54 protein-coding genes, 1 tRNA gene and 4 pseudogenes are annotated in these 55,529 nt (G+C 61.0%); 26 read left to right on the top strand and 33 right to left on the bottom strand.

Going from position 1 to position 55,529, the window contains the following annotated elements; translation table 11 throughout:
• Positions 1 to 40: 40 nt before the first annotated feature.
• On the bottom strand, positions 41 to 913 hold the full coding sequence (locus INT12_RS15410; RefSeq protein ID WP_193040152.1) for a LysR substrate-binding domain-containing protein: 873 nt from the start codon (positions 911 to 913) through the stop codon (positions 41 to 43).
• 111 nt (positions 914 to 1,024) lie between these two features.
• Here INT12_RS15410 and INT12_RS15405 point away from each other — a divergent pair.
• The 4 genes and pseudogenes from INT12_RS15405 (at position 1,025) to INT12_RS15390 (ending at position 6,277) form a co-directional block, all read left to right on the top strand.
• A pseudogene (locus INT12_RS15405) lies at positions 1,025 to 2,436 on the top strand (5-guanidino-2-oxopentanoate decarboxylase).
• Complete coding sequence (locus INT12_RS15400; protein WP_193040150.1) at positions 2,433 to 3,875, top strand: aldehyde dehydrogenase family protein; 1,443 nt, start codon at positions 2,433 to 2,435, stop codon at positions 3,873 to 3,875. Before INT12_RS15405 ends, INT12_RS15400 begins: the two are co-directional and overlap by 4 nt.
• Positions 3,876 to 4,016: 141 nt before the next feature.
• Positions 4,017 to 5,204 (top strand): cyanate transporter, encoded by a 1,188-nt coding sequence (locus tag INT12_RS15395; protein ID WP_046384346.1) that lies wholly within the window; start codon positions 4,017 to 4,019, stop codon positions 5,202 to 5,204.
• 137 nt (positions 5,205 to 5,341) lie between these two features.
• A complete protein-coding gene (locus INT12_RS15390) occupies positions 5,342 to 6,277 on the top strand; it encodes a LysR family transcriptional regulator (RefSeq protein ID WP_032804835.1) in 936 nt (311 codons plus the stop codon).
• A gap of 35 nt (positions 6,278 to 6,312) precedes the next feature.
• On the opposite strand, the gene INT12_RS15385 is transcribed toward INT12_RS15390, so the two are convergent.
• On the bottom strand, positions 6,313 to 6,675 hold the full coding sequence (locus INT12_RS15385) for a 5-carboxymethyl-2-hydroxymuconate Delta-isomerase (protein ID WP_017848726.1): 363 nt from the start codon (positions 6,673 to 6,675) through the stop codon (positions 6,313 to 6,315).
• Positions 6,676 to 6,730: 55 nt separating this feature from the next.
• Entirely contained in the window at positions 6,731 to 7,654 is a 924-nt protein-coding gene (locus tag INT12_RS15380; protein ID WP_017848725.1) for a LysR substrate-binding domain-containing protein, read from the bottom strand.
• Positions 7,655 to 7,783: 129 nt separating this feature from the next.
• Between INT12_RS15380 and INT12_RS15375 the strand changes: the two genes are divergently transcribed.
• Positions 7,784 to 7,963, top strand: a complete 180-nt coding sequence (locus INT12_RS15375; RefSeq protein WP_017848724.1) for a hypothetical protein — start codon at positions 7,784 to 7,786, stop codon at positions 7,961 to 7,963.
• On the opposite strand, the gene INT12_RS15370 is transcribed toward INT12_RS15375, so the two are convergent.
• The 7 genes from INT12_RS15370 to INT12_RS15340 all read right to left on the bottom strand — a co-directional run bounded on the left by INT12_RS15370 (position 7,941) and on the right by INT12_RS15340 (position 14,459).
• Complete coding sequence (locus INT12_RS15370) at positions 7,941 to 9,260, bottom strand: MFS transporter (RefSeq protein WP_193058907.1); 1,320 nt, start codon at positions 9,258 to 9,260, stop codon at positions 7,941 to 7,943. The two genes, INT12_RS15375 and INT12_RS15370, sit on opposite strands and share 23 nt — an antisense overlap.
• 56 nt (positions 9,261 to 9,316) lie before the next feature.
• Positions 9,317 to 10,639 carry an MFS transporter gene (locus INT12_RS15365; protein WP_017848722.1) on the bottom strand — a complete coding sequence of 441 codons (1,323 nt, stop codon included), beginning with the start codon at positions 10,637 to 10,639 and terminating at the stop codon, positions 9,317 to 9,319.
• Between the two features lie 73 nt (positions 10,640 to 10,712).
• Entirely contained in the window at positions 10,713 to 11,591 is an 879-nt protein-coding gene (locus INT12_RS15360; RefSeq protein WP_193041110.1) for an SMP-30/gluconolactonase/LRE family protein, read from the bottom strand.
• Between the two features lie 65 nt (positions 11,592 to 11,656).
• On the bottom strand, positions 11,657 to 12,589 hold the full coding sequence (locus INT12_RS15355; protein ID WP_017848720.1) for a 3-keto-5-aminohexanoate cleavage protein: 933 nt from the start codon (positions 12,587 to 12,589) through the stop codon (positions 11,657 to 11,659).
• Positions 12,590 to 12,669: 80 nt separating this feature from the next.
• Positions 12,670 to 13,458 (bottom strand): SDR family oxidoreductase, encoded by a 789-nt coding sequence (locus INT12_RS15350; protein WP_193041111.1) that lies wholly within the window; start codon positions 13,456 to 13,458, stop codon positions 12,670 to 12,672.
• Positions 13,455 to 14,177 carry a GntR family transcriptional regulator gene (locus tag INT12_RS15345; protein WP_126586423.1) on the bottom strand — a complete coding sequence of 241 codons (723 nt, stop codon included), beginning with the start codon at positions 14,175 to 14,177 and terminating at the stop codon, positions 13,455 to 13,457. The genes INT12_RS15350 and INT12_RS15345 overlap by 4 nt, the downstream gene beginning before the upstream one ends.
• A 135-nt stretch (positions 14,178 to 14,312) precedes the next feature.
• A complete protein-coding gene (locus INT12_RS15340) occupies positions 14,313 to 14,459 on the bottom strand; it encodes a hypothetical protein (protein WP_017848717.1) in 147 nt (48 codons plus the stop codon).
• 198 nt (positions 14,460 to 14,657) lie between these two features.
• Between INT12_RS15340 and INT12_RS15335 the strand changes: the two genes are divergently transcribed.
• Both INT12_RS15335 and INT12_RS15330 read left to right on the top strand, forming a co-directional pair.
• On the top strand, positions 14,658 to 15,965 hold the full coding sequence (locus INT12_RS15335) for an MFS transporter (protein ID WP_046490376.1): 1,308 nt from the start codon (positions 14,658 to 14,660) through the stop codon (positions 15,963 to 15,965).
• Positions 15,962 to 16,720: a substrate-binding domain-containing protein gene (locus tag INT12_RS15330; RefSeq protein ID WP_193041003.1), complete on the top strand. Its 759-nt coding sequence runs from the start codon at positions 15,962 to 15,964 to the stop codon at positions 16,718 to 16,720. The genes INT12_RS15335 and INT12_RS15330 overlap by 4 nt, the downstream gene beginning before the upstream one ends.
• On the opposite strand, the gene INT12_RS15325 is transcribed toward INT12_RS15330, so the two are convergent.
• Entirely contained in the window at positions 16,712 to 17,614 is a 903-nt protein-coding gene (locus INT12_RS15325; protein ID WP_017848714.1) for a LysR family transcriptional regulator, read from the bottom strand. The genes INT12_RS15330 and INT12_RS15325 overlap by 9 nt on opposite strands.
• 269 nt (positions 17,615 to 17,883) lie before the next feature.
• Here INT12_RS15325 and INT12_RS15320 point away from each other — a divergent pair, with 269 nt between their 5' ends.
• Complete coding sequence (locus INT12_RS15320) at positions 17,884 to 18,096, top strand: cold-shock protein (RefSeq protein ID WP_017848713.1); 213 nt, start codon at positions 17,884 to 17,886, stop codon at positions 18,094 to 18,096.
• 70 nt (positions 18,097 to 18,166) lie between these two features.
• On the top strand, positions 18,167 to 18,376 hold the full coding sequence (locus INT12_RS15315) for a cold-shock protein (RefSeq protein ID WP_017848712.1): 210 nt from the start codon (positions 18,167 to 18,169) through the stop codon (positions 18,374 to 18,376).
• Positions 18,377 to 18,412: 36 nt separating this feature from the next.
• Here INT12_RS15315 and INT12_RS32015 read toward each other — a convergent pair whose 3' ends face one another.
• From INT12_RS32015 to INT12_RS15295, 5 genes and pseudogenes are all read right to left on the bottom strand, one after another.
• Positions 18,413 to 19,276, bottom strand: a complete 864-nt coding sequence (locus INT12_RS32015) for a methyl-accepting chemotaxis protein (protein ID WP_370737569.1) — start codon at positions 19,274 to 19,276, stop codon at positions 18,413 to 18,415.
• Positions 19,271 to 20,038 (bottom strand): annotated as a pseudogene (locus INT12_RS32010) (MCP four helix bundle domain-containing protein); the annotation flags it as partial. The pseudogene INT12_RS32010 and the gene INT12_RS32015, both read right to left, overlap by 6 nt.
• A 514-nt stretch (positions 20,039 to 20,552) precedes the next feature.
• Positions 20,553 to 21,578 (bottom strand): histone deacetylase family protein, encoded by a 1,026-nt coding sequence (locus tag INT12_RS15305; protein WP_193041005.1) that lies wholly within the window; start codon positions 21,576 to 21,578, stop codon positions 20,553 to 20,555.
• Positions 21,579 to 21,665: 87 nt separating this feature from the next.
• Positions 21,666 to 22,895, bottom strand: a complete 1,230-nt coding sequence (locus tag INT12_RS15300; protein WP_193041006.1) for a Zn-dependent hydrolase — start codon at positions 22,893 to 22,895, stop codon at positions 21,666 to 21,668.
• 13 nt (positions 22,896 to 22,908) lie between these two features.
• Positions 22,909 to 24,228 (bottom strand): MFS transporter, encoded by a 1,320-nt coding sequence (locus INT12_RS15295; RefSeq protein WP_046384359.1) that lies wholly within the window; start codon positions 24,226 to 24,228, stop codon positions 22,909 to 22,911.
• A gap of 158 nt (positions 24,229 to 24,386) precedes the next feature.
• Here INT12_RS15295 and INT12_RS15290 point away from each other — a divergent pair, with 158 nt between their 5' ends.
• The gene (locus INT12_RS15290) at positions 24,387 to 25,325 is read left to right on the top strand and encodes a LysR family transcriptional regulator (protein WP_193041166.1); all 939 of its coding nucleotides are present in this window, start codon (positions 24,387 to 24,389) and stop codon (positions 25,323 to 25,325) included.
• Positions 25,326 to 25,694: 369 nt separating this feature from the next.
• Here INT12_RS15290 and INT12_RS32005 read toward each other — a convergent pair whose 3' ends face one another.
• Positions 25,695 to 26,036, bottom strand: coding sequence for a helix-turn-helix domain-containing protein (locus INT12_RS32005; protein WP_017848706.1), 342 nt, complete (start codon positions 26,034 to 26,036; stop codon positions 25,695 to 25,697).
• A 297-nt stretch (positions 26,037 to 26,333) separates the two neighbouring features.
• Here INT12_RS32005 and INT12_RS15280 point away from each other — a divergent pair.
• A pseudogene (locus INT12_RS15280) lies at positions 26,334 to 27,128 on the top strand (EAL domain-containing protein); the annotation flags it as partial.
• On the opposite strand, the gene INT12_RS15275 reads toward INT12_RS15280, so the two are convergent.
• Positions 27,078 to 27,437 carry a hypothetical protein gene (locus tag INT12_RS15275; protein ID WP_193041165.1) on the bottom strand — a complete coding sequence of 120 codons (360 nt, stop codon included), beginning with the start codon at positions 27,435 to 27,437 and terminating at the stop codon, positions 27,078 to 27,080. The pseudogene INT12_RS15280 and the gene INT12_RS15275 overlap by 51 nt on opposite strands.
• Before the next feature lie 136 nt (positions 27,438 to 27,573).
• On the opposite strand from INT12_RS15275, the gene INT12_RS31665 reads away from it, so the two are divergent.
• The 3 genes from INT12_RS31665 (at position 27,574) to INT12_RS15265 (ending at position 29,924) form a co-directional block, all read left to right on the top strand.
• Complete coding sequence (locus INT12_RS31665) at positions 27,574 to 28,125, top strand: DUF6216 family protein (RefSeq protein WP_193058905.1); 552 nt, start codon at positions 27,574 to 27,576, stop codon at positions 28,123 to 28,125.
• Positions 28,064 to 28,435 carry a DUF6216 family protein gene (locus INT12_RS31660; RefSeq protein ID WP_413469016.1) on the top strand — a complete coding sequence of 124 codons (372 nt, stop codon included), beginning with the start codon at positions 28,064 to 28,066 and terminating at the stop codon, positions 28,433 to 28,435. Before INT12_RS31665 ends, INT12_RS31660 begins: the two co-directional genes overlap by 62 nt.
• A 670-nt stretch (positions 28,436 to 29,105) precedes the next feature.
• Entirely contained in the window at positions 29,106 to 29,924 is an 819-nt protein-coding gene (locus INT12_RS15265; RefSeq protein WP_193058904.1) for a DUF6236 family protein, read from the top strand.
• An 875-nt stretch (positions 29,925 to 30,799) separates the two neighbouring features.
• Here INT12_RS15265 and INT12_RS15260 read toward each other — a convergent pair.
• The 5 genes from INT12_RS15260 to dapA form a co-directional block, all read right to left on the bottom strand.
• A tRNA-Ser gene (locus tag INT12_RS15260) sits at positions 30,800 to 30,889 on the bottom strand.
• Between the two features lie 83 nt (positions 30,890 to 30,972).
• Positions 30,973 to 31,686 carry a phosphoribosylaminoimidazolesuccinocarboxamide synthase gene (purC, locus tag INT12_RS15255; RefSeq protein ID WP_017844921.1) on the bottom strand — a complete coding sequence of 238 codons (714 nt, stop codon included), beginning with the start codon at positions 31,684 to 31,686 and terminating at the stop codon, positions 30,973 to 30,975.
• Between the two features lie 27 nt (positions 31,687 to 31,713).
• Positions 31,714 to 32,472, bottom strand: a complete 759-nt coding sequence (locus INT12_RS15250; RefSeq protein WP_017844920.1) for an MBL fold metallo-hydrolase — start codon at positions 32,470 to 32,472, stop codon at positions 31,714 to 31,716.
• 4 nt (positions 32,473 to 32,476) lie between these two features.
• Complete coding sequence (bamC, locus tag INT12_RS15245) at positions 32,477 to 33,592, bottom strand: outer membrane protein assembly factor BamC (RefSeq protein WP_017844919.1); 1,116 nt, start codon at positions 33,590 to 33,592, stop codon at positions 32,477 to 32,479.
• 17 nt (positions 33,593 to 33,609) lie between these two features.
• Complete coding sequence (dapA, locus tag INT12_RS15240) at positions 33,610 to 34,488, bottom strand: 4-hydroxy-tetrahydrodipicolinate synthase (protein WP_017844918.1); 879 nt, start codon at positions 34,486 to 34,488, stop codon at positions 33,610 to 33,612.
• A gap of 273 nt (positions 34,489 to 34,761) precedes the next feature.
• Here dapA and INT12_RS15235 point away from each other — a divergent pair, with 273 nt between their 5' ends.
• Both INT12_RS15235 and INT12_RS15230 read left to right on the top strand, forming a co-directional pair.
• Positions 34,762 to 35,322 (top strand): glycine cleavage system protein R, encoded by a 561-nt coding sequence (locus INT12_RS15235; RefSeq protein WP_017529585.1) that lies wholly within the window; start codon positions 34,762 to 34,764, stop codon positions 35,320 to 35,322.
• 10 nt (positions 35,323 to 35,332) lie between these two features.
• On the top strand, positions 35,333 to 35,806 hold the full coding sequence (locus tag INT12_RS15230; RefSeq protein ID WP_046384366.1) for a peroxiredoxin: 474 nt from the start codon (positions 35,333 to 35,335) through the stop codon (positions 35,804 to 35,806).
• A gap of 38 nt (positions 35,807 to 35,844) precedes the next feature.
• On the opposite strand, the gene INT12_RS15225 is transcribed toward INT12_RS15230, so the two are convergent.
• Both INT12_RS15225 and INT12_RS15220 read right to left on the bottom strand, forming a co-directional pair.
• Positions 35,845 to 36,915, bottom strand: a complete 1,071-nt coding sequence (locus INT12_RS15225) for an AI-2E family transporter (protein ID WP_017844916.1) — start codon at positions 36,913 to 36,915, stop codon at positions 35,845 to 35,847.
• Positions 36,916 to 36,947: 32 nt separating this feature from the next.
• A complete protein-coding gene (locus tag INT12_RS15220; protein WP_017844915.1) occupies positions 36,948 to 37,187 on the bottom strand; it encodes a sulfurtransferase TusA family protein in 240 nt (79 codons plus the stop codon).
• 95 nt (positions 37,188 to 37,282) lie between these two features.
• Here INT12_RS15220 and INT12_RS15215 point away from each other — a divergent pair, with 95 nt between their 5' ends.
• Positions 37,283 to 38,716: a M48 family metalloprotease gene (locus INT12_RS15215; RefSeq protein ID WP_017844914.1), complete on the top strand. Its 1,434-nt coding sequence runs from the start codon at positions 37,283 to 37,285 to the stop codon at positions 38,714 to 38,716.
• Between the two features lie 65 nt (positions 38,717 to 38,781).
• On the opposite strand, the gene INT12_RS15210 is transcribed toward INT12_RS15215, so the two are convergent.
• From INT12_RS15210 to rpoE, 4 genes are all read right to left on the bottom strand, one after another.
• Positions 38,782 to 40,221, bottom strand: a complete 1,440-nt coding sequence (locus INT12_RS15210; RefSeq protein WP_026139783.1) for a DegQ family serine endoprotease — start codon at positions 40,219 to 40,221, stop codon at positions 38,782 to 38,784.
• A gap of 235 nt (positions 40,222 to 40,456) precedes the next feature.
• The gene (locus INT12_RS15205; RefSeq protein WP_193058903.1) at positions 40,457 to 41,419 is read right to left on the bottom strand and encodes a MucB/RseB C-terminal domain-containing protein; all 963 of its coding nucleotides are present in this window, start codon (positions 41,417 to 41,419) and stop codon (positions 40,457 to 40,459) included.
• 16 nt (positions 41,420 to 41,435) lie between these two features.
• On the bottom strand, positions 41,436 to 42,023 hold the full coding sequence (locus INT12_RS15200) for a sigma-E factor negative regulatory protein (RefSeq protein ID WP_017844911.1): 588 nt from the start codon (positions 42,021 to 42,023) through the stop codon (positions 41,436 to 41,438).
• 32 nt (positions 42,024 to 42,055) lie between these two features.
• Positions 42,056 to 42,637, bottom strand: a complete 582-nt coding sequence (rpoE, locus tag INT12_RS15195) for an RNA polymerase sigma factor RpoE (RefSeq protein ID WP_003172477.1) — start codon at positions 42,635 to 42,637, stop codon at positions 42,056 to 42,058.
• Between the two features lie 462 nt (positions 42,638 to 43,099).
• Between rpoE and nadB the strand changes: the two genes are divergently transcribed.
• Complete coding sequence (gene nadB / locus INT12_RS15190) at positions 43,100 to 44,716, top strand: L-aspartate oxidase (protein ID WP_017844910.1); 1,617 nt, start codon at positions 43,100 to 43,102, stop codon at positions 44,714 to 44,716.
• Here nadB and INT12_RS15185 read toward each other — a convergent pair.
• Together INT12_RS15185 and INT12_RS15180 are read right to left on the bottom strand one after the other, a co-directional pair.
• Positions 44,685 to 45,134 (bottom strand): protein YgfX, encoded by a 450-nt coding sequence (locus INT12_RS15185; protein WP_193039709.1) that lies wholly within the window; start codon positions 45,132 to 45,134, stop codon positions 44,685 to 44,687. The genes nadB and INT12_RS15185 overlap by 32 nt on opposite strands.
• Positions 45,118 to 45,372 carry a succinate dehydrogenase assembly factor 2 gene (locus INT12_RS15180; RefSeq protein ID WP_046384372.1) on the bottom strand — a complete coding sequence of 85 codons (255 nt, stop codon included), beginning with the start codon at positions 45,370 to 45,372 and terminating at the stop codon, positions 45,118 to 45,120. Before INT12_RS15180 ends, INT12_RS15185 begins: the two co-directional genes overlap by 17 nt.
• 139 nt (positions 45,373 to 45,511) lie before the next feature.
• Here INT12_RS15180 and INT12_RS15175 point away from each other — a divergent pair, with 139 nt between their 5' ends.
• Complete coding sequence (locus tag INT12_RS15175) at positions 45,512 to 46,453, top strand: YgfZ/GcvT domain-containing protein (RefSeq protein ID WP_193039710.1); 942 nt, start codon at positions 45,512 to 45,514, stop codon at positions 46,451 to 46,453.
• 36 nt (positions 46,454 to 46,489) lie between these two features.
• Positions 46,490 to 47,311 (top strand): HDOD domain-containing protein, encoded by an 822-nt coding sequence (locus INT12_RS15170; protein ID WP_017844907.1) that lies wholly within the window; start codon positions 46,490 to 46,492, stop codon positions 47,309 to 47,311.
• On the opposite strand, the gene INT12_RS15165 is transcribed toward INT12_RS15170, so the two are convergent.
• Positions 47,312 to 48,697 carry a sensor histidine kinase gene (locus tag INT12_RS15165; RefSeq protein WP_017844906.1) on the bottom strand — a complete coding sequence of 462 codons (1,386 nt, stop codon included), beginning with the start codon at positions 48,695 to 48,697 and terminating at the stop codon, positions 47,312 to 47,314. It lies immediately after the preceding gene.
• Positions 48,690 to 49,361 carry a response regulator gene (locus INT12_RS15160; RefSeq protein WP_017844905.1) on the bottom strand — a complete coding sequence of 224 codons (672 nt, stop codon included), beginning with the start codon at positions 49,359 to 49,361 and terminating at the stop codon, positions 48,690 to 48,692. The genes INT12_RS15165 and INT12_RS15160 overlap by 8 nt, the downstream gene beginning before the upstream one ends.
• A gap of 234 nt (positions 49,362 to 49,595) precedes the next feature.
• On the opposite strand from INT12_RS15160, the gene INT12_RS15155 reads away from it, so the two are divergent.
• From INT12_RS15155 to INT12_RS15130, 6 genes and pseudogenes are all read left to right on the top strand, one after another.
• On the top strand, positions 49,596 to 50,888 hold the full coding sequence (locus INT12_RS15155; protein ID WP_017844903.1) for an OprD family porin: 1,293 nt from the start codon (positions 49,596 to 49,598) through the stop codon (positions 50,886 to 50,888).
• 41 nt (positions 50,889 to 50,929) lie between these two features.
• Entirely contained in the window at positions 50,930 to 51,919 is a 990-nt protein-coding gene (locus tag INT12_RS15150) for a Bug family tripartite tricarboxylate transporter substrate binding protein (RefSeq protein WP_162231534.1), read from the top strand.
• A gap of 60 nt (positions 51,920 to 51,979) precedes the next feature.
• Positions 51,980 to 52,438, top strand: a complete 459-nt coding sequence (locus INT12_RS15145) for a tripartite tricarboxylate transporter TctB family protein (protein WP_017844901.1) — start codon at positions 51,980 to 51,982, stop codon at positions 52,436 to 52,438.
• Position 52,439: 1 nt separating this feature from the next.
• Positions 52,440 to 53,954 (top strand): tripartite tricarboxylate transporter permease, encoded by a 1,515-nt coding sequence (locus INT12_RS15140; protein ID WP_017844900.1) that lies wholly within the window; start codon positions 52,440 to 52,442, stop codon positions 53,952 to 53,954.
• On the top strand, positions 53,947 to 54,975 hold the full coding sequence (locus INT12_RS15135; RefSeq protein WP_046490337.1) for an AbrB family transcriptional regulator: 1,029 nt from the start codon (positions 53,947 to 53,949) through the stop codon (positions 54,973 to 54,975). Before INT12_RS15140 ends, INT12_RS15135 begins: the two co-directional genes overlap by 8 nt.
• 146 nt (positions 54,976 to 55,121) lie before the next feature.
• Positions 55,122 to 55,529: pseudogene (locus tag INT12_RS15130) on the top strand (hypothetical protein); the annotation flags it as partial.

Below are 55,529 nucleotides of genomic sequence, written 5' to 3'. Positions count from 1 at the left end.
GGGAGCTGGCTTGCCGGTTCCCACAGGTGGATCTTCAGCGTTACGCCTGTTGCGCCTGGTTGACCAACCACTCCATCAACGCTTCAAGCCCGGCGGACGGCTTTGTCCCCGGCGGATACACCAGGTAATAGCCCATCCCCGTCGGCACCCGCAATTCAAACGGCGTCACCAAGCGCCCCGCGCTCACATCCTCGCCAATCAACGCGCTGTCGCCGATCGCCACGCCTGAACCCTGGGACGCCACTGTCATGGCCAGATCCAGCGTCTCGAAATGATGGCCCTGGCTCACATTGCTCAAGCGCGTCTTCGCCGCTTTCAGCCATAACGCCCAGTCCCGCTCGTCCCGCGTGGGGTGCAGCAGCACCTGTTGCTGCAGGTCTGCTGGCGTATTCAACGCGCCCAGCAAGGCCGGCGCGCACACCGGGGTGAGTTGTTCGTCGAACAGATGCCGAGCCTCGGCCGACTGTTCGGCGCTGGGTGCATAGATCACCGCGGCATCGAATTGCTCGCGACGAAAGTCCACGGTGTAGGCCACGGTCGTGGTCAGCTCCACCGGCACATCCGGGCGCTCCCGCTGCCATTGCATCAAGCGCGGCAGCAGCCAGCGCATCACGCAGGTGGAAGCCTTGAGCTGCAGGGTGTCGCGGCGGCGGCCGATCTGCTCCAGCGCGTCACCGATCAGGCCGAAGACCTGCTGCACCCGCAGCGACCACTCGCGACCTTCTTCGGTCAGGCTCAGGCCCCGCGCCTGGCGCTGGAACAAGGCATAGCCCAAGTGGCTTTCCAGCCCGGCGATCTGCCGGCTCACCGCGCCTTGGGTGATGTGCAACTGCGCGGCAGCGTGGGTGAAGTTGCAGCACTGGGCGGTGACCCAGAAGGTGTGCAGCGCGGGCAGCGGCGGGAGGCGTTTCATAGGGCAAGCAGCCATGACGTGAGGACATGGCTAGTATGACTTTTTATCGATTGTTGCCGCTACGGGCCAGCCGGTCCAATACCGCCTCACCTCAACCTGAGAGCGACATGTATGGCGACCTGCGGCGAAGTATTGGTCAAGCTCCTGGAAAGCTACGGCGTGGACCAGGTGTTTGGTATTCCTGGCGTCCACACCGTGGAGTTGTATCGCGGCCTGGCGCGCTCGAACATCCGCCACGTCACCCCGCGCCACGAACAGGGCGCGGGCTTTATGGCCGATGGCTATGCGCGCACCAGCGGCAAGCCCGGTGTGTGTTTGATCATCACCGGCCCCGGCATGACCAACATCACCACGGCCATGGGCCAGGCCTATGCCGACTCGATCCCGATGCTGGTGATCTCCAGCGTGCAGGCGCGCAGCCAGCTGGGCGGCGGGCGCGGCAAGTTGCATGAACTGCCGAACCAAAGTGCGCTGGTCGCCGGCGTGGCAGCGTTCTCCCACACCGTGATGTCGGCAGCAGAATTGCCCGGCGTGCTGGCGCGGGCGTTTGCGCTGTTCCAGGCAGGGCGCCCGCGCCCGGTACACATCGAAATCCCGCTGGATGTGCTGGTGGAAAACGCCGACGCGTTGCTCGCCACGTCCCCCATCAGCGTGGCGCGTGCCGGTGCGGCGCCAGTGGCGCCGAAGCCGATGTGGTGCTGGCGATCGGCACGGAGCTGGCGGAGACCGACTACGACGTGACCTTCGCTGGCGGTTTCGAGATTCCCGGCGCACTGCTGCGCATCGATATCGACCCCGACCAGACCGTGCGCAATTACCCGCCCGAGCTGGCCTTGGTGGCTGACGCGCAAATCGCCGCCGACGCCTTGCTCGCCGAGCTCCAGCGCCAACCGCTGGCGCCTCGCCACAGTGCCTGGGGCGCCCAGCGCGTCGCCCGCCTGTGGGCCGAATTGACGCCGACCTGGGACGCCGCCACCCGCGCGCAAACCCGCATGCTCCACACCGTGCTGGAGGAACTGCCCGGCGCGGTGCTGGTGGGCGACTCCACACAGCCGGTGTACAGCGGCAACCTGACCCTAAACCTTGACCACCCGCGCCGCTGGTTCAACGCGTCCACCGGCTACGGCACCCTCGGTTATGCCCTGCCCGCGGCCATCGGTGCCTGGTTGGGGCGTGGCGATGGCCAGCCAGTGGTGTGCCTGATCGGCGACGGCGGGCTGCAATTCACCCTGCCGGAACTGGCCAGCGCCGTGGAGGCGCGCACGCCGATCATCGTGCTGCTATGGAATAACCAGGGCTACGAGGAGATCAAAAAGTACATGGTCAACCGGGCCATCGAACCGGTCGGCGTCGACATTTACACGCCGGACTTCATCGGCGTGGCCACGGCCCTCGGTTGTGCCGCCAAACGCATCCAGGGCCTGGACGCACTGCGCGTGGCCTTGCGTGCCGCTGCGGATCGCCAGGGGCCGACGCTGATTGAAATCGACCAGGAACGTTGGATGCAGGAGGTAGCGGTATGAGTGCGGTCGTAAACGGTGTGTATATCAATGGTGCGTGGCGTGCGGGCCATGACGTGTTGGACGTGATCAACCCGGCCACCGAGGAAATACTCGCCCAGGTCAGCGTCGGCGACGCCCGCGCCGTGACCCAGGCGGTCGACGCCGCCAGTGCGGCGTGTGTCGGCTGGTCGCAAAGCACCGGCCGCGAGCGCGGCGCCCTGCTGCGCAAAGTGGCTCAAGGCGTGAGCGAGCAGCGCGAGCCGTTGATGCGCGTACAGTCGCGCAACAGCGGCAAACCGTTGTTCGAAGCGGGAATCGATGTGGACGATGTCATCGCCACCTTCGAGTACTACGCCGGTCTCGCCGAGGCGCTGGACGCCGAGCAAGACCACGCGGTGGCGCTGCCCACTGATGCCTTCAGCGCCCGCCTGCGCCGCGAACCCTGCGGCGTGGTGGGGCTGATCGTGCCGTGGAATTTCCCCATGGTCACCACCGCCTGGAAACTCGCCCCGGCGTTGGCCGCCGGCTGTTGCGTGGTGCTCAAACCGTCGGAAGTGACGCCGCTGGCGGAGTTGCAACTGGCGCAGATCATCGCCGCGGCCGGCTTCCCGGCGGGGGTGTTCAACCTGGTCTGCGGCACCGGCTTGGCCGTGGGCGCCCCGCTGGCGGCGGACCCTCGCGTGGCGAAGATTTCCTTCACCGGCAGCAATGCGGTGGGCGTGCAGGTGATGCAACGCGCCGCCGAAACCGTCAAGGGCGTGAGCCTGGAACTGGGGGGCAAATCCTCGCTGCTGGTGCTGGAAGATGCCGACCTCGACCTGGCACTTGAGCTGGCCTGTGGAGGTGGCTTTTTCAACGCCGGGCAGATGTGTTCAGCGACCAGTCGTGTGCTGGTGGCGGACAGTCTCGCGGATGAATTCCTACAGCGTTTAACTGCGCGGGCTAAAGGGATTCGCGTCGCCGACCCATTTGCCGACGACGTGGAAATGGGCGCGCTGATCAACCGCGCCCAGTACCAACGGGTGTTGGCGCATATCCAGCGCGGCGTGCAGGACGGTGCCCGCTTGCTGTGCGGCGGCGAGCGCCCGGCGCACTTGGCGAAGGGCTATTTCATTCGCCCCACGCTGTTCACCGACGTGCCGCTGGACAGCGCGTTGTGGCGGCAAGAAATCTTCGGCCCGGTGCTGTGTGTACGACGCTTTACCACGGAGGCCGAGGCCATCGCCCTGGCCAACGACAGCGATTTCGGCCTGGTGGCCAGCGTGGTCAGCCGCAACGACGAAACCGCCGCACGCGTGGCCAATGCCTTGCAGGCCGGCATGGTGTGGATCAACGCGCCGCAGGTGATCTTCCCGCAAACGGCGTGGGGCGGTTACAAGCAGAGCAGCATCGGCCGCGAACTGGGCCCTTGGGGGCTGGCGGCGTTTCAGGAGATCAAGCATGTAATCCGGTCTAACTGACGACGCAGCCTCCCGATGGAATGTGGAGCAATGTGCGGTATTTCAGTTAACTGCATTTTTTAGATAGCCCCTGCGACTTTCTCATTTGCCCCACTCCCCCGCCCGTGGCCTGATTCGCCCTTGTTCACTCAAGGCAGGCCCATGGAAAACGTTCACGCAAAACCCACCACCGCCGTGTGGCTGATGATCAGCGTCGTGCTGGTCGCGCTTAACCTGCGCCCGTCGATGGCGGCCGTAGGGCCGTTGTTAGCGTCGATTCGCGGCGAGGTGCCGTTGAGTTTCAGCAGCGCGGCGCTGCTGACCATGTTGCCGGTCATGGCCATGGGCCTGGCGATGTTTTTCGGCATGGGCCTGGCCAAGCGCTTCGGCGAACATCGCAGCATTGCGGTGTCGCTGCTGGTGATCGGCGTGGCGACGCTGTCGCGGTTGTTCCTCGATTCGGCGCTGGAGTTGATCGTCAGCGCCATCGCTGCGGGGGTCGGCATCGCGATGATCCAGGCGGTGATGCCGGCGCTGATCAAGTCGCGCTTCAGCGCTGACGTTTCATTGTTCATGGGCTTGTACGTCACGGCGATCATGGGCGGCGCGGCGCTGGCGGCGTCGTTCTCCCCGTTCGTGCTGGTGCAGACTGGTAGCTGGCGCATCGGCCTGGCGATCTGGGCGGGGCTGGCCGTGCTCGCCCTGGTGTGCTGGTCCGCCCAGCGTGCGGCGCTGCCGGTTCTGCCCCAGGCAGGTTCTGACAAGCAGGAAGGATTTTTCGGCAACGGCCGCGCCTGGTTGCTGGCGATCTTTTTTGGCCTCGGTACAGCGTCCTACACCTGCGTACTGGCGTGGCTGGCGCCGTACTACGTAGAACAAGGATGGAGCGAACAGCATGCCGGTTTGCTCCTGGGTTTCCTCACCGCGATGGAAGTCATCTCGGGCCTGGTCACCCCCGCCCTCGCCAACCGCCGCCGGGATAAACGCGGAGTGTTGGCCGTGTTGCTGGTGCTGATCATCCTCGGGTTCTGCGGCCTGATCCTCGCGCCCCAACACCTGAGCCTGCTGTGGCCCTGCCTGCTCGGCCTGGGCATCGGCGGCCTGTTCCCGATGAGTTTGATCCTGTCCCTCGACCACCTCGACCACCCGCGCCGCGCCGGTAGCCTGACGGCGTTCGTGCAAGGCATCGGTTACCTGATTGCCGGCCTGTCGCCGCTGATCGCCGGGATGATCCGCGATCAGTTGGGCAGTTTCGAATGGGCATGGTGGTCGCTGGCGGCGGTGATCGGGGTGATGCTGCTGATCGTCACGCGCTTCAATCCGAAGCATTACGCAGACCACATCCGCTGACGTCGTGTTGCAAACACTTTTTGTCCCACGCACAACACTGAAACACCCTACAGAGCTTTCTATTGGCACTCCCGTTCCGTTAAGCTTTTGCCCTTGTCGCGCGCTGCCACAGTGCCAAGGCTTACCGGATGGAATGGATGCTAAACAGTAACTTGCTCAGAAAGCTCGATATGCAGGATTTGATGGTGTTTATCGCCGTCTACGACCAGAGCAGCGTTACCGAGGTGTCAGAAACGCTGTTCGTCAGCCAGTCGACCGTGAGCTACAGCTTGAAGAAGCTGCGCACCAGCTTCGAGGATGAGCTGTTCATCAACACGCGGGCGGGTATGCGTCCAACGTACAAGGCCAGCACCATGTACGGCCATGTGCAGAAAATCCTCGAAAGCATCAACCTGTGCCACGCCGGTGGCCAAGCCTTTGACCCCACCCAGAAAGCCGTGACCTTCAACGTGTGCGCCCCGGAGTATTTCGAGCAACTGATCCTGCCGCGCCTGTTGAAGCACTTCGATCGCGCGAACCTGCCGGTGATCGTCAATGTGCGCAAGCTGGAAACCGAGATCCCTGCCGACGACCTGCGCGAAGGCCGCCTCGACCTGGTGATTTGCTTTGGCCCGCACTTTCACCGCGCGCATAAAGACTTCAAGACCCAGATGTTGCTGGAAGATGATCTGGTGTGTGTCTTCGACAAGCGCGCGGCACCCCGCGAGGCGGCGTTCAGCCTGCAGTCGTTCGTCGAGCGGCGCCACGTGTTTCCCACGCCGTGGACCTCCGACACCAACATGGTCGACGGCTGGCTGGCGCGTCAGGCCCACAAGCGCCAAGTGGTCGCACGGGCCAACAGCTATGGCGCGGCGTTGAAGATGATCACCGGCACCGACTTCATCGTGACCCTGCCCCGCCGCGTCCACAAACTGCTGGCCCCGGCGTCGGTGTTCGGTCACTGCGAGGCGCCCCATGGGTTGCCGGGGTTCACCCTGGATATGCAGTGGAACGAAACCAGTGAACAGGACAGCGCCAATACCTGGTTCAGGGAGCAGGTGGTCAAAGTCTGCGCTGAACAGGGATTACTCTGACCTTACGCATCGACGGTTGTGGTGGATGGAAGCGCTCAGCCGATCGCGACCTTACTGTAGGAATCGCGATCGATATCCAGCAATTCGACACTCAGTTGCACCTGCACACCTTCCGGCCATGGCCCAAGTTCCTGCACCACGGCCAGCAGGCTTTCTGACAGCTGCTTCTTGACCTGCGCCGAGCGTCCACTGAGCAACGCCAGGCGCACGGCGACAAAACCCCGCGGGTTCATGCCGGTGCCCACGCGAAAACTCTCGACCTTGAGTGAACGGCTCTTGATATCCAGCTCGGCGCCAAACTGACCGGAGGCCACCAATGCATGGTTCAGACGCAACAGGGCCTTGTCGGTGTCCAGTTGCGTCAGGTTGGCGGTGTATTCCAGGTGCAGGTGTGGCATGGGAGTCTCCGAAGTATCGATAGGAAGATTCCTAGATATACCACGGATAAAAGCATCAGACCTTTTTCGCCAGCCCGCGGTCGCTCATGAACGCCTCCAGCCGCGAACGCACCCAGCGCTCGGCCGGATCGGTGTCCACATGGCTGAGCCAGACCATGGACAGATCCAGGGTCGGCGTCTCGAATGGGTAGGGCTCACAAAACAGATTGCCCGACAGCGTCATGGCTTCAGCGGTGTAGTCCGGCAGGCTGGCGATCAGGTCGGTGCCGGCCAGCAGCGCCGGCAGCGCGCTGTATTGCGGCACCGACAGCACCACATGGCGCTTGCGCCCGATTTCCGCCAGCCACTCATCGGCAAACCCGGATACGTTGGCGGTGTGGGACACCAGCACATGGGGCCGCGCACAATATTCATCGAGGGTCAGCGGCCGGTCGGACGCGTCGGCGCGCAGCAAGCGCGGGTGGATATGGCGCAGCAACTTGCGCTTGGCATTCGCCGGCAGGCCACGGGTCTGGGTGATGCCGACGGTGATATCACCGGATGCCAGCAGATCGGGAATCCGCCAGTAATCCACATGCTGCACCACGAACACCACCTTCGGCGCTTCCTGGCGCAAGGCGCGCAGCAACGGCGGCAACAGGCCGAACTCGACGTCATCGGACAGGCCGATCCGGAAGGTCATGGTGCTGACGGACGGGTCGAAATCGTGGGTCAGGCTCAGGGCCGATGAAAGAGAGTCCAGGGCCGGCGACAGGTGCCGGATGATTTCCTCGGCCCGCGCGGTAGGTTCCATGCGGTGGCCGACGCGAATAAACAGCGGATCATTGAACAAGGTGCGTAACCGGTTGAGCGCCGAACTGATGGTCGGCTGGCCGAGAAACAACTTCTCCGCCACCCGCGTCACATTGCGTTCGAGCATCAGTGCCTCGAAGACCACCATCAGGTTGATGTCGGCCTTGCGTAATTCATTGCGATTCATCGGCACCTGCCCTTTCCCCACGACAAGCCGCAGTTTAGAAAGCCCGAGGGGCTGCGTCTATGCGCGCACTGTTCATTGGGCGGCTTTACGACTATATATTCAGCTCTTCACGGTCGCAGGAACACTATCGTGCTGGTTATTCTCGCCGCGGCCTTCCTCCTGGCCGGGTTCTGCATCTGGGTCATCCAGTTTATCGCGCACCCCACCGCCCGCACGTTGTTGCGGGTATTCGTCGGCTTGTGCCTGGCGGCGGTGGTGGCGTACCTGGTATTGGCGTCGGGTTATCCTATTTCGTTGCTGGTCTCATAGCGACCCGAGGGGCCGGCGCCTGTTCCTGGCCCTGGCGCAAACGCAGCGCGGCCAACGCCGCGACCACCAGCACCACGGCAATCACCTTCAGGCCATTCATCGCGTTGCCGGTACTCATCTCGATCATGCCCATCACCGACGGCCCGACAAACCCGCCCAACAGCCCGCAGGCATTGACGAAACCCAGCCCGCCCGCCAAGGCGACGCCCTTGAGACGCGAGGCCGGGTAGAGGAACACAATCGACTGCACCACAAAAAACATCACTGCCGACAGACAAAAGCCCAGCAGGCTGAACACCGGCCCCGACACCGACGCGATGCCCAACCCCAGCGCCATGGTCAGCAACCCGCTGATCAACAGGCGCCGCGCGCGGGTGGGTGTGGTCGCAAAACGCGGCAGCCACACTGCGCCCAAGGCGGCGGCGATCCAGGGCAGCGAGGTCAGTAACCCCACGCTCATGGTGCTCAATTCACCGTATTTGCTGATGATGCTCGGCAGGAAAAAGATCACCGTGTAGACCGTGATCTGATGGCAAAAATACACAAAGATCGCCAGCAGGATCTGCGGGGTCAGCCAGTTTTTCAACGCGTGGCCGCCCTCCCCGGCGCCTTCCTCGGTTTCCTGGGCAATGCGCTGTTCGATACCCTGCGCTTCCGCCGCCGTCAGCCACGGCGCCTGGCTCGGGCGGTCCGGCAACTTGCGCCACACCACCCAGGCGAACGCCACCGCCGGCAAGCCTTCGAGCAGGAACATCCACTGCCAGCCATGCCAGCCGAGCAGCCCGTCCAGGCGCATCAACGCCGCGCCCACCGGGCCACCGATGATGTTGGCAAAGCACACGCCGAGCAGGAAATAGCCGGTGGCCCGTGCGCGTTGTTCGCGGTTGAACCAGTAGGTCAGATAGAGCATGACCCCGGGAAACAGGCCCGCTTCGGCGATGCCCAGCAGCAGGCGCAATACGTAGAACGAGGTCTCGCCCTGCACAAACGCCATGGCCGCCGAGATCAGGCCCCAGGTCACCATGATCCGCGCGATCCAGAAGCGCGCGCCGACTTTGTGCATGATCAGGTTGCTGGGGATTTCCGACAGTGCATACGTGAGGAAGAACAAGCCCGCGCCCAGCCCGTAGGCCGCGGCGGAGATGCCCAGGTCGACGTCCAGGTGGTGCTTGGCCAGGGCGATGTTGGTGCGGTCCAGAAAGCTCAGGATGTAGGCGATGATCAACAAGGGCATCAACTTGGCGAACATCAATTTGTTCAGTACCTGCGGTTCACGGGCCTGGGTGGCAGTAGTCATCGGGCAGTTCCTCTTGGCGCCCCGCCAGCGCGGCTGGGGGGCGCATCAATGTTGTTCTAGGGTTCGAGTTGCACAACCAACGCCTGCGGGCGATGGGAAAACAGTTGCAGCAGCGCGCCGCCCAGGGCGCAGCCGGCCATCACGAAAAAGCACACGGTGTAGCCATGCAGCGTGGTCCAGCCGCCGCCCATCGCGATCAGGCTGCCCATCAACACCGGCGCCAGGCCGCCGCCGATGAACATCGCGGTGGTGATGATGCCGTTGGCCGTGGAGGTGGCCGACGGCTCGGCCGAGTCGCAGGCCACCGCGTAGTAGATCGGCCAGACCGCATTGGCGACCAGGCCGAACAGCAACTGCACGACGATGATCAGGGTCAGGGTGCTGGCGAAGTAGAACGCGCCGACACTGGCGGCCATCCACAGCCCGCAGATGATCAGGGTGGTACGGCGGCCGATGATGTCCGACAACGACGGCCACACCAGTTGCCCGAGAATCCCGGTCAGGGTGAACACCACGCTCATCCCCGCCGACTGCGCCAGCGACAGCCCGACGATGTTGTAGAGGTAGGCCGGCAACACGATATTCACGCCCATGTACACCACCTGCGTGAGCAGGGTGTTCCCCGCCGTCAACGCGATATTGCGGTTGCGCAGGGTGGCGACAAAGGTGCGCCAGGCGTCGCCCTTGATCTGGCTGGCCGGGGCATTGTCCGGTGGCGTCATGCCTTTGGCGGCGATGTCGACGTACAGCGCGGTGATGCGTTCGGCCGTGGAATACCGCGCCCAGAAGATCATCAGCGGCAAGGCCACCACGAAGGCGAAGAAGAACACGTAGCGCCAGTTGTCCTCGCCGAAGGTGCTGATCACAAAGCTGGCGACGATGCCGCTGAGCATCGCGCCGATCGGGTAACCGGTGTGGTGCGCGCCAAGGGCAAAACCGCGGCGTTCCACCGGCCACCATTCGGCGGTGTTGCTCACGCCCACCGGTTCGCCCCAGCCCGCGCCGAGGTTGACCCCGACACGCAGGGCGATAAACGTCGCGAGGTTGCCGCTCAACGCCTTGAACCCGGACAAAAACGAGATCGCCGTGTAGCCCAGCACCAACGGCACCTGGAACCGCGCGCGCTTCCAACCGCCGCCGTAGCGGTCGCTCCACATCGAACCCGGGATATCCAACAGGGCCAGGGCGAGCATGATCACCGTGGCCACGGTGCCCCACTGATCGGCGGACAAATCGAAATGCTTGGAGATGGTCGGCCCCAGGCGCAACACGATCTCACGGTCGTAGGCGTTGAGAATCCAGATCATCCAGCAAACCAGCAGCGACACCCAGGAATGCCGGTGAATGCTGCGCAGCGACGCTTTTTTTAAAGTTGCCATGAGCCTCTCCAGGCGCGCGAGGGCGCGCACTGACACAAGGTTGCGAAGGAATGTTGCTGATCGAACACACGCGCTAGCTGGCGAACCGTCGCTCGGCTATTCCTTGCACGCCCAACCCGGTAATGGCGAACAGCGCGCCGCGCTGCTGGCCGTCGTGCGGAAAACGTGGCAGCGGCGGCTTGGCCATGGAGGTCACAAACAGGGTGTCGAGGTTCGGCCCGCCGAAGGTCAGGCTGGTGACCTTCTTCACCGGCATTTGGATGATCCGCTCGACGTGGCCATCGGGGGTGTAGCGCACCAGCTTCCCGGCATAGACCAGGGCCTGCCACAGGCAACCTTCGGCGTCCACGGTGCAACCGTCCGCGGCGCCGCCACCCGAGGTGTCGACCTTGGCGAAGGTGCGCCGGTTGCTGACATTGCCGCTGGCGAGGTCGTAGTCATAGGCCCAGATCTCGCCCGACCAGGTGTCGCAAAAGTACAAGGTGTCCCCGGATGGGCTCCAGCACGGGCCATTGGAGACGATGATGCCTTCGTCCAGGGTGTGCAGGCGCAGGTCCGGGTCCAGGCGGTAGCGTCTGGCGCTGGCGCGGTCTTCCTGGGTGTCCATGGAACCGAAGACAAAGCGGCCCTGGCGGTCGACCTTGCCGTCGTTGAGACGGTTGTTCGGCAGGTGCGGTTCAGGGTCTTCGATCAGCGCCAGTTCGCCACTGGCCAGGTCCAGAGTGTGTACGCCATTCTGCAGGGCGACGATGGCCGCCGCGCCGTTGTGGCGCAGGGCCATGGAGCCGATTTTCTGGCCCACGTCCCAGGCACGCAGTTCGCGGCCGTCGTCGGTGCAACGCAGGATGCGGCCGTCGGCGCTGTCGATCCAATACAGCCGCTGTTGTTCGACGTCCCACACCGGGCCTTCGCCCAGGGTGGTCTTGACGTCCACAAGCACTTCGATACGCATGGTGTGATCCCCTTATTGTTGTTGTGCGGGATTCGGGCCGCGCCAGCACGCGGCCGTGTCGTCGGTTAGAAATTGACCTGGTCGCGCCCCTTGAGCCCGAGGATGTCCCGCGCTTCATCCGGCGTGGCGACGCGATGGCCGAGGGCTTCGATCACGCTGCGAATGCGCCGTACCTGATCGGCGTTCGAAGCGGCCAATTTGCCCGGCCCGTCCCACAACGAATCTTCCAGGCCGACCCGGGCATGGCTGCCCATCGACAAGCCCATGGTCGCCAGCGGAATTTGCCCACGCCCGGCACCAAGGATCGACCACACATAATCGTCGCCAAACAGGCGATCGGCGGTACGACGCATGTGCGCCAGGTCTTCCGGGTGCCCGCCGATGCCGCCGCGCAGGCCGAACACCGATTGGATGAACAGCGGCGGCTTGAGCAGGCCACGTTCCAGGAAGTGCGCGGCGGTGTAGAGGTGGCCGATGTCGTAGCACTCGATCTCAAAACGGGTGCGGTTCTCGGCGCAGGAATTGAGGATGTGGGCAATGTCGCGGAAGGTGTTGCGAAAGATCCGATCGTCACTCTCTTCCAGGTATGGACGCTCCCAGTCGTGCTTGAACTCGGTAAAGCGGTTGAGCATTTCGTACAGGCCGAAGTTCATCGAGCCCATGTTCAGCGAGGCCAATTCCGGCTTGAACTGCATCACCGGCTGTAGGCGTTCTTCCACGCCCATGGTCGGCGCGCCGCCGGTGGTGATGTTGATCACCACGTCGCTGGCAGCCTTGATCTGCGGCAGGAATTCGGCGAACAACGCCGGGTCCTGGCTGGGGCGGCCGTCGTTGGGGTCACGGGCATGCAGGTGAACAATCGCCGCGCCGGCTTCGGCGGCGCCGATGGCGGCGGCGGCAATTTCCTCGGCAGTGATGGGCAAATGCGGCGACATCGACGGCGTATGGATGGCACCGGTCACGGCACAGGTAATGATCACAGGACGTTTTTTGGACATGACGATTCTCCGACTTTTATTCTTATGAAAAAAATCCTGGGTACAGCTCGGGGTTCTTCCTTGGCGACTGGCGCCGCGTCCTACAGGTACTCGACGTTACCGTCGACACTGATCGCCTGGCCGGTCACGTTGCGGGCGGCGGGCGAACAGAGGAACAGCGCCATGGCCGCGACGTCTTCGGCGGTGACCATGCGTTTGAGGGAAATTTTGTTGAGGTATTCCTGGCGCATCTCGGGTTCGGGTACGCCGACCTGCTCGGCACGGGCGCGAATCACCGCGTCCATGCGCGGGCCTTCGACGATGCCGGGCAGCAAGGCATTGACGCGGATGTCACTCTCGCCCAACTCCGAGGCCAGGGATTTCATCAGGCCGACAATCGCCCACTTCGTCGCCGCATACGGCGTGCGCCACGCGTAGCCCAGACGCCCGGCCACCGAGGCGATATGCAACAGATGGCCGTGGGACGATTGCTTGAGCATCGGCACCGCATGGTTGGCAAAACGGTATTGCGCGGTCAGGTTGATGTTGATGGTGGCTTGCCATTCGGCGTCGCTGATCGCGTCGATACCGCCAGTGGGGCCGGCGATGCCAGCATTGTTGACCAACACGTCGAGGCCGCCGAAATGCTCGCGCTGCACCTCGAACACCGCCGCGATCTGCGCGGCATCACTGACATCGGCGCGGGTGGCGACGCTGCCTGGGTATTTGTCGCGAAACGCCGCCAGGGCCGGTTCGCTGACATCACACACATGCACCTGGGCACCGGCTTCCAGGTACGCCGCGGCCAACACTTCACCGATGCCGGCAGCCCCACCGGAAATCAATACACGTAACCCAGGATAGGGCTGTAGCCGCTGTAGGACACTCATGCACGTTTACCTCCTGAAGCAGACGACCGCGAACGGTCGTTCTTGACGAGCAGGCGCGCCAGGGAATCGGCGGCCTGCATGATGTCATCGGTCACCGCCGCCCGTGCGCCAGCGCCGTCGCGGGCGGCCAGGGCTTCGACGATGCGCGTATGCGCCTCCATCGAGCGTTGCAGGTGAGCTTTATCGGGGGCGACCAGGGCAAAGCACGGCCCCATGTGCAGCCAGAAATTCTCCACGGCGGCCATGGTCAGCTCGGCCTGGGCCACTGCGTAAATCCGGCGGTGGAAGGCGAAGTTGGTCCACAGGTAGCGCGACACATCGACTTCGTCGGCGGCGTGCTGCATTTGCTGGCACAGGTCGGTGATTTCGTCGAGGTCGGCTTTTTTCAGGAGCAATACGGCCTTCTCGGCCAGCAAGCCTTCCAGAGCGACCCGCGCATCGCGGATTTCGCGCAGGCGCTCGACCGTCATCATGCGGACCCGCAGACGCGAGGTTTCGGTGACTTCAAAGGCGTTTTCGGCGCTGAGGCGTTGCAGGGCTTCGCGCACCGGCATCGGGCTGGAGCCGAGCGCTTCGGCCAGGCCACGGATGGTGAGCTTCTGGCCAGGCTGGAAACGGCCACTCATCAACGCTTCGCGGATCTGGCGGTAGACCTGGTCTTGCAAGGTATCGCGGGACACCTGGCGCAGGGTGGGCAGGAGGAGCGGACCATCTGTCATGAGGCAAACCTGTGTTGTGGTTCTTATGTCCCCAATATGTGATCACAAATCAAATATGTCAAATAGTTTGCCTCTTCCCGAGGAACGCCCGTTGCACATGTGGGAGCGGGCATGCCCGCCCCCACCGATCACGCATCAGGGTTTCAGCGGAATTTCCCGATCCCGCTCCGAAAGCTCCGTGCCGTCGTCGGGATGCTTCCAGGTCTGCGGCTTTTCTTCCTCCAATTGCCGCCTGCGTCGTTCCTGCTCCCGTTCGTCCCGCTGTTTCTGTTCGTCAGTCATAGGCACCCCCGACCGTAAGAATTGGTTACGCCTGCAAGCATAGAACAAGGACGCCGCCGTGGGCCTGCACTGACCACTGATAACCAAAACGCATCAATAGATCAAAAATATTCACTTATCATTTCTAAATGTGTCAGCCACTATCCTTGGCCTTAAGCGAAACAAGCACTTTAAAAAGAACGCTGGAGACACAAAAGCATGACTAGCCCTACCCGCCCCGACTCTGCCCGTTCGAAAATTGGTGCGGTTTTCCGCGTTACTTCGGGCAACTTCCTCGAACAGTTCGACTTCTTCCTGTTCGGCTTCTACGCCACCTACATCGCTGCCGCGTTCTTCCCCGCCGCTAATGAGTTTGCGTCATTAATGATGACCTTTGCCGTGTTCGGCGCGGGCTTCCTGATGCGTCCGTTGGGTGCGGTCATCCTGGGTGCCTACATCGACGATGTGGGGCGGCGCAAAGGGTTGATCGTGACCCTGGCGATCATGGCCAGCGGTACGCTGCTGATCGTGCTGGTGCCGGGTTATCACACCATTGGCCTGTGGGCTCCGGCGCTGGTGTTGCTCGGCCGTCTGCTGCAAGGCTTCTCGGCCGGTGCGGAACTGGGTGGGGTGTCGGTGTACCTCGCTGAAATGGCTACCCCCGGCCGCAAAGGTTTCTACACCAGCTGGCAATCGGGCAGCCAACAGATCTCCATCGTGGTCGCCGCCGCGCTGGGCTATGGCCTGAACGTGTGGATGCAACCGTCGGTCGTGGCCGACTGGGGCTGGCGCATTCCGTTCGCCGTCGGTTGCGTGATCATTCCGTTCATCTTTGTGCTGCGGCGCAACCTTGAGGAAACCGAAGAGTTCGCCAACCGCAAACATCGCCCGAGCATGCGTGAAGTGCTGGCGACCCTGGCGAAAAACTGGTCCGTGGTCATCGGCGGCATGTTGATGGTGGCCATGACCACCACCGCGTTCTACCTGATCACCGTGTATGCGCCGACCTTCGGCAAGACCGTGCTGCAACTGACCACGTCCGATGCGTTGCTGGTGACCCTGTTGGTGGCGATCTCGAACTTTGTCTGGCTGCCCATCGGCGGCAGCCTGAGCGACCGCTTCGGGCGTAAACCGGTGCTGGTCGCGATGACCGCGCTGACGGTGCTCACGGCTTATCCGGCGCTGTCCTACGTGGTAAACGCTGCGAGCTTTGCGCATATGCTGGAAACCCTGCTGTGGTTCTCCTTCCTGTACGGCATGTACAACGGCGCGATGATCCCGGCGCTGACCGAAATCATGCCGGTGGAAGTGCGCGTGGCGGGCTTCTCCCTGGCCTATAGCCTGGCGACTGCGATCTTCGGCGGTTTCACTCCGGCGATCTCCACCTGGTTCATTCACATCACCGACGACAAAGCTTCGCCGGCCTACTGGTTGATGTTCGCGGCCCTGTGCGCCCTGTGCTCGACCCTCGCGCTGTATCACCGCGCCAATACCCGCGGGCAAGTCATGCTCGAGGCGGCGCAATGAAAGCGCTGTCGCAAACCCTGACGGCCCTGGCCCTCGGTGCCCTGGCACTGACGGCCCAGGCCGAACAACTCAAGGTGATGACCTCCGGTGGCTTCACCGCTGCCTACAAGCTGCTGGGCCCGCAATACGCCCAGCGCAGCGGCGACACCCTCGACACCGTCCTCGGCCCGTCCATGGGCAAGGCGCCGGAAGCGATTCCCAACCGCCTGGCCCGTGGCGAACACGCCGATGTGGTGATCATGGTCGGCTACGCCCTGGATGAGCTGATCAAACAGGGCAAGGTCGACAAAGCGTCCCGCGTGGAACTGGCGGATTCGCGGATCGGCCTGGTGGTGAAAGCCGGCGCGGCCAAACCGGCCATCGGCACCGATGCCGAACTCAAAGCGGTGTTGCTCAAGGCCAAGTCCGTGGCGTATTCGGACAGCGCCAGCGGCGTGTATGTCGAGAAGGAACTGTTCAAGAAACTCGGCATGCCGGCCAAGGGCACCATGATCGAACGCATCCCCGTGGCCGAACAGGTCGCCAAGGGTGACTACGAGGTGGGCTTGCAGCAGGTGGCGGAACTGTTACCGGTGCCGGGGGTGACTTACGTCGGCAAGATCCCTGAAGACGTGCAATCGGTGACGCGCTTCGCCGCGGGTATTCCGGTCAACGCCGAACACCCGGCGCAGGCCAGGGCGCTGCTGCACTACCTGGCCTCGCCCGAGGCGCAACCAGTGGTGCAATCCACCGGCCTGGACTCGGTATCACGCTGACCGAAACGGCAGCTCCCGCACCAACCGCTCCAACTCCAGCGCCGCTGGCGGCAACGTCCGCCCGCGGCGCTTGATCAAGCCCACATTGCGCATCACCTGCGGTTCCACCAGCGGCACACTCAGCAGGATCGGGTGTTCAGTGCCCGGCATGGCAATCGACGGCACCATCGCCACACCCAACCCCGCCTCGACCAAGCCGATCATGGTGGTCACGTGGTGCGTCTCGCAGATACTCGGCTTTTTCACCCGCACGCCGCGCAGGGCCTGGTCCAGCAGAAAACGGTTGCCCGAGGTTTTGTCCACCGTGATGTAGTCATGCTCGTAGGCCTCGGCCCAGCTCACGCTGGCGCGCTCGGCCAGCGGGTGATCGCGGCGGCAGGCCAGCACATAACGCTCCTGAAACAGCAACTCGAACTCCACCTCATCGGCCAGGCTGCCGCTGAAACTCACGCCGAAATCCGCCTCGCCGCTTTCCACCGCATTGCACACCTCACCGGCACTGGCATCCAGCACCCGCAGGCGAATCTTGGGGTAGAGCTTGTGGAATGCCGAGATCACGTGAGGCATGAAGTAATACGCGGTGGACGGCACACACGCGATGGTCACATCGCCCATCCGCGTGGAGGCGACGTTGCTGATGCCCATCAGCGCGATGTCGAGGTCGTCGAGGATACGCTCGACCTGCGGCAGGAAGGCGCGCCCGACCATGGTCAGGCTGACGCGGCGCGTGGTGCGCTCAAACAGCTTCACGTCGAGGGCGGTTTCGAGCTTTTCGATGCGCCGGCTGAGCGCTGGCTGCGAGATCCGGATGGCATCGGCGGCGCCGCGAAAACTACCTTTGTCTACTACGGCGCGAAAGGCTTGGAGGTCGTTGAGGTCGAAGTTGATGATCACGGTAGGAAGCCAGTGGGAATCGGGATGGAGGGCATTATCGTATGGCAGGTGACGGGGCGCCATGTGCGTAAGGACCGGCGCCCGGATACGCCAGGTTGTCAGCATGAAACTGCGCAGTATGGCGCGTTTCGACGGCCCGCGAACCTGTCAGGAATGACAGTACCGCTGGTCTAGCGCAGTGTTGACGACGGGCTGGCGCGGGGCTTTTATTAAGCATGTCGCACTGCGTCGGTGCGCAGTAGGACATCAGGGTTTAGAGGATACGAACAATGAGCGACAGACAGAACGGCACGGTGAAGTGGTTCAACGATGAAAAAGGCTATGGGTTCATCACTCCGGATAGCGGGGCTGACCTGTTCGTACACTTCAGGGCGATTGAGGGCACTGGATTCAAATCATTGAAAGAAGGGCAGAAAGTCAGCTTCGAAACGGTAAAAGGGGAAAAAGGCATGCAGGCGGACAAAGTCCAATTGATCAGCTGATAAGCCTGCGACTCACCGCGTCACCCCGCCCACCCTGGGCCATGTATTGCACTGAAAATGGAGAACGGCCATGTCCAGAAAGACTCCACAGACTGCAATCTTCATCAGCAGCGAAACTGCCGCCCACGATGCACAGGACGTTTTCTTTCGCAGCAGCACCGCCCAGGGTGGTCGGGTGCTGCGCGAAGGGCAAACCGTCACCTACGAATTGGAACGGGGGCCGGGGGGCGAGTGGCAAGCGGTCAATATCAGGATCGTGGAAGAGCCGACGCTGAATTAGCGCCATCCTGCGCGCCGCCACTCGCGGCGCACTTCACTACAGCTGAAAGCGTGCCACCGCCTCGTTCAGTGCGACCGCCAGTTGCGCCAGTTCCCGGCTCGCGCCGTTGATCTGCCCGGCGCCGGAAGACGATTGCGCCGACAAGTCGCGAATGTTGACGATGTTGCGATCGACTTCCTTGGCGACCTGGGCCTGCTCCTCGGCGGCGCTGGCGATGACCAGGTTGCGCTGGTGAATCTGGTCGATGGAATCGGTGATCTGGCTCAAGGCACCGCCGGCGCCTTCCGCCAACGCCAGGGTGTCGGTGGCGCGTGCGGTGCTCGACTGCATCGAGGTCAGTGCGTGGTCGGAACCCGCGCGCATGGCGCTGACCATCTGGTCGATTTCCAGGGTCGATTGCTGGGTGCGGTGCGCCAGGGCGCGCACTTCGTCGGCCACGACCGCAAAACCGCGTCCGGACTCCCCGGCCCGCGCCGCTTCGATGGCGGCATTGAGGGCCAGCAGGTTGGTCTGCTCGGCGATGGAGCGAATCACGTCGAGTACCTTGCCGATATCCCGCGATTGCTCGGCGAGGTGTTGCACCAGGGTCGAGGTCTCGCCGATGTTGCTGCTCAGGGCTTGAATCGCGCTGACCGTTTCGCCCACGCGATGCTGGCCTTCGCGCGCCGTTTCATTGGACACCCGCGTGGACTCGGAGGTGGACACCGCGTTGCGCGCCACCTCGTCAGCTGCGGAAGTCATCTCATTGACGGCAGTGGCGGCCAGCTCGATTTCCGCGGTCTGCTTTTGCAGGCTGCGGCTGCTTTGATCGGTAATGCCGTTCAGGTCGGTAGCCGACGACGCCAACTGCCCGGCCGACTGGCGAATCAGTTGCAAGGTGCCGCGCAGGCTGGCTTGCATACTCTGCAGCGCCACGAGCAGGCGGGTCACTTCGTCGTCGCCGGTCACTGCCACCGTTTCGGTCAGGTCGCCACGGGCGACGTTTTCCGCGGCCCGCACCGCATGGCTCAGCGGGCCGACGATGCTGCGTGTCAGCAGCCAGGCCAGCGCCACGGTACTCAAGGCGGCCAGCAGCACAAAGCCGAAGACCATCGTGCGCGAACGGCCATACTGCGCCTCGGCCGCCTGCCCTTGTTGGTTGATCTGCGCGTTGTAATAGTCGGCCAATGCGTTGAGCTGGGCGCCGGAGCCATCGACCACGGTTTTCATATCCACCAACAGCAACTTGTTGAGCTCAGCCCCCTGTTGCTGGTCGGCCAGCGCAAACGAGCGGGTCAGCCCTTGCTGGTACTGGCGCAACGAGACCTGGAACTGCTCATACAACGCGCGCACTTCGGCGCTGTCGATCACGGCCTCGAGGTCGGCCAGCTTTTTGCTCAGGTCCTGGCTGCGCGTGTCCATCTGGCTGCGGTACTGCGGGATGCTTGCCGGGTTCGGGTCCAGCGCCATGCGCAAAGAGATGGTCCGAATGCGCAACATAATCTCGCGGATATCCGAGACCAGACGCATTTTAGGCACCAGCCCACGCTCGACCTGGACCGCACTTTCACGAATGCTGGCCATGTTCGAGAGCGCAAAAAAACCGAGTACGGCCACCAGCAAAGCAGCCAGGGCAAAACCCAGGCCCGCGCGACGGGCGATGGACAGGCTACGTAAGGACATTTTTCGAGGCTCTTTTATTAGTGATCAGATGTCATACAAGAGCATTTCGGCCGCCAGGATCAGGACTTTAGAGACGTCATCCATTTCCCCGCGTGCGCCTGCGATCAGTCATGCAGGATTACAGGGAGATTTGCGTATGCGGAAAAATCCCTGCACGGGAAAGAACCTGATCTCTCCATCTGAAACGAAAAAGCCTGCAGAACGCTCGGTTCAGCAGGCTTTTCGCTGCGGGCATCGGTTAACCGCCCTCAAGCGCACCCGCACGGGGTTGACGCTCGAACCGCGACTTCACACGCCTTGTCGATCCATCGACTACTGACAAGTCCCACCTTTGTGATGCGACCCCGTGCCCCCGACCGGATGTGTCCCCTTCGGACACGCTGCGGCAAAAAACGGGCTACACGCCAACACCACCAAAACCCCGACCAATAACAGCTTCTTCATACCATCCTCCGTGATCGTCACGACATATGATGGCATAAAGATATCACACCTCCACAAAACCGATACTCGGTTACTTCGCCCAAGCCTGCGGGCCACTGAAGAACGCCTGCGCATTGCTGTCCAACGTCTCCAGGTGATACCCGCCCTCCTGCACGATCACACAGGGCAACCCCAGGCCGCGGATGCGCTCACCCAAGCGCGCAAACCCGTCCCGCGTCACCGCGACTTTGCTTTGCGGGTCCAGTTCGTAGATATCGAAGCCCAGGGAGAGCACCAGCACATCCGCAGAAAAGTCCTTCAGCGCCTTGAGGGCCAGTTCGAGCTGTTCAAAGAACACCGCCTCGCTGGCACCGTGGGGCATCGGCAGGTTGAGGTTGAAACCTTCGCCGGCCGCGTTGCCGCGCTCGTCGGCAAAACCGGCGACAGCCGGGTAGAAGTTGGTCGGGTCGCCGTGGATCGACACGTAGAGCACGTCGTCGCGGTCGTAGAAAATCTCCTGAATGCCTTGGCCGTGATGCATATCGGTATCCAGCACCGCGACGCGCTGGAAGCCTTCGCGCAACACCTGCGCCGCCACCGCGGCATTGTTGATGTAGCAGAAGCCGCCCGCCGCATCGAAGCGCGCGTGATGACCGGGGGGGCGACACAGCGCGTAGGCGGCGGGCGCGCCATCGAGGACGGCCTTGGCGGCAGCGACGGCGCTTTGGGCCGACCAATAGGCCGAGCGCCAGGTCCGTTCGCCGACCGGGCAACTGCCATCCGCCAGGTAGCGTGCGGCTTGGGCGAGGATGCCGCGCAGGGAGTTGGGTTCACGCACGAAGATGTTGGACATGACTTCGTCGCCCCACTCTTCAGGGATTTCCTTCCAGCGCGGGTAAGCCTCCTGAAGGAAGGTCAGGTAGGGCGCAGCGTGTACCGCCAGCAGCGGCTCAAGGCCGTGGTCCTCGGGTGACACAATCTCAAACCCCAGGGTTTGCGCGGCCCGCAGCAGGTTGCGGGCGCGCTCGGGGACTTCCTGCGGCGTTCGCATCTGGCCACGGGAGTAGTAGCTGCGCGGATAATGCAGGAGTTGTTCGGGATGGAAGAACGTTTGCATGGGAATCTCCTGAGTGAACACGCTGCCGGTGGGCGCTGGCTTGCCTGCGGCCCGGCAGGTCGTCTTCAGTCGTCCTGAATGAGGCGGTCAGTTGGCTTGGCCGGCACGTTTCAACACGGCGTTGAGTAAAACATCGGCGCCCTGGCGCACGTCCTCGGGCAGTACGTCTTCGGCTTCGTTGTGGCTGAGGCCGCCGACGCAGGGGATGAAGATCATCGCCGTCGGGCAATAGCGTGCGAGGTGGATGGCATCGTGGCCGGCGCCGCTGACGATGGGCTGCTGGCTGTAACCCAAGGCGTCCACCGCGGCTTGCACGCAGGCCACGCATTCGGCATCGAACGGCGTCGCTGGGCTGACCCAGTGAGGGCTGATGGTGACGCTCAGGCCGCGCTTCTGCGCGATGGCCTGCAAGCGCGCCCTGACCTGCTGCTCCATCGCCTCAATGTCGGCGTCGCGGTGATGGCGCAGGTCGACGGTGAAGGTCAGCAAACCGGGAATGGTGTTGCGCGAAGACTTGGCAATGCTCAACTCGCCGACGGTGGTGAGGCCCTGGGGGGCGAAATCCATGGCGAGGCATTCCAGGGCCTGGATCATTTTCGCGGCGCCATACAGCGCGTCCTTGCGCAGCGGCATCGGTGTGGTGCCAGCATGCGCGGCCAGCCCTTCGACCCGCACATCGAGCCAGCGAATCGCCTGGCCACCACTGACCACGCCGATGCTCTTGGCGTGGTCCTCAAGGATCGGGCCTTGCTCGATATGGGCTTCGAAATACGCATCCACCGCCCCGCCCAGGGCACGCTTGCCGTGGCAGCCGAGTGTGCGCAAGGCGTCGGCCACGCTGATGCCGTCGGCATCGGTGGTGGCCAGGGCTTGGTCCAGCGCCAAGGCACCGGTGAACACGGCGGAGCCGAGCATGGCGGGGGTGAAACGGGCGCCCTCCTCGTTCGTCCATACCGCGATTTCCAGCGGCTTGCGGGTCTGGATGCCATGGTCGTCGAGGCTGCGCATCACCTCCAGGCCGGCCAGCACGCCGTAGACACCGTCGAAGCGGCCGCCTTCCGGCTGGGTGTCGAGGTGACTGCCGATCATCACCGGCGCGGCGTCCTTATCCGTACCGGCACGCCGGGCGAACAGGTTGCCGATGGCGTCCATGCTCAGGCTCAGCCCGGCGGCCTTGCACCAGTGGCTGAACAGCTCGCGACCGGCGTGGTCTTCGGCGCTCAACGCCAGGCGGCAACTGCCGCCGCGCGCGGTCGCGCCGACTTCGGCCATGGCCATCAGGCTGGCCCATAGACGCTCACCCTTAATCTTCAACATTGCACCCGCTCCATTAAACACCAGGGGCCATTTCCAGGCGGTGGGCGGTGGCGTGGCGGCGCGACAAGGCCAATACGCTCACCAGCGAGACCGCCGCGATCAGGCTGTAAAACACTGCCATCGGCCACCATTGGCCTTGGTATTCGTGGGCCAGCCAGGTGCCGATCAACGGCGTCAGGCCACCGGCCAGCGCACCGCACACCTGATAGGCCAGGGAAATCGCGGTGTAGCGCACGCGGGTTTCAAACAGGCCGCTGACAAAACCTGCGATCACCGCATAAAACGAGGCCATGCACACCACCGCCAGGGCGATGCCGAGGATGATCAACGGCGCCTCACCGCTGCTGACCAGCACGAACATCGGGTAAGGCGACGCCATCGCCAGCACCGTCATCGCGCAGAGGAAACGCGTGGCGCCGACCTTCTCCGCGACCCAGGCCGCCAGGGGCTGTACGCAGAACTGGATGATGGCGACGACGAACAGGCACTCCAAAATCAACGAGCGCGGTAGGCCCAGTTGCTGAGTGCTGTAGGCAATCATAAAAGTGTTGGTGAAATACACGCCGGCGATACCCAGGGTGTTGGCACCGATGCACAGCAGCAGCGGGCGCCAGGCGGTCTTCAGCACCTCGATCACCGGGGCCTGGTCCGGCTTGAGCGCCCGTGCCTTTTCGGCCAAGGCTTTGTCTTCGAGGAACTCAGGCGACTCGTTCACCCCCAGGCGAATCGCCAGGCCAACGATCAACAGCAAGGCGCTGGCCAGGAACGGCAGACGCCAGCCCCAACTGAGCAGGTCTTCTTCGGGCAAACGGGTCACCGCGCTGAACGCCAGCAGCGACAGAATCAGCCCCGCCGGGCTGCCCAACTGAGCAAAGGAGGCAAAGAAATTGCGGCGGCCCTTTGGCGCATGCTCGCCGGCCATCAACACCGCCCCGCCCCACTCGCCACCGACGGCGATGCCCTGCACGATGCGCAACAGCACCAGCAGGACCGGCGCCGCGACGCCGATCTGTGCGTAGCTCGGCAACAATCCGATGCACACCGTGACCACGCCCATCATGACCAGAGTGATCACCAGCGACTTCTTGCGGCCGATGCGATCGCCGATATGCCCGAACACAATGCCGCCCAACGGCCGCGCGAAAAAGCCCACGGCAAAGGTGCCGAACGCGGCCATGGTGCTGAACAATTTATCTTCGGAAGGGAAAAACAGCTGACCGAACACCAACGCGGCGGCGGTGGCGTAGATATAAAAGTCGTACCACTCGATCATGGTACCGATGAAAGCGGCGGCCGCAGCACGGCGAGGCTGGGGCGAAGCGGAAGGCTTCATGGGGCGGGCTCCTTTGGTTATTTTTTTGGCAGGAGAAAGGTCGAACGCATGCGCTCTGATGGCGCTTGTTGAGGGTGAGTTATCGTCGCGGGGCTATGATTAGTCAATTTTCTATTTATTATTCCAATTATAAATCCTGCTTATTATTGAGCCGCGCCATGCCCGAAACCCGTCGCGATATTCACCCGCTGCTCAACGACCGCCTGGACTGGAACCTGCTGCGCACCTTCCGCGTCATTGGCCAGGAACTGAGCATCAGCCGCGCCGCCGCACGCCTGCACCTGACTCAGCCGGCCATCAGCCAGGCCCTCAAACGCCTGGAAGAACAACTCGACTGCCAACTCATCGCCCGCCGTGGCCCGCGCTTCGTACTGACCGAGGCCGGCGAACAGATCTTCGCCATCGCTGGCGAGATGTACGGCCAGGTCTCGCAGATGAGCAACGCCCTGCAAAAACCCGGCGATGAAGTGATCGGCAAAGTGCGCCTGCTGATGATCAGCCGCATCAACTCCAACACCTTCGATGAGTTCCTGGCCGAGTTTCACCGCGAACACCCGCGGGTCGACCTGGAGGTCGAGGTAATGCGCAGCTCCGACATCGTCGCCGCCCTGCTGGAAAAAACCGCCACCCTGGGCCTGAGCCTCAACCGCCGGCCACAGCCGCGCCTGGAACAACATCTGTTCCTGCACCAGCGCTATGGTTTTTTCTGCGGCAAACACCACCCACTGTTCGGCCGCAGCGGCTTGGCCGAAGGGGACTTGCAGTCGGAAAACTTCGTCAGTTTTACCAGCGACCAGATCGGCGGGATGCTCTCGCCGTTGACCATATTCCGCGATCAGCAGGGGTTCAGCGGGCGGATCGTGGCGTCGTCACCCAGCCTGGAAGAAGTGCGCCGCCTGGTCATCGCCGGGTTTGGCCTGGGCTGCCTGCCGATTCATGTGGTGGCGGAGGATGTGCAGAACGGACTGCTCTGGCGATTACCGCCGGATGAGGGGATTGCGGATGTGGATATCCATGTGTTGTGGCATCGGGAGCAGAAGATGAGTCGCGCAGAAACGGTGTTTATCGACAGTCTGTTGGCTCGTCTGGCGCGGTAGCCGAATGTATTCAGCGATTTATCAGACGGTTCTCTCAGGCGAACTCAATAGGGCCTTGGCTTGTTCATCCTGGACTTCGGCGAACTTTGTAAACTCTTTCCTCGTCAACTAAAGTTCAGCTCGTTGAAAACATTGTTTTTGCTTCGCCAATTAATGACACCTGTCACACCGGCCAGGCCGAACTTTAAAAAAGTTCATCAATACCAACGAACACATCCCTGATGCGTTCATCTAGCAGCAGGAACAGGAATAACATCATACGTTCCTATACTTAATGAAGCGTAAACAACCACATTCAAAAACAATAAACCGCCCCTGGCTCTACTCAGTATTTTGCGCCACCTATCAGGTGAATTGAACCGAGCACTGCTATTGCTCTCGATTCTTCAAGATCCTTTTTGCGGCGCCAATAATTTCTTTCAGCGACATTTCATCTGCTTGATAGGCAATGTCGCATAGGCAGTGGCGAAGGCTCGCGGCGGTTGGTTCAGCGTGATCCCGGCTCGTGAAAAAAGCATCCAGTCCCACGCCCAGGACGTCAGCGATTCGCTCCAACATCTCGATGCTAGGGGCGTATTCGCCTCTCTCGTAACGACTCACTGTCATCGACTCACACCCCAGTGCTTCGGCAAGGGCGGCCTGTGTCCATTTATTGTCTAGTCGTAAGTGCTTGATTCGCTTGCCTATACGTATAGTGGCACTTTGCTTCATCTGAAATATCACTTAAAATCAAATGCTTACACCTATTCACCTCCCCAGGAAGATCATAAAAAGGCTAGATTGCTATTATTTTCTAGCCAATTTCAGTATAGTCATTTTTTGACTATCTGAACGATGTTGAATTGCTAAGGAATTTTCCCATGGACGCCGAAAATTATGCCTGCCGGAAAATGCGATTGATTTTTGGTGCCTGCAGGTACCCGCGTTTGAGAAGCACCCAGCAGTTATTTGTCGTTACAGGTCAAAAAACACCGCTCCTATTGCCTATGGTTGGGTAACTGGGGGTAAACGTTCATGCTCACACCTTCCCACCTTCAACAACTGACACGACAAGGCATGATCGAACAGGCGTTACGCCAGGTCGATATCGAGCACGAATTCAGCCTGGTTTTTCAGCCGGTGATTGATTTGCGCAGCTGGCGCACCGTAGCGTTCGAGGCATTGGCACGCTGGAACAGCCCAGAGCTAGGTGACGTGCCTCCCGGCCAGTTCATTCCGATTGCCGAGCGGATCGGCCTGATAAATCGCCTGACCACTCACCTGCTCGGCAAGGCATTGCTGATTGCCTCTGACTGGCCCCGCCACATTTGCCTTTCTTTTAACTTGTCCGCGCACGACTGCGCTTCAGACGAAATCGCCGGACAAATAATCGAAATCATCAAGGCCAGCCATTTCGACGCCAGGCGACTGGACCTGGAAATAACCGAAACAGCGATCATGCAGGATGTTGTTAAAGTGCAACATACTATTGACAGGTTCTGTCGGCTAGGTTGCGGAGTGGCCCTTGACGATTTCGGCACTGGATACTCCAGTCTTAGCCAACTACTTTCGCTGGCGCTCACTAAAATAAAAATAGATCGAACCTTTATTACTGGCATTGATGAAAACCCCACCCGCTACAAAATTGTAAAGTCTCTAGTTGCTTTGAGCAGTGACATGCAACTGGAATGTATAGCCGAGGGCGTGGAAACTCGCGAGGAATTGGAAGCATTGATTAGCCTGGGTTGTTTTTTTGTCCAAGGTTATTACTTTTCACAGCCCATGCATCATTCGCACATAGATAATTGGCTCAAAGACAATTGAATGGTTCGTGGCATGCCAAAAATTCAATATCGAGCGCTGACTGAAGTGCAGACCTTCGCAAGGTATCTCTAATATCCAACCCGGTGCGAAGTGGCTAAACCTGGAAGCGTCCTTGCATTTTCTGGCCAACTGCAGCTCAGAGATCCAGGCAACGGATTCCTCAGGCACGGTGGCCTTGGTTTGCTCGGATAAACCGCCAGCCTTGCGCGCTTCGCTCATGGTCTCCTCGGCTTGTTTACTGAAGGCGCCGGAGGCACACTCCAGCCCGGAGAAAACCTGTTTGAACTGGTCACGGGTGGTGTCGGACATGGGTTATCCTCCCTGTTGGGTATAGAGCTCTATCGCCGCAGACACAAAAAACTTAAGGACGAGTTAAAAATGCCTATTGCTTAATGGCTAAACAGCCAATAAAACCTTCCATCAGAACTAAATCAAGGATGAATCTGTGTCACAGCAAAACTTCAACGACAACATCGTAAACTGGACATTTGAAAACTACGCAACACTGGCAAGCTTAGTTAGCGGTATCGCTATCTGCTTGTTAGCCTTGTACATTTATTCACGTTCAGGCTCACTGATATTCCTACGCGACTTAATATGGCGTTTTTTCGGTGGCTCCACAAAGTTTGAAACCGAAGACTACGAACAAATACGAAAAAACCTCAGGGAAGTTGAATACTACCGATTCGAGTTCAACATACCCGCACAAAACTTGACTGACACCAAACTCGCCGAGGAATGGATCAAGAAAAATGGCTTCTGCCATAGAGATGTTGCACGAGCAAGAAAATATATAGACTGGAAAAACTTTAACAGCCTAAAATTTAAAGAGACCCTGTTTTCGAAAAAAGCTCAATGTGCGTTTTTTTGCGCTACTCTTCTTTTTCTTCGTAATTATCAGCATTTCAGTACCACTTACGAACGCAAAATACCTGATGGTTTCATTGAAAGACGCTCCGGAAGCTCCGTCATTTTACCTATCCGAGGGCGATGCTAAATTCAGCTTTTTCAAATCCGACCCAACACTAACAGAGAAACAGTGCCAGTCACCGGAATCACTTAAAAAATTTATCAATCACGAGTTCTCAGAAAAAAACATCAACATCATCTGCTCGCTCTTTGGCGAGGACAAATACCGTGAGCATGTAAACAATGGGCTCAAGGGGCAACGAGGGCTTCTTCTGGCAATCGTCGCAATTTCGATTTTCTCCGTGTTCTGTATATTGGTGCGAATATCCAGATCAGGTGTTGCAAAAAAACTCCACGAAAAAATTCATCCGCCCAAAAAACAAATTTTCAAAAAATAACCCATCCAGCTGAATAGCTTTGCGACTCTTACATTACACCGTTAGAGTCGCCTCGCTGGATTGATCACACCCCGAAACCTATCTAATGCCTTTTCTAGACTACGAGCAGGCTCATAGGACGTTTGGCGAAGACCTTCGCTGCGGCCTCTTCCGCTGACAGCGAAGCTCCGAAGATGCTGTCCAGCCGCATGGCGGAATCGACCAACACGGCTTTGCCCTGCTGGAGGTGCTGAACCACTCTCGCCAGAAGGCCCTTTCAGCCAAGCCAATGGGCACGCCGAGCCACTGCTGCAAGGCGGCGCGCAGCCGTCCGGGTTTCCAGTGTTTCATGGTCAGACACCCGCCATGATCGGGTCGTTGGAGAAGCCGTCGCGGTCACAGAAGAGATGTACGTCGCCGTGGCGGGGATCAAAGGGTCCACGATCACTGCGGCGCCGGTGCGACCGCGACGAGAGCATTCAGCACAAAGTGGATGATCCCGGAGCCAGCCGAGTCGAGTATTTTGCCAGTGGTAGCTATAGAGCCTGGGTTTACTCTCGCTCATCGCCGGGGAAATTTGATGCGTGCGAAACGTTATCAATTAGAACTTTTAAAAGCCTTCACTAGACTCAATCAGCAACCCCTGATAATTTAACTTAAAATCAGACCCAACTTATAAAGCACACACAACATGACTATTGAAAACAACATGAGAGGGATAGTTATAGCACCCTCACTAGATCTCGACACACATAAAAACATTAGCTACTTAGGAACCATTCACCCCGACACCTTTAAAAAATACTTACTTTACTTTGACAAAATTGACATCCCAAAAACTACCAGAATAGGTTTTAAATCAACACCTGACGATAAATTTCTCGAGAGCGCCGGAATCTTAGAGCACACGCTGCACGACGAGGGCTCTACATTTCAGCCAAAGCACACAAAACTAAACCTAATCGAAAATGCCCTGAAGATACGCCATAGTGTCCAACCTGGGCAGTGGAGCCTGGCGAATCACAAGCTCTCTCCGAGCGAGAACCAGCTTACGAAGAACCCAGGGATCGAAATAAAAATTTATGAATGCCTACCGATTCCAAGCCCAGAATCATCTTTCGACGACATATTAAACTACAAAGACAAGAGAAAAGATGAACTATTAGAATTTCGAAATCATCTAGACGACATCTACCAACTGATTCTTTCTCAGCCAGACACCGAGAGAGGTTTAGTGACAGCAATAGCAAACCTCAAAAAATCCATAACCAACGTCAATGCCTCAGCTACGAAAGGCCTACTACGAAGAGTTGCTTCCAGCTTCAACATCAGCCTTAACATCGAAAGCACTTTTTCGTTGGCCAGTGCTTTACTAGCAGGAGACAAAAGTCAGGTCGCCAAAGAAGCATTGGGTTTCATTAGCCTTGAACCTGCAAAACTATTTACAGCGACTGAAATCCCGAAGGATCTAAAGGCGCTCTCTTATTTGGTTAACCTCAACAAAATATGACATCACTCGTCCAACCTTTATAACTCGATAGCGATGGGGATCCGTCCTATACGGAGATGCAAGCAACCAACCTGAGATCTTTTTACTCTCTAACAGAAAACCTACAAAGTAGGCGTTTCAAGTGTGCTTCCACAACGACACAGTGATAAAGCTTTGACGCACTATCGGCTGACAGCTGGTCAAGTACCGCGTCTCTCAGAGCGTCTCGATAACTCAGCAATCATTCGATCATGCAGTCGCTGGACCCAGTTGCGATAAGTCCTATCCGCCGATGGCTCCAGTCCCAGCTGCCGCATCTGCTCAGCAACGGATAGCTCCCGTTCCGGTAGATAGCGCAGGCTCGCCAATTTGGCTAACCGCTGGCCCTACTCACCTTGATGTTGCAACCAGGCCAATGCGGCTTCCACCTCGCGTGCCATGTGATCGGGACCGGCTCCCACGAGTAGATCCCTCGAGCCCGGCGTACCACGCCCCCCCCCCCCAGTTTTGGCAAGACATTCGAAAGAGAATCGGTGCGAGTTTGGCAGCATCAACACGGACTCGAACAAAGTAAGCATCTTTCAGCTCGAAGTGATTTTCGCTTTCGGGGGGAGTTCATGGTTTTTTCACCCCGATCCAAAAGCTGCAGGTACGTGCGCGCTTCGGCGTACTGAATAACGCCTGCTGCGCCTTCTACGGAGACCACCACATTGCTTGAGTAGGCAGCGGCGGGAGAGCCGCGCAACAAGGCGCGGTAGCGGGTATCGCATCACCAAATCCTTATGAGTGATGGAAGGCTGCTGGGCGAGCCTTGAGAATTGCCCTAAACCAAACCCCAACAACGAAAAAGCCCCTGAAATGTTCAACCATTTCAGGGGCTTAGTCTTATTCAATAATGGCGGAGAGATAGGGATTCGAACCCTAGGTACCGGTGAAGGTACAACGGATTTCGAATCCGTCCCATTCGGCCACTCTGGCATCTCTCCAACGGCGCGCATCATAACAGCCTGTCTCTGGAAAGCAAAGCGCCGAAGCGATTTTTTTCCGTGCTATCAGATGCTTGCGTCGATTACAGCGGTACGCCGAGGCGCTTGGCGACTTCTTCGTAGGCTTCGATCACATCACCGAGGCCTTGGCGGAAGCGGTCTTTGTCCATCTTCTTCTTGGTGTCCTTGTCCCACAGGCGGCAGCCGTCCGGGCTGAATTCGTCGCCCAGGACGATGGAGCCGTCGTGGAACACGCCGAATTCAAGCTTGAAGTCGACCAGCAAGAGGCCGGCGTCGTCGAACAGCTTGCTCAGCACGTCGTTGACCTTGAGGGACAGTTCCTTCATGCGCGCCAGTTGCTCGGCGGTGCCCCAGCCGAACGCCACGACGTGGGATTCGTTGATGAACGGGTCGCCCTTGGCGTCGTCCTTCAGGAACAGCTCGAACGTGTAAGGGTTGAGCTTGAGGCCCTCCTCCACGCCCAGGCGCTTGACCAGGCTGCCAGCGGCGTAGTTACGCACGACGCATTCGACCGGGATCATGTCCAGCTTCTTGACCAGGCACTCGTTGTCGCTCAGCAGTTTGTCGAATTGGGTCGGAATGCCGGCCGCTTCGAGTTTCTGCATGATGAAGGCGTTGAACTTGTTGTTCACCATGCCTTTGCGATCAAGCTGTTCGATGCGCTTGCCGTCGAACGCCGAAGTGTCGTTGCGAAACAGCAGGATCAGGCGGTTGGCGTCGTCGGTCTTGTATACCGACTTGGCTTTGCCGCGGTAGAGTTCTTCACGTTTTTCCATGATGGGCTCCGCTTTGAGTGAGGTGGGCTAGGCGATGTGTCGCCAGTCGAGCCCTGAATCTTGATCGGCCAGTTGCAGCCAGTCCGGGTCGCACCCAAGGGTATCGACAAAACATTGCCGGGCCAGCTGCGGCAGGTTGTTCTTGCTGCTCAGGTGGGCCAGGACCAGGTGTTGCAGGTCTTGCCAGCCCAACTCATACACCAGGTACGCCGCCTGGTGGTTGTTCAAATGCCCGAGTTCGCCGCCTACCCGTTGCTTGAGAAAGTACGGGTAATGACCGCGAGCCAACAGGTCTCGGCAGTGGTTGGACTCGATCATCAATGCATCGAGATCCCGGTAACCGTCCAGCACCTTGGCGCAGTAGGAACCCAGGTCGGTGAGTACGCCGAAACGTCGCTCGCCGCCACTGAATACATACTGCGTCGGCTCCTGGGCGTCATGCGCCACGGCAATCACATCGATGCTCAAGGCACCGATCTGCAGTTGCTCGCCACCGGCCAGGAAGCCTGCGGGTTCAATGGGTTTGCGCATCCCGCGCAAGGTGCCGCGACTCAGGTACACCGGAAGATTGTAGCGCCGAGACAGCAAACCCACGCCATGCACATGGTCGGCATGTTCGTGGGTCACCAGAATCGCGCTCAGCTGCGAGGGGTGAACCCCCAGGCGCAGCAGGCGCCGCTCGGTTTCCCTTAACGAGAAACCACAATCCACCAGCACATACGTGTCGTCTTGAGCGACCAGCGTGCCGTTCCCTTGGCTACCGCTGCCGAGAACGGCAAAACGCATCGGATCAGCCCAGGTTGTCCTGAATCACGCCCAACACCTTGCGCGCTGTTTCAGCTGGCGCAACGGTGTTGATGTTCTTCTCGACGGTGACTTGCACGCTTTCGCCAACCTTGCTCAAACGAATCTGATAACGCTCGGCGCGGGTTTCGATCTCTTCCTTGGTCGGCGCGCTGCCGAACAATTTGCTGAAGAAACCTGGCTCGGCGTCTTTCTTCTCGGCTTTTTCCGCCACGTTGATGTAGTACAGGCCCAGGCTGCGGTTGATGTCTTCAACACGCCAAGGGCCTTGTTCCAACGCGCGACCGACACTGGCCCAGGCACGGTCCAGGTCTTCACCCAGGTTCAGCACCACGTTGCCGCTGCCGTCTTCGGTGAGGCTGACGCGGCTCGGGGTGTCGTAATCGCGTGCGGCGAGCAGGGAGATCGAACCGCCCTTCTCGGAAATGCGGCTCATGCTGGCCAGCATCTCGTCGACCAGTGCGGCGTCGACGCCGGTGTTGACCGAGCGGTTGGTGAACTCGACGTTGGACGTGCTGCCGGCAGGACGCTCGGCGCTGACCACATAGACTTCACTGGTATTGCGCTGCACGCCAGGCTCGATGCGTACACGTACACGGGCTTCGCTGTCAGCGGCGATACCGCCGGACTGCAAACGCTTGGCCATGCTGGCGGACAGCTCGCTGCCCTGCTGCCACGCCGTGGTGAACTCACCGGTCTGCGGGCGCTGCTCGTCGATGCGGAAGCCGTTGTCCTGGAAGAACTGCACCGCCACCGGCCAGACTTCGGCAGGTGGGCGCTGTGCCACGATCCAACGCGAGTCGCCGCTCTTCTGCAGGCTGTAGTCGCTGGTATTCGCCACGGCCAAGATCGGTTGTGGACGCGGCACCACGTACTCACCCTTGGCGGTGTCGTCGGCGACATTGCGCGGAATCGGCAGCAACGGGTCAAGGCGCTTGGCGACATTGACGTCCGGCGGCAGTTGCATCGGTTTGGTTGCTTGTGCTTCCAGGTAATCGCTGCCGCGGTCACGGAAGTAGCCTTCCGGGCCCCAGATCCAACCGCAGCCACTGGTGCTGGAGATAATCAAGGCAAGTGCGGAAAGTCCGGCCAATCGCTTCATGCGTAGTGCTTCCTCAATTAAACCAGGACGCCGGACTGGCGCAGGGCCTGTCGCAGCGGTTCGTGACAGGCTTCGCTGAGGCGGGTGAGCGGCAGACGGATACCGTCCGGCATCATGCCCATCTCGAACAGCGCCCATTTCACGGGAATAGGGTTGGATTCGATAAACAGTGTCTTGTTGAGCGGCATCAGCTTCTCGTGAATCGCACGTGCGGTCACGGCATCGCCGGCGAGGGCGGCGGCGCACATGTCGCTCATGGCACGCGGGGCCACGTTGGCGGTCACCGAGATGTTGCCCTTGCCGCCCAGCAGGATCAGCTCGACAGCGGTGGCATCGTCGCCGGAATACACCAGGAAGTCGCTGCTCACGCCTGCCAGGATGTCCTTGGCGCGCTGCAGGTCGCCGGTGGCTTCCTTGATGCCGATGATGTTCGGCACAGTGGACAGGCGGATCACGGTCTCGGCCTTCATGTCGCACGCGGTGCGACCTGGCACGTTATAGAGGATCTGCGGGATATCGACCGCTTCGGCAATGGTGCGGAAGTGCTGGTACAGGCCTTCCTGGGTCGGCTTGTTGTAGTACGGGGTCACCAACAGGCAGGCGTCGGCGCCGGCTTTCTTGGCGTTCCTGGTCAGCTCGATCGCTTCACGCGTCGAGTTGGCGCCCGTACCGGCGATCACGGCGATACGGCCCGCGACACGCTTGACCACGAACTCGATGACCTGGATGTGTTCTTCCACGTCGAGAGTGGCCGACTCACCTGTGGTGCCGACCGCCACAATGGCGTTGGTGCCCTCTTGCAGGTGGAAGTCCACCAGTTTGCCCAGGCTATCCCAGTCGAGACGACCTTGTGCATCCATGGGTGTGACCAGTGCCACCATACTGCCCGCAATCATGCAACCGCTCCTGCCGGAAAAAGAGAGCCGTAATGGTACTGGCGCCAAGATGCTTGTACAAGCGAAGTACCGCCTGAGGATGCGTTCTGGCGCAACTAAACGACGGGCATTGCCATCATTGCGCGAAAGTGCGGGTCGAGACGGGGTAAAAACCCGCCGATCACGCAATGAAAACGCCACCTCCTATCCCTTGGCGACGCTTTTCGCTACCCTTCATGCTTTGATCGATACAGCCCTCACCGTATCGACCGCTCATCGTTTTAGGAAGGCTGCATGTCCACCCCCACAGTTCGCGAACAATTCCTTGTTATCAGTGCCCTCGGCGCCAACCCCATGGAGCTGACCAACGTCCTGTGCCGCGCCAGCCATGAAAACCGCTGCGCCGTCGTCACCTCCCGTCTCACCCGCCATGGCGAGTGCAGTGCGCTGGTGCTGCAGATTTCCGGCACCTGGGACGCCCTGGCACGCCTGGAGACCGGCCTGCCGGGCCTGGCCAAGAAGCACAACTTCACCGTCAATGTGGTACGCAGCGCCGCGCTGGAAAACCGCCCGCAGGCCCTGCCTTATGTGGCGTATGTCAGTTCGGCCTACCGCTCGGACATCGTCAACGAGTTGTGCCAGTTCTTCATCGACCATAACGTCGAGCTGGAAAACCTCACCTGCGACACCTACCAGGCACCGCAAACCGGCGGCACCATGCTCAACGCCACGTTTACCGTGACCTTGCCGGCCGGCGTGCAGATCAGTTGGCTGCGCGATCAGTTCCTGGACTTCGCCGATGCCCTGAACCTCGACGCCTTGATCGAACCGTGGCGCCCACAGAACCCAATGTAAGGAAGCCCCCATGGCGGTAGTCATCGACAAACCCGTAGCCGATTTCGAAGCCCAGGCCACCAGCGGCCAGACCTTCAGCCTCGCAGCCCTCAAGGGCAAGCAAGTGGTGATCTACTTCTACCCGAAGGACAGCACCCCGGGTTGCACCACCGAAGGCCAGGGTTTCCGTGACCAGTACGCAGCGTTCAAGGCAGCCAACACCGAAGTGTTTGGCGTGTCGCGCGACAGCGTGAAGTCCCATGAGAACTTCAAGGGCAAGCAGGAATTCCCGTTCGAGCTGATCAGCGACAAGGACGAAGCGGTTTGCCAGCTGTTTGATGTGATCAAGCTGAAGAAGCTGTATGGCAAGGAATACCTGGGCGTGGATCGCAGCACCTTCCTGATCGACAAGGATGGCGTGCTGCGCCAGGAATGGCGTGGCGTGAAAGTGCCAGGGCATGTGGACGCCGTGCTGGCGGCCGCCCAGGCTTTGCACAACGCGTGAGCATCATCGGGAGAGGGCGCACGCGCCCTCCCCTCGCTTCAGAGTAAGGGCGCCACCACCGGTTCCTGCCGCGGCCATGCATCCAGCACCGCCTTGAACAGCGTCGCCAGGGGGATCGCAAAGAACACGCCCCAGAACCCCCACAACCCGCCGAACAACAATACCGCGCAGATGATCGCCACCGGATGCAGGTTGACCGCCTCCGAGAACAGCAGCGGCACCAGTACGTTGCCGTCCAGGGTCTGGATGATGCCGTACACCGCCATCAGGTAGATGAACTGGTCGCTCCAGCCCCACTGGAACAGGGCGATCAACGTGACCGGCACCGTCACCACCACCGCGCCGACATACGGCACCACCACTGAAATGCCCACCAGCAATGCCAGCAGCGCCGCGTAGTTCAGGTCCAGGGCAATAAAGGCGATGTAGGTCACGCCGCCACAGATGATGATCTCGATCACCTTGCCGCGGATGTAATTGGCGATCTGCCGGTTCATCTCCTCGGCCACCCGGGTGATCAGCGCACGCTCACGCGGCAGATAGCCACTTACCCAGCGGCCGATCATCGCGCGGTCCTTGAGGAAGAAAAACACCAGGATCGGCACCAGCACCAGGTAGATCATGATGTTGACCAGCAACGGCAGGCTGGACAGGGAAAAGGTCACCGCCCATTGCCCGAACTTTCCGATCTCGCCGCGTGCCACTTCGATGGCTTGCAATACCTGCTCATCCGACACCAGATGCGGGTAGCGCTCCGGCAACAGCAGCAACAGCGACTGCCATTTGGCGAGCATGCCGGGCAACTCATTGAACAGGGTGATCAACTGGTGCCACAGCAGTGGCACGACCACCACGATAAATACCAGCAACAGCCCCATGAACAAAGCAAATACCAGCCCCACTGCCGCCGCGCCCGGTAAGCGCAGACGCTCCAGGGTGGTGACCAACCCCTGCATCAGGTAGGCCAGCACCATCCCCGCCAGTACCGGGGCGAGCATGCCACCCAGGGTGAGGACGGCGGTAAAGGCCAGGAACAGCAGGACCGCCAGCACCACGGCTTCCTCGTCGGAGAAGTAGCGCTGAATCCAGTCTCGTAACACTTTGAACATCAATCAACCTCGGGTGGTGGGAAGCGGACGCTTCAGGCCTTGCGCAACCAATAACGGTAGACACCGGCGGCGTCTTCTTCATGCACCAGGGTATGACCGGCCAGCCTGGCAAAGGTGCGGAAATCACGCTGGGAACCGGCATCCGTGGCGATGACTTTGAGCACCGCGCCGCTGGCCAATCGATTGAGTTCGAGTTTGGCCTTGAGCAAAGGCAACGGGCAATTGAGGCCGCTGGCATCGAGTTCGGCATCAAAGGCTACAGCGTCGGTCATGGTTTTACTCCGGGCAAGCGTTCAGGCTGCTTAGAATATCTGGTCCGACGCTCAGTGTCCGGCTACAGTAAGCTCTTTGTCGAAAGGCTCTGTGCATGACTTTTTTGCGCCCCACCCTGCTGACGCTGGCCTGCCTGCTGGCCTCCCCGGCCTTTGCCGACGACCTGCCGTCACTTGGCGACGCCAGCTCAGCCATTGTCTCGCCACAACAGGAATACCAACTGGGTCGCGCCTGGCTTGCCTATTTGCGTGGCCAGGTCGCGCAGCTCAACGATCCGCAGCTCAAGGATTACGTCGAATCCAGCGTGTACAAACTGGTGGAGACCAGCCAGGTCAATGACCGCCGCCTGGAATTCATCCTGATCGACAGCCCGCAGCTCAACGCCTTTGCCGCGCCTGGCGGTATCGTCGGGGTCAACGGCGGGCTGTTCCTCAACGCCCAGACCGAAGGTGAATACGCCTCGGTGCTGGCCCACGAATTGGCTCACTTGTCTCAGCGCCACTTCGCCCGCGGCGTCGAAGCGCAACAGCGCATGCAGATCCCGATGATGGCCGCGATGCTCGGCGGCATCATTGCCGCCGCAGCCGGTGCGGGCGACGCCGGCATTGCTGCAATTGCCGGCACCCAGGCCGCGGCGATCCAGGAACAACGGCGGTTCTCGCGCCAGAATGAACAAGAGGCCGACCGCATCGGCATCCTCAACCTGGAGAAAGCCGGTTACGACCCACGCTCCATGCCGACCATGTTCGAGCGCCTGATGCGTCAATACCGCTTCGACGCCAAGCCGCCGGAATTCCTGCTGACTCACCCGGTGACCGAATCGCGCATCGCCGACACCCGCAACCGTGCCGAACAGGCCAAGCTCGGCGGCACCGAAGACAGCCTGCGTTATCAATTGATTCGCGCACGGGTGCAGCTGAAATACGAAGACACGCCAGGCCTCGCCGCCAAGCGCTTCCAGGCCCAACTGGACGAAAATCCGAAAAGCGACGTGGCGCGCTATGGTCTGGCCATCGCCCAAATCAAGGGGACCAAGCTCAAGGAAGCCCGGGAAAACCTGGCCCCGCTGTTGGCCAAGTCGCCCAACGACATTACCTACAACCTGGCGCAGATCGAGCTGGACATCACCAGCAACCGCTTGCCGGATGCCCAGCAACGCACTGACCGGATGCTCACCCAGTACCCCGGCAACTATCCGCTGAACCAGGTGCGAGTGGACCTTTTACTCAAACAGAACCGCACCGCCGATGCGGAAAAGGCCCTGGACGGTTTGCTCAAGTCGCGCCCGGACGATCCGGACGTGTGGTACCAAGTCGCCGAAACGCGCGGCTTGTCCGGCAATATCATCGGCCTGCACCAGGCGCGCGCCGAGTACTTCGCCCTGGTCGGCGACTTCCAGCAAGCCATTCAACAACTGGACTTCGCCAAGCGCCGTGCCGGCAGCAACTTCCCACTGTCGTCACGTATCGACGCACGCCAGCGTGAGCTGATCGAACAGGAACGCTTGGTGAAAGGAATGATGGGCTAAACCCACCGCCCACAAAAAAGCCCCGCCCTCGTTAAACGAAGGCGGGGCTTTTTGATGCGCCGGTGTTACTCAGCCAGCTTGAAGGTAATGAAGCTGGCACGGCCCTGACGCAGGACGCGCATCGAGACCGAACGGTTCTTCGGCAGCGCCTTGGCGATGTCGGTGAACTGCTTGGTGCTGTCGATGGCCTGATTGTTCAGGTGAGTGATCACATCGCCTGGCTGCAGGCCGATCAACGCGGCAGGACCGTCCTGCACTTCCTTGATCACCACGCCGCTTTTCAGGTCGAAGGCCTTCTTCTGCTCGTCCGTCAGCTCGGCCACTGCAATACCCAGGCGGTTGCTGCTGCGCTCGGCGCCCGGCTTGGTGCTACCGAGGGCATCGAGGGTCGCGCCTTCTTCCGGAATGGCGCCGACGGTCAGTTCAACGTTCTGGCGTTTGCCTTCACGGATCACTTCCAACTTGGCTTTGCTGCCCGCCTTGAGCGCGCCCACCAAATGCGGCAGGTCTGCCGACATGACGATCGGCTGGCCGTTCATGCTCAGAATCACGTCGCCGACTTGCAGGCCGCCCTTGGCTGCCGGGCCGTCGTCCTGGATCTGAGCGACCAGCGCACCGGCTGGCTTGTCGAGGCCGAAGGACTCGGCCAGGTCCTTGTTCACTTCCTGGATCACCACGCCCAACCAGCCACGGCTGACCTTGCCGCCGCTTTTGAGTTGGTTGGAAACGTCCATGGCCACGTCGATCGGGATGGCGAACGACACGCCCATGAAGCCACCGGAGCGCGTGTAGATCTGCGAGTTGATGCCGACCACCTCGCCGTTCAGGTTGAACAGCGGGCCACCGGAGTTACCCGGGTTGATCGGTACGTCGGTCTGGATGAACGGCACGTAGTTTTCGTTGGGCAGGCTGCGGCCGATGGCGCTGACGATGCCTTGGGTCACGGTGTGGTCAAAGCCAAACGGCGAACCGATCGCCACGACCCATTGCCCGGCTTTCAGGTCCTGGGACTTGCCCAGTTTCAGCACAGGCAGGTCCTTGCCGTCGATCTTCAGCAACGCCACGTCGGAACGTGGGTCGGTGCCGACCAGCTTGGCTTTCAACTCGCTGCGGTCAGCCAGACGGACGAGGATCTCGTCAGCGTCGGCAATCACATGGTTGTTGGTCAGGATGTAGCCATCGGGCGAGATGATGAAGCCCGAGCCCAGGGACTGCGCTTCACGCTGGCCACCGCCACCGCCACGGGGCGCGCGTTGTTGCGGCATGCCACGCTCGAAGAACTCGCGCAGCATCGGCGGCAGGCCTTCCAGGTCCGGCATCTGCTGGTCGGAGACTTTGCGCTCGGGCAGTTTTTGCGTGGTACTGATGTTCACCACGGCAGGCGAGGCCTGCTCGACCAATTGGGTGAAATCAGGCAGCTCGACCGCTTGCGCGGGCACGGCCTGACCCAACACCAACAATGTGGCGACTATGGATAAATAGGACTTCAAGCGTGGTATCGACATACAGCTCCCGTTACGACGAGCAGGGTTGGGCGACAGGGTTCTGGAAACGCCGGAAACTGTGACCGACATCTCCGTTCCGCGAACAAAACATGGTCAGCGCCGACAAGCCCTGACCTATAAAAAATATGAGAGATTTTTGCAAGTGAAAATGCTGATCCAGACATTTCATCACGCTCGGCAACCAACCTCGCATGGACGTAGGGTGAAAGGCCAGGATGAACATAAGATTAACGACTCACGGCTTGGCGGCTGGTTTTTTTTCACCGCGCACCGACAGCGCGATGCGCTCGGCGGTGCCCATGGGGATTTCGCCCACCACCGTGACCATCATTTCGCCATCCACCGTATTCAGCCGACGCGACACCGCCACCGTCGGGCCCAACTGGGTACGGGTTTCGGTAACGCCGGATTCGCCGATCGGCTCAAGAAATACCGAAAACCGCGCCAACCCATCTTCATACATCCGACTGTCGACCGTCGCTTTGGTCTGGGTGTCTTTGCGCGCACCGCTACTGGTCAACTGGAAACCCGGCGGCAACCATTCCAGATGCCAGTCCTGGGCAGGTTGCACCTCTGGCGCTTTAGCCGTGGCCACTGCAATGGGCGTGCAATCGCCAGAGGGTTGCAAGTCGCGATCATCCGGCGTGACCGAGGTGTTCAATTGCGTGAACTGGAAACGCTCCAGCAACTGCCCCTGATCGTTCACCAGCAGGGATTTAAGGGGCAACGCGGTTTCGCGGTCCAGGTGCAACTCAAAACCATAGCGGTATTGGTCACGCGGGGTGATCGACACAATCACCGCATTTCGACCGGCCACGCGAGATTTGCCGATGACGGCCAGTTCGTAGAATTGCGCGATTTTTTGCGGATCAAGCGCACGTGAAGGGGCATCACGCGAATTGCTGAGGCCGGCGACAAGAGTGCCGCTGACGCATTGCGTCCGACCGTCTACCCGCACGACTTCCTGAGCCGAGCCGTCGAGCTGCAAAAGCCGCTCGCGAACCTGACCGTCCTGGACACGATGCCAGATGTCGTGGGTAGAAAAATTACCGTTACGCTCGTAGACGAACGTACCTTGGAAGCTTTGCTGTTGCTCAGCACGCCCAAGTCGAGTCAACCAGTCTTGGGCATCATCGGCGTGGGCGGGGAGTGCAAACCAACCACTGAGCAAAAGCGTAAGGAGCGGTATGGCGCGCATAGTGCTCCTCAACGGTTCAACGGTTTTCCAGGCTTGCCGCGCGAGCATAAGGCAGAGCGCTTTCAGTACCTTTCAAGGCCGATTCCTGTGCGTGTTGGCGCAGGTAGCCTGGAAGACGCTGATCCTGCCAGCCGGATTGCCCTTGAAGCACACCGTTCGCCATCGGGCCGGTAGTGTCGGAGCTTTCCTTGTAGCCTGCCAGTACGGCGGGGCCCTTGACTTGCGGGCCAGCCATGATCGGTTGCTGAGTCTGTTGGGCCAGTTCGGTACCGGCGATTTCGTCCTGGTTGTACAGGCGAACACCAGCCAGAACGGCAACAGTTACCGAAGCGGCCACTGCCAGGCGACCCAGGCTACGCCATGGCCCCCGCGCAGCTTTTGCCGGAACGGCTTCATCAGCCAGTGCAGCAGAAACGGCCGCAGCAATATCCAGACGAGGGATTAGAAGATCCTTGTGCATCACCGCCCGAGCGACTTGGTAACGAGACCAGGTATCACGGGTTTCGGCATCACCGAATGCATTGAGCACCCGACGAAGTTCCAGTTCATCCGCTTCGTTATCCATCACTGCGGACAGCGATTCCTGCAGGGCATCACGACTCATGGCGGTTCCTCTCTTGGCTGTCGCCGCTGTCTTTAGTTTTCCTGCAACAACGGTTGCAAGGCTTTATCGATGGCTTCCCGGGCCCGGAAAATCCGTGACCTTACAGTCCCCACCGGACACTGCATGACGCTCGCAATGTCTTCATAACTCAGACCATCGAATTCACGTAAAGTTAACGCCGTCCGTAAATCTTCTGGCAGTTGCTGAATAGTGCGATGAACGGTGCCTTCGATCTCGTCGCGCAGCAATGCACGCTCCGGCGACTCGAGATCTTTGAGGCCGTGATCACCATCGTAAAATTCTGCATCTTCCGAACTGACATCACTATCCGGTGGGCGGCGTCCGCGAGACACCAGATAGTTCTTCGCCGTGTTGATGGCGATGCGGTAGAGCCACGTGTAAAACGCGCTGTCACCGCGGAAATTGCCCAGCGCACGGTATGCCTTGATAAAGGCTTCCTGTGCAACGTCCTGCGCTTCATGGGTGTCGTGCACAAACCGCACGATCAACCCGAGAATTTTGTGCTGGTATTTCAGCACTAGCAGATCAAAAGCTCGCTTGTCGCCGCGTTGAACGCGCTCGACCAGCTGCTGATCCTCTTCCTGGGTTAGCATGAACACTCCTCGTTGTACTTGAAGGAGGCTTGCATAACTGAACGATCAGGCTTGCAAACATAGACTCGGACTTTCCGCAAAAGTTCTCCCCTCCAAGCAAGTTTCCGGCATGCACTGATTTGGCACACACGAAAAACGCAGCGCGGGCAATGCCGGCTGCGCGAATAATCTTGTCGCCGGTTTCCTGACGCGTCCAATGCTCCCGACGGGCCAATAAACTCAACGTTTTCCCAGCTTTCGGGCAACCTGCTATTGAGTCGGGGCTTATGCAAAAAGTTCCCACTTCAATAACCGGTCCATTTACCTTGGCCGTGCACCGTAATTTCACATTGCCACGAATGCGCGGCTATTGTGCCGCTCCCCCCCTCTATATACTAGTAGCCCGTGTGACCCTTTGATTCGCCGATCCAGGCGTCCTGTTTGCGCCAGCCCCTGTGGATCGCTTTTTGCGGAATCCTTCAAATGAGCCAACAGTTTCAACACGATGTCCTGGTGATCGGCAGCGGCGCAGCCGGCCTGAGCCTTGCGCTGACCCTCCCCAGCCACCTGCGCATTGCGGTGCTGAGCAAAGGCGACCTGGCCAATGGCTCGACATTCTGGGCCCAGGGCGGTGTTGCCGCCGTGCTGGACGACACCGACACGGTGCAGTCCCACGTCGAAGACACCCTCAACGCCGGCGGCGGCCTGTGCCACGAAGATGCGGTGCGCTTTACCGTCGAACATAGCCGCGAAGCCATTCAATGGCTGATCGACCAGGGCGTGCCGTTTACCCGTGACGATCACGCCGGCAGCGATGACGGCGGCTTCGAGTTTCACCTGACCCGCGAAGGCGGGCACAGCCATCGCCGCATCATCCACGCCGCCGACGCCACCGGGGCCGCGATCTTCAGGACCCTGCTCGAACAAGCCCGCCAACGCCCGAACATCGAACTGCTCGAGCAACGGGTCGCCGTCGACCTGATCACCGAGAAACGCCTGGGCCTGTCGGGCGAGCGCTGCCTCGGCGCCTATGTGCTCAACCGCAACAGCGGCGAAGTCGACACCTACGGCGCGCGCTTCACCATTCTCGCCTCGGGCGGCGCGGCCAAGGTCTACCTCTATACCAGCAACCCCGACGGTGCCTGTGGCGACGGCATCGCCATGGCCTGGCGCTCGGGCTGCCGGGTGGCCAACCTGGAATTCAACCAGTTCCACCCCACCTGCCTGTATCACCCGCTGGCCAAGAGCTTCCTGATCACCGAAGCCCTGCGCGGCGAAGGCGCGCACCTGAAACTGCCGAATGGCGAGCGCTTCATGCAACGCTTCGACCCGCGCGCCGAACTGGCCCCGCGCGATATCGTCGCCCGCGCCATCGACCATGAAATGAAGCGCCTGGGCATCGACTGCGTCTACCTGGACATCAGCCACAAGCCCGAAGCGTTCATCAAGACTCACTTCCCGACGGTCTACGAGCGCTGCCTGGCCTTCAATATCGACATCACCAAAGGCCCGATCCCGGTGGTGCCGGCCGCGCACTATACCTGCGGCGGCGTGATGGTCGACCAACACGGGCGCACCGACGTGCCCGGCCTGTACGCGATCGGCGAAACCAGCTTCACCGGCCTGCACGGCGCCAACCGCATGGCCAGCAACTCGCTGCTCGAATGTTTTGTCTATGCGCGTTCGGCGGCGGCGGACATCCTTGAACAACTGCCGCAGATCCCCGTCCCGGCCGCCCTGCCCCGCTGGGACGCGAGCCAGGTGACCGATTCGGACGAAGACGTGATCATCGCCCACAACTGGGACGAACTGCGACGCTTCATGTGGGACTACGTAGGGATCGTGCGGACCAACAAACGCCTGCAACGCGCACAACACCGCGTGCGACTGTTGCTGGATGAGATCGACGAGTTCTACAGCAACTACAAAGTCAGCCGCGACCTGATTGAATTGCGCAACCTGGCCCAAGTGGCGGAGCTGATGATCCGCTCGGCCATGGAGCGCAAGGAAAGCCGGGGCCTGCATTACACCCTCGACTACCCGCAGATGCTGCCCGAGGCCCGCGATACTATTCTGGTGCCAACCACCTACGCCGACTGAACTTCAGGCGAACCCGCAGGCGCCGGTGTACATCGGCGGCCTGCGAATCCTTGGGCACACAGATCGACCGCACCACCCATTCGCCCTGCACCCGATAGCGCAGCACCACGATCAACGGCAACGCCAGGCTCTCGGGACGCAGTTGCACGCGGTGCCAGCCGCGCGCTTCGCTCCACAACTGCCACCCGCTTTCGTCACGGCGCAGGCCGCGAATCGACGAACGGTGAGTCAGCCGGATATGGCGCGGGATAACCCAGGCGGCGTGAGCCAGGCACAGCAACAGGCCAAGGCTTGAATAAGGCAAATCGACAAGCAGCAGCGCACCCAGTGCGGACGACTGGGCCAGGAGATAGGCCGCCAGCAACAGCCGCGAGGCCTGCCAGCGGCATTCGAAGGCGGGATTACTTGGGCTGGACACGATCCAGGATCATCCGAACCATGCGCTGCAGCTCCGGGTCTTCCGATTCGGAGCGTTCCATGAACCAGCCGAACATATCCTGGTCTTCGCATTCCAGCAGGCGCACGTAACAGTTGCGATCCACCTCGTTAAGGGTCGAGTAAACCTCTCTGACGAATGGCACCAGCAACACGTCCAGCTCAAGCATGCCGCGACGGCTGTGCCAGTAGAGGCGATTGAGTTCTACATCTTCGACCATGGAACGCTCCTCAAATAGATTGCAAGTATACAGGCCCCAAGGCAGCGGAACAGTCGGCTTTGGTCGCCCCCTACAGAAACTATCCATTTGTCGGGCGCCCCTCTATGATGCACCTAGACTTTTTGACCTGCGATGACCCATGGCCGACTCTGCTTTCTTCTGCCCACTGACCCACGAAGGCGTTCTCGCCGTCCGCGGCGCCGACGCTGCCAAGTTCCTGCAGGGCCAACTCACCTGCAACCTCAACTACCTGAGCGACACCCAGGCCAGCCTCGGCGCGCGCTGCACGCAAAAAGGGCGCATGCAGTCGAGCTTTCGCATCCTGCTGCAAGGTGATGGCGTGCTCTTGGCCATGGCCACCGAGCTGCTGGAACCGCAACTGGCCGACCTGAAGAAATACGCGGTGTTCTCCAAATCCAAACTCACCGACGAAAGCGCCGCCTGGGCACGTTTTGGCCTGGCGAACGCGGATCAGGCCCTGGCGAGCCTGGGCCTGGAGCTGCCGGCCGCGACCGACAGCGTCGCCCGCAGCGAACAATTGATCGCCATCCGCGTATCCCCTGGTCGCACCGAACTCTGGGCGCCCGCCGAGCAAGCCGAAGCCGTGCGCAGCCAATTGACCGCGCAGTTGCAACCGGCTGACTTGAATGACTGGCTGCTGGGCCAGGTCCGCGCCGGTATCGGCCAGGTCATGCCGCAGACCCGCGAGCTGTTTATCCCGCAGATGCTCAACCTGCAGGCCGTGGGCGGCGTCAGTTTCAAGAAAGGCTGCTACACCGGCCAGGAAATCGTCGCGCGCATGCAATACCTGGGCAAACTCAAGCGTCGCCTGTACCGCCTGAGCCTGTATGCCGCTGAATTGCCCGAGCCCGGCACGCCGCTGTTTTCTCCCAGCCACAACAGCTCGATCGGCGAGGTGGTGATCGCGGCAAAAGCTGACCAAATGGTGGAACTTCTGGCGGTTCTGCAAGCCGAAGCAGCCGAGAGTGGTGATGTGCATTTAGGCACTCTCGAAGGTCCCGCTTTGCAGCTACTTGACCTGCCCTACCAATTGGATCGTGATCGAGAGATCCAGCACTGATCGTCGCACCCCTTTGCAACACCTTAGAGAGCATGAATGAACGAGCTGGCGGAAAAAGTCCAACAGGCTTTGATTGCGGCCATCGACAACGATGACCTGGTTCTGCCGACATTACCGGAAGTGGCCCTGAGCATTCGTCAGGCCGCCGAAGACCCGGAAATCGGCATCAGCCACTTGAGCAAAGTGATCGGTCGCGACACCGCGCTGTCGGCGCGCTTGATCAAAGTGGTCAACAGCCCGTTGTTGCGGGCCACGCAGGAAGTCACCGACCTGCACACCGCCATCACCCGGCTGGGCACCAACTACAGCAGCAACCTGGCGATCGGCCTGGTGATGGAGCAGATCTTCCACGCCCGTTCCGAAGTGATCGAACAGAAAATGCGCGACGTCTGGCGCCGCAGCCTGGAAGTGGCGGGCGTCAGCTACGCGCTGTGCCGCAGCCACAGCCAGCTCAAGCCGGACCAGGCAGCGCTCGGAGGCCTGGTGCACCAGATCGGTGTGCTGCCGATCCTGACCTATGCCGAAGACCATTACGAGTTGCTCTCTGACCCGGTCAGCCTCAACCACATGATCGAGAAAAGTCACCCAATGCTCGGCGACAAACTCCTGCGTGGCTGGGACTTCCCGGAGATGCTGGTCAAGCTGCCGGGCCAATACCTGGACCTGGAACGCGACTCCGCCAGCCTCGACTATATCGACCTGGTGCAAGTCGCCGTGCTGTATTGCCATCGCGGCACCGCGCATCCGCTGGCGGATGTACCGATCACCAACCTGCCGGCAGTCAAGAAACTGCGCCTGGACCTTTACAGCGACAGCGTGCGTGCGGAACTGGATGAAGCGCGGTCGATGTTCTACTGATCAACCGGCGACAAAACTGACGCGCACTTTCAAGCCCGTCGGTTCACCATCATGCAGGCTGATCTGGGCCAGATGCGCGCGACAGATTTCGCCGACAATCGCCAGGCCCAGACCGGAGCCCAGGCCCTGCTGACTGCGGCGATAGAAGCGTTCGAACACGCGGTCGCGCTCGTCCAGCGGAATGCCCGGGCCATCATCTTCCACTTCCAGCACCGCCGGTGCCGTCACGCGCAGGATCACATTGCCGCCAGGCGGCGTATGCGCCAGAGCGTTATCCACCAGGTTACTCAACAGCTCGTTGAGCAGCGTCGGTTCGCCGCGCAGCCACACCGGCTCGTCGGCCTCCAGCGCCAGCGCGACCCCACGCGCATGGGCCAACGGCGCCATGGCCATGCCCAGTTCGCGGGCCAACTGGCTGAGGTCGAGCAATTGCGCCCCGCCTTCGGCAATCGCCCGTGCGCCGTTTTCGATGCGCGCCAAGGACAACAATTGATTGGCCAGATGGGTCAGGCGGTCGGTGCCTTGCGCGGCGGTTTCCAGGGTGCTGCGCCAGGTGGCCGGGTCTTCGGCGCGCAGGCCGAGTTCCAGGCGCGCCTTGAGCGCGGCCAGCGGCGTGCGCAGTTCGTGGGCCGCATCGGCGATAAACTGTGCCTGGCGCTCGAACTGGCCCCGCAGGCGTTCGGTGAAATGGTTGATGGAACGCACCAGCGGGCCGAACTCGAGCTGCACCTCGACCAGCGGCAACGGCCGCAGATCGTCGGGCTGGCGCTCTTCCACGGCCGTGCGCAAGCGCTCCAGCGGGCGCAACGCCGCGCTCACGGCAAACCACACCAGCAATAGCGCGCCGATGGCGAGCATGCCCAGGCGCAGCAAGGTATCGGCCATCAGGCTGCGGGCCATGCTGACGCGGGCTTCATCGGTCTCGGCCACGCGGATTTCTGCCATGCCGTTCATGTTCGGTTCGGAAACCGCCTTGAGCAGGCTCACCACGCGCACGGCCTGGCCCTGGTACGTGGCGTTGTAAAACCGTGCCAATGCCGGGTAATCATCGGTGCGCGGCGTGCCAGGCGGCGGGCCGGGCAGGTTTTCGTAACCGGAAATCAGCTTCTGGTCGATGTCATTGACCTGGTAATAAATCCGCCCGGCGCTGTCGTAGGCAAAGGTGTCCAGGGCCACATATGGCACATTCGCGCTCAAGCTGCCGTCGACCTCGGTCAGGCCGGCGGCAATCGTGCGTGCAGAGGCCAGCAAGGTGCGGTCATAGGCGGTGTCGGCGGCTTCGCGGCCGTTCCAGTAGGCGCTCATGCCGCTGGCGACCATCAACAGCACCAGCAACAGCGCGAGGTTCCACAGCAGCCGCCAGCGCAGACTGCTGGGCTTATGCATCGCGCGCTTCCAGCAGGTAGCCGAGGCCACGGAAGGTGACGATGGCGATGGGCTGGCCGTCGAGTTTCTTGCGCAGGCGGTGTATGTAGATTTCGATCGCATCCGGGCTAGCCTCTTCGTCGAGGCCGAACACCTGGGCGGCCAGTTGCTCCTTGCTCATCACCCGGCCCGGGCGCGCGATCAGCGCTTCAAGCACGGCTTGCTCGCGGGACGTGAGGGTCAGCAACTCGCCGCCGACCGTGAAGCGGCGGGTGTCGAGGTCGTAGACCAGCACGCCGCAGGCCTGCTGGCGCTCGCCGCCGAGCACGCTGCGCCGCAACAGCGCCTTGACCCGCGCCTCCAGTTCCGTCAGCTCGAACGGCTTGGCCAGGTAATCGTCGGCGCCCAGGTTCAGGCCATGCACACGGTCTTTCACATCACTGCGCGCCGTCAGCATCAGCACCGGCAGATTTTTCCCACGCGCCCGCAAACGCGCCAACACCTCGAAACCGTCCATGCGCGGCAAGCCCACATCGAGGATCGCGGCGGCGTATTCCTCACTGCCCAAGGCCAGGTCCGCGGCCACTCCGTCGTGCAGCACATCGACGGTCAGACCCGTGCTCTTGAGCGCCTGGGCGACACTTTCGGCCAGTTGCAAATGGTCTTCAACCAGGAGGACACGCATGGATTTCTACCTCATTCGGGGGTGGTCGGCGCCACGCTCTGCGAGGCAGTTTACAGGCGCGGCCTGGGCTGTGAAGCCCGAAAACATTGAAAGGCAACTGAAAGGTTAGTGAAAGCTTCACCCTTTAGCATCCAGCCACGGTAGGCCATGCCCGCCGAGCTGCCTGATCCGTAGCACCCGAAAAACGCCTCGAAGCGTTTTCGTCAAATAAGAACAATAACGGAGTACTCAACGATGCTGTCGACACAGCCCCAGGCTTGCACGCCTGTGCGTTTTTCCCGCCTGACCCAAACCGCCCTTGCCAGCGCCGCCACCCTTGCCGGCTTTTCGCCGCTTGCCCAAGCCGCCTTCTTCGAAGACAGCAGCGCGACCCTGGAAACCCGCAACATGTACTTCAACCGCGACTTTCGCGACGGCACCAGCGCCCAGCAATCCAAGCGCGACGAATGGGCCCAGGGCTTCATGCTCAACCTGCAATCGGGCTACACCGACGGCACCGTCGGCTTTGGCGTGGATGCGCTGGGCATGCTCGGCGTCAAGCTCGACTCCAGCCCCGACCGCACCGGCAGCGGCCTGCTGCCCACCCACGACGATGGCCGCGCCGCCAACGAGTATTCCAAGCTGGGCCTGACCGGCAAAGTGAAGATCTCCGCCACCGAACTGAAAGTCGGCGCGCTGATCCCCGAGCTGCCGATCCTCAAGCCCAACGACGGCCGCATCCTGCCGCAAACCTTCAACGGCGGCCTGATCACCTCGAAAGAGTTCAAGAACCTGGTGTTCACCGGTGGCCGCCTCGACAAGGCCAAGGACCGCGACGACACCAACTACGAGGACATCGCCCTCAACAACAAGAACAGCCGTTTCCTCAGCGGCGCCACCGGCAAGCACTTCAATTTCGGCGGCGTGGACTACAAGTTCGCCGACAAGATCACCGGCAGCTATCACTTCGCCCAACTCGACGACGTGTACCGCCAGCACTTCCTCGGCCTGGTGGCTGCGCGCCCGATGGGCCCCGGCACCTTCGCCACCGATCTGCGCCTGGCGATCAGCGACGACACCGGCGCCGCCCGCGGCGGCAAGATCGACAACACCTCCCTCAACGGCCTGTTCAGCTATGCCCTCAATGGCCATAAGCTCAGCGCCGGCTACCAGCACATGTCCGGCGACAGCGCGTTTCCGTATGTGGATGGCAGCGACCCGTACCTGGTCAACTTCGTGCAGATCAACGACTTTGCCGGCGCCGAGGAGCGCTCCTGGCAGGCACGCTACGACTATGACTTCGCCAAGCTGGGGATTCCCGGCCTGAGTTTCATGAGCCGCTACCTGTCGGGTGACCATATCAAGCTCAAGAACGGCGAGACCGGCAAGGAGTGGGAACGCAACAGCGAGATCAAGTACGTGGTGCAAAGCGGCACGTTCAAGGATGTCGCCGTGCGCCTGCGCAATGCGACCTATCGTTCCAACTATTCAGCGCGTGATGCGGATGAAGTACGCCTGCTGGTCAGTTACAGCGTCGCGCTCTGGTAAGCAGTGCCTGGTAATAGCCACTCATAACAACAACGACGGAGATAACCATGACCCTTTCATTGCGTAAATTCGCCCTCGCCGCCGGCTGCATGCTGTTCGCCGGCCAACTGCTGGCCGCCGACGAACCCAAGCGCCCGGAATGCATCGCCCCGGCCTCCCCTGGCGGTGGTTTTGACCTGACCTGCAAACTGGCGCAAAGCGCGCTGGTCAACGAGAAGCTGCTGAGCAAGCCGATGCGCGTGACCTACATGCCTGGTGGCGTGGGCGCAGTGGCCTACAACGCCGTGGTCGCACAGCGCCCTGCAGACGGCGGCACCCTGGTGGCCTGGTCCAGCGGCTCGCTGTTGAACCTGGCCCAGGGCAAGTTCGGGCGCTTCGATGAAAGCGCCGTGCGTTGGCTGGCGGCGGTCGGCACCAGCTACGGCGCCATCGCGGTGAAAAGCGATTCGCCTTACAAAAATCTCGACGACCTGGTGCAGGCGCTGAAGAAAGATCCGAGCAAAGTGGTCATCGGTTCCGGCGGCACCGTGGGTAGCCAGGACTGGATGCAAACCGCGCTGATCGCCAAGGCCGCCGGGATCAACCCGCGCGACCTGCGCTATGTGGCGCTGGAAGGTGGCGGTGAAATTGTCACCGCGCTGATGGGCAACCACATCCAGGTGGGCAGTACCGACATCTCCGATTCCATGCCCCATATCCAGAGTGGAGACATGCGCTTGCTCGCGGTGTTCTCCGAAGCGCGCCTGGACGAGCCGGAAATGAAGGATATTCCGACCGCCAGAGAGCAAGGCTACGACATCGTCTGGCCAGTGGTGCGCGGTTTCTACCTTGGGCCAAAAGTCAGCGATGCCGACTACGCCTGGTGGAAAGACGCCTTCGACAAACTGCTGGCCTCCGAAGACTTCGCCAAGCTGCGTGACCAGCGCGAGCTGTTCCCGTTCGCCATGACCGGCCCGGAGCTGGACACCTACGTGAAGAAGCAGGTAGCGGACTACAAAGTGCTGGCCAAAGAGTTCGGCCTGATCCAGTAATCGCCCCTCTGTCGCGCGGCCACGCCCTGCTGAACCAGGGGCGTGGCCCAGGAGTTCAACATGCTCTTACAACGCATATTCGCCGCCGCGCTGCTGCTGGCCTGCGCAGGCCTGGCCTTGATGGCCTGGCCCTACCAGGCGTCGTTTTCCTACGAACCCGTGGGGCCTCGGGCCTACCCGCTGCTGATGCTCGGGCTGATGAGCCTGGCGCTGATCTACATGCTGTTTCGCCCGCAGCCGACCCAGCATACCGAGGAAGAACCCGCGCTGGACCGCGCCACCCTGATCAAGATCGGCATCTGCGTGGCGCTATTGATCGTGTTTGCCGCCACCTTCGAATCCCTCGGTTTCATTCTCAGCAGCATGTTGATCGGCATTCCGATGGCACGGCTGTATGGCGGCCGCTGGTTGCCCGGTGCGGTGATCATCACCTTGATGAGCGTCGGCCTTTATCTGCTGTTCGATAAAGCCATGGATGTTCCGCTGCCCCTCGGCCTGCTCGACGTTCTGGAGAACTGATATGGATACTTTCGGCTATTTGGGCCAGGGCTTCGGCGTGGCACTGTCCCCCTACAACCTGGTGACCGCGCTGTGCGGCACCTTGATCGGCACCGTGGTCGGCCTGCTGCCGGGCCTGGGCCCGATCAACGGCGTGGCGCTGTTGATCCCCATCGCGTTCGCCCTGGGCCTGCCGCCGGAGTCGGCGTTGATCCTGCTGGCGGCCGTGTACCTGGGCTGCGAATACGGTGGGCGTATCAGCTCGATCCTGCTGAACATCCCGGGTGAAGCCTCCACCGTGATGACCACCCTCGACGGTTACCCGATGGCCCGCAAAGGCCTGGCCGGTGTGGCCTTGTCGTTGTCGGCGTGGAGTTCGTTCATCGGCGCGTTTATCGCCACCTGCGGCATGGTGCTGTTTGCCCCGCTGCTGGCCAAATGGGCGATTGCCTTCGGCCCGGCGGAATATTTCGTACTGATGGTGTTCGCGATTGTCTGCCTCGGCGGCATGGCCGGCGATAAACCGCTGAAGACCTTCGTCGCGGCGCTGATCGGCCTGTTCCTGTCGGCGGTGGGCATCGACGCCAACAGCGGCGTGTACCGCTTTACCGGCGATAACATCCACCTGACCGACGGCATCCAGTTCGTGGTGTTGGTGCTGGGCCTGTTCTCCATCAGCGAGATCCTGTTGCTGCTGGAAAAAACCCACCGTGGCCAGGAAGCGGTGAAAGCCACCGGGCGGATGATGTTTAACCTGAAGGAAGCCTCGTCGGTATTTGCGGTGAACATCCGGTGCGGCCTGCTCGGTTTCATCATGGGCGTATTGCCCGGCGCTGGCGCGACGTTGGCGTCAGCCGTGGCCTACATGACCGAGAAACGCCTGGCCGGGGCCAGCGGTAAATTCGGGCAGGGTGACATGCGTGGTCTGGCGGCACCGGAAACCGCCATCGGCGCCTCCGCCTGCGGCGCGCTGGTGCCGATGCTGACCCTGGGCGTGCCGGGTTCGGGCACCACCGCGGTGATGATCGGCGCCCTGTCGCTGTACAACATCACGCCGGGCCCGCTGTTGTTCCAACAGCAGCCGGATATCGTCTGGGGCCTGATCGCCTCGTTGTTCATCGCCAACATCATGCTGGTGATCCTCAACATCCCGATGATCCGCATCTTCACGCGCATCCTCGCTGTGCCGAACTGGGCGCTGGTGCCGGTGATCGCGATCATTACCGCGATCGGCGTGTACGCGGTTCACGCCACCACGTTCGATCTGTTCCTGATGATCGGTATCGGCATCTTCGGCTACATCCTGCGCAAGCTCGACTTCCCGCTGTCGCCGGTGTTGCTGGGCTTTATCCTCGGCGGCCTGATGGAGCAGAACCTGCGCCGCGCGCTGTCGATCTCCAACGGTGCGCTGGAGATCCTGTGGTCCAGCCCGATCACCTTCGGTGTCTGGGTATTGACCGCCGTGATGCTGCTGTTACCGCTGGCGCGCATCTACCGCAAACGTGCGTTGCAGCGTCGTGCCGTGGCCGATGTCTGAGGCCAGCTTTAAACACTGGTGGGGAACACCGCTGGTCGGCCTGGTCGGCGGTTACCTGGCCAGCCTGGTCGGCTGGCCGTTGCCGTATATGGTCGGTTCGCTACTGGCGATCATCCTCGTGCGTTGCCTCACGCCGTGGCAGTTGGCGGAGATTCCCGGCGGGCGCAAAGGCGGCCAATGGGTGGTGGGCATCGGCATCGGCCTGCACTTCACTCCGCTGGTGATCGAACAGGTGATGAGCCACTTCGGTTTGATCTTCTTCGGCGCGCTGGTCACCAGCCTGTCGAGCGTGGTCGGCGTGTGGTTGATGCGCCGCAGCGGCGAAGACCGCGCCACCGCGTTTTTCTCCAGCATGCCCGGCGGTTCCGGCGAGATGGTCAACCTCGGCGCACGCAATGGCGCGGTGCTCAGCCGGGTCGCGGCGGGGCAAAGCCTGCGGGTGTTGGTGGTGGTGCTGTGCGTACCGGCGATCTTCAAGTACGTGCTGGACGGTGGCGCGCCGCAGTTTCATCCCGCCCCGGTGAGCTGGGCCTGGCTGGCGCTGCTGTTTCCCGCCGGTGCGCTGGTGGCCTGGGGCTGGCAGCGGTTGCGTCAGCCGAACCCGTGGCTGTTCGGGCCCCTGTTGGTCAGTGCCACCGCCAGTGTGGCGTGGGACCTGCACATCGGCCTGCCCGACGGCGGCAGCCAGATCGGCCAGTGGCTGATCGGCAGCGGGTTGGGCTGCCACTTCAATCGTCAGTTCTTCCGCAGTGCGCCGTCGTTCATGGCGCGCACCTTGATCGGCACCGCCTTGACCATGCTGCTGGCGACGCTGGCCGCCGTGGGCTTGAGTGCGATGACCCAACTGGACCTGCGCTCATTGACCCTGGGCATGATGCCCGGTGGCATTGCCGAGATGAGTTTGACCGCGGAAACCCTGCAACTGTCGGTGCCGTTGGTGACGGCAATGCAGGTGATGCGCTTGTTGTTCGTGTTGTTTCTGGCGGAGCCGCTGTTCAGGCATTGGAACCGCCAAGCCTAGCGGCTACCGAGGGCGGCCCGCCCTGGGCCGCTACCGCCTGTCGGCACTGTCATTTCTAACAGCTAGCCTGCTCGCTGCCCTTCTGTGTTCAATCCTCGTGTGCCCCGGACCTTTTCGGCTCCTTTGCCTTGCACGAGGTGACAAGCATGACTCCAGAGCTCAACGCGCCCCCTTTCGTCGCGCAGTTGTCGCCTTATATTCCCGGCCTGACGACCCCGGTCGTAGGATTCTCCGGCGGTGTGCATCAACTGCTGTTGGAGAACCATGGCAGCACGGGCCTGATTTGCATCTTGCGCACCTACGCAGGCCAGCTTGAAGGCGATTTCATCGAGTTGTTCTGTAGCGACCTGCTGGTCCCGGTCGACTTCCATACCGTAACCGAGCAAGAAGCGCGCGAAGCGAAGCCGATTACCCTGCACATCTCCATGGCCCGCTTGGCCGACGGCGCGGCCGGCCCCGTATTTTGCCGGGTGACGCACCTCGATCACCGCTTAGAAGAAACCCAACGCCTGACCCTCAAGATCGACACCGTGGCACCAACCGGCAGCGACCCC

Origin of the sequence: Pseudomonas sp. K8 (genome assembly GCF_014889455.1) — a bacterium.
Taxonomy (GTDB): Bacteria; Pseudomonadota; Gammaproteobacteria; order Pseudomonadales; family Pseudomonadaceae; genus Aquipseudomonas; species Aquipseudomonas veronii.
This window is presented reverse-complemented; position numbering and strand designations above follow the sequence as displayed.

Excerpts from the sequence above, each read along its gene's own strand:
- INT12_RS15410 (WP_193040152.1), bottom strand. The coding sequence starts at position 913 with ATGAAACGCCTCCCGCCGCTGCCCGCGCTGCACACCTTCTGGGTCACC.
- INT12_RS15400 (WP_193040150.1), top strand. The coding sequence starts at position 2,433 with ATGAGTGCGGTCGTAAACGGTGTGTATATCAATGGTGCGTGGCGTGCG.
- INT12_RS15395 (WP_046384346.1), top strand. The coding sequence starts at position 4,017 with ATGGAAAACGTTCACGCAAAACCCACCACCGCCGTGTGGCTGATGATC.
- INT12_RS15390 (WP_032804835.1), top strand. The coding sequence starts at position 5,342 with ATGCTAAACAGTAACTTGCTCAGAAAGCTCGATATGCAGGATTTGATG.
- INT12_RS15385 (WP_017848726.1), bottom strand. The coding sequence starts at position 6,675 with ATGCCACACCTGCACCTGGAATACACCGCCAACCTGACGCAACTGGAC.
- INT12_RS15380 (WP_017848725.1), bottom strand. The coding sequence starts at position 7,654 with ATGAATCGCAATGAATTACGCAAGGCCGACATCAACCTGATGGTGGTC.
- INT12_RS15370 (WP_193058907.1), bottom strand. The coding sequence starts at position 9,260 with ATGACTACTGCCACCCAGGCCCGTGAACCGCAGGTACTGAACAAATTG.
- INT12_RS15365 (WP_017848722.1), bottom strand. The coding sequence starts at position 10,639 with ATGGCAACTTTAAAAAAAGCGTCGCTGCGCAGCATTCACCGGCATTCC.
- INT12_RS15360 (WP_193041110.1), bottom strand. The coding sequence starts at position 11,591 with ATGCGTATCGAAGTGCTTGTGGACGTCAAGACCACCCTGGGCGAAGGC.
- INT12_RS15355 (WP_017848720.1), bottom strand. The coding sequence starts at position 12,589 with ATGTCCAAAAAACGTCCTGTGATCATTACCTGTGCCGTGACCGGTGCC.
- INT12_RS15350 (WP_193041111.1), bottom strand. The coding sequence starts at position 13,458 with ATGAGTGTCCTACAGCGGCTACAGCCCTATCCTGGGTTACGTGTATTG.
- INT12_RS15345 (WP_126586423.1), bottom strand. The coding sequence starts at position 14,177 with ATGACAGATGGTCCGCTCCTCCTGCCCACCCTGCGCCAGGTGTCCCGC.
- INT12_RS15340 (WP_017848717.1), bottom strand. The coding sequence starts at position 14,459 with ATGACTGACGAACAGAAACAGCGGGACGAACGGGAGCAGGAACGACGC.
- INT12_RS15335 (WP_046490376.1), top strand. The coding sequence starts at position 14,658 with ATGACTAGCCCTACCCGCCCCGACTCTGCCCGTTCGAAAATTGGTGCG.
- INT12_RS15330 (WP_193041003.1), top strand. The coding sequence starts at position 15,962 with ATGAAAGCGCTGTCGCAAACCCTGACGGCCCTGGCCCTCGGTGCCCTG.
- INT12_RS15320 (WP_017848713.1), top strand. The coding sequence starts at position 17,884 with ATGAGCGACAGACAGAACGGCACGGTGAAGTGGTTCAACGATGAAAAA.
- INT12_RS15315 (WP_017848712.1), top strand. The coding sequence starts at position 18,167 with ATGTCCAGAAAGACTCCACAGACTGCAATCTTCATCAGCAGCGAAACT.
- INT12_RS32015 (WP_370737569.1), bottom strand. The coding sequence starts at position 19,276 with ATGCAAGCCAGCCTGCGCGGCACCTTGCAACTGATTCGCCAGTCGGCC.
- INT12_RS15305 (WP_193041005.1), bottom strand. The coding sequence starts at position 21,578 with ATGCAAACGTTCTTCCATCCCGAACAACTCCTGCATTATCCGCGCAGC.
- INT12_RS15300 (WP_193041006.1), bottom strand. The coding sequence starts at position 22,895 with ATGTTGAAGATTAAGGGTGAGCGTCTATGGGCCAGCCTGATGGCCATG.
- INT12_RS15295 (WP_046384359.1), bottom strand. The coding sequence starts at position 24,228 with ATGAAGCCTTCCGCTTCGCCCCAGCCTCGCCGTGCTGCGGCCGCCGCT.
- INT12_RS15290 (WP_193041166.1), top strand. The coding sequence starts at position 24,387 with ATGCCCGAAACCCGTCGCGATATTCACCCGCTGCTCAACGACCGCCTG.
- INT12_RS32005 (WP_017848706.1), bottom strand. The coding sequence starts at position 26,036 with ATGAAGCAAAGTGCCACTATACGTATAGGCAAGCGAATCAAGCACTTA.
- INT12_RS15275 (WP_193041165.1), bottom strand. The coding sequence starts at position 27,437 with ATGTCCGACACCACCCGTGACCAGTTCAAACAGGTTTTCTCCGGGCTG.
- INT12_RS31660 (WP_413469016.1), top strand. The coding sequence starts at position 28,064 with ATGGTTTCATTGAAAGACGCTCCGGAAGCTCCGTCATTTTACCTATCC.
- INT12_RS15265 (WP_193058904.1), top strand. The coding sequence starts at position 29,106 with ATGACTATTGAAAACAACATGAGAGGGATAGTTATAGCACCCTCACTA.
- purC (WP_017844921.1), bottom strand. The coding sequence starts at position 31,686 with ATGGAAAAACGTGAAGAACTCTACCGCGGCAAAGCCAAGTCGGTATAC.
- INT12_RS15250 (WP_017844920.1), bottom strand. The coding sequence starts at position 32,472 with ATGCGTTTTGCCGTTCTCGGCAGCGGTAGCCAAGGGAACGGCACGCTG.
- bamC (WP_017844919.1), bottom strand. The coding sequence starts at position 33,592 with ATGAAGCGATTGGCCGGACTTTCCGCACTTGCCTTGATTATCTCCAGC.
- dapA (WP_017844918.1), bottom strand. The coding sequence starts at position 34,488 with ATGATTGCGGGCAGTATGGTGGCACTGGTCACACCCATGGATGCACAA.
- INT12_RS15235 (WP_017529585.1), top strand. The coding sequence starts at position 34,762 with ATGTCCACCCCCACAGTTCGCGAACAATTCCTTGTTATCAGTGCCCTC.
- INT12_RS15230 (WP_046384366.1), top strand. The coding sequence starts at position 35,333 with ATGGCGGTAGTCATCGACAAACCCGTAGCCGATTTCGAAGCCCAGGCC.
- INT12_RS15225 (WP_017844916.1), bottom strand. The coding sequence starts at position 36,915 with ATGTTCAAAGTGTTACGAGACTGGATTCAGCGCTACTTCTCCGACGAG.
- INT12_RS15220 (WP_017844915.1), bottom strand. The coding sequence starts at position 37,187 with ATGACCGACGCTGTAGCCTTTGATGCCGAACTCGATGCCAGCGGCCTC.
- INT12_RS15215 (WP_017844914.1), top strand. The coding sequence starts at position 37,283 with ATGACTTTTTTGCGCCCCACCCTGCTGACGCTGGCCTGCCTGCTGGCC.
- INT12_RS15210 (WP_026139783.1), bottom strand. The coding sequence starts at position 40,221 with ATGTCGATACCACGCTTGAAGTCCTATTTATCCATAGTCGCCACATTG.
- INT12_RS15205 (WP_193058903.1), bottom strand. The coding sequence starts at position 41,419 with ATGCGCGCCATACCGCTCCTTACGCTTTTGCTCAGTGGTTGGTTTGCA.
- INT12_RS15200 (WP_017844911.1), bottom strand. The coding sequence starts at position 42,023 with ATGAGTCGTGATGCCCTGCAGGAATCGCTGTCCGCAGTGATGGATAAC.
- rpoE (WP_003172477.1), bottom strand. The coding sequence starts at position 42,637 with ATGCTAACCCAGGAAGAGGATCAGCAGCTGGTCGAGCGCGTTCAACGC.
- nadB (WP_017844910.1), top strand. The coding sequence starts at position 43,100 with ATGAGCCAACAGTTTCAACACGATGTCCTGGTGATCGGCAGCGGCGCA.
- INT12_RS15180 (WP_046384372.1), bottom strand. The coding sequence starts at position 45,372 with ATGGTCGAAGATGTAGAACTCAATCGCCTCTACTGGCACAGCCGTCGC.
- INT12_RS15175 (WP_193039710.1), top strand. The coding sequence starts at position 45,512 with ATGGCCGACTCTGCTTTCTTCTGCCCACTGACCCACGAAGGCGTTCTC.
- INT12_RS15170 (WP_017844907.1), top strand. The coding sequence starts at position 46,490 with ATGAACGAGCTGGCGGAAAAAGTCCAACAGGCTTTGATTGCGGCCATC.
- INT12_RS15165 (WP_017844906.1), bottom strand. The coding sequence starts at position 48,697 with ATGCATAAGCCCAGCAGTCTGCGCTGGCGGCTGCTGTGGAACCTCGCG.
- INT12_RS15160 (WP_017844905.1), bottom strand. The coding sequence starts at position 49,361 with ATGCGTGTCCTCCTGGTTGAAGACCATTTGCAACTGGCCGAAAGTGTC.
- INT12_RS15155 (WP_017844903.1), top strand. The coding sequence starts at position 49,596 with ATGCTGTCGACACAGCCCCAGGCTTGCACGCCTGTGCGTTTTTCCCGC.
- INT12_RS15145 (WP_017844901.1), top strand. The coding sequence starts at position 51,980 with ATGCTCTTACAACGCATATTCGCCGCCGCGCTGCTGCTGGCCTGCGCA.
- INT12_RS15140 (WP_017844900.1), top strand. The coding sequence starts at position 52,440 with ATGGATACTTTCGGCTATTTGGGCCAGGGCTTCGGCGTGGCACTGTCC.
- INT12_RS15135 (WP_046490337.1), top strand. The coding sequence starts at position 53,947 with ATGTCTGAGGCCAGCTTTAAACACTGGTGGGGAACACCGCTGGTCGGC.